Here is a 57,671-nt window from a genome sequence, read left to right as displayed (position 1 = left end):
CGCGTCGACTTCAGCGCCTCCTCGACCATGCCGCGATCGACGCGCACATTCATCGAGCCGTGGTCGACCTTGGCCCCGGCGCGCTCGAACAGCGACAGCGCGCGCGGGCTCATCACCTCGATGCCGAAGTTTTCCAGGATATGCATCGATGCCTGGTGGATGGCCTCGATCTGGTCGGCCGACAGCAGCRCCATCGGCGGGTAGGGATTCTCCACCCGCCGTCGTGGCAGTTGCGGGATGGCGGCTGGTCCCCGGTTGCTGGTGCGCTCGCCGCGCTTGCGTCTTGGTTCGCTCATGCGCGCATCAGAGCGCCGGCATCACATGCGAGCTGTCAGGAATTCGCCATTTGCCGGCGTGATTTTAGCCAAGGCGGCATTTCTCAAAATCGAAGAAAAGAATTACGACACAGGCGGTCGTAATACCGATATTCGATTTTTCATGCCGCCACGTCCGCGTTAAGGAAGCGAGCAAGACTCCTTTTATGATTTCGGCCTATTCGTCGTCCAATGCGTAGGTCGAGTTTTAGTAAAATTGTCGCTGTTTCCGTGCTGCTGGCGCTTTCGGCCTGCGCGACGGCGCCCAGCCACATCAACAATGTCTGCGCCGTCTTCGACCAGAATGACGGCTGGTTCGACAACTGGCAGTCCGCCGCCGAGCGGACCGAGCGGAAATACGGCATCCCCGTTCCCGTGCTGATGGCCACGGTGCGTAAGGAATCCGGCTTCAAGAGCAATGCCCGCCCGCCGCGCACCAAGCTGCTCGGCTTCATCCCGTGGACCCATGTCTCGAGTGCCACCGGCTATTCGCAGGCGCTCGACGGCACCTGGTCGCAATATCAAAGCGAGACCGGCAACTGGGCGGCGCGCCGGACACGCTTTGCCGACGCCATCGATTTCGTCGGCTGGTACCATTCCAAGACCGCCGACACGTTCGGTGTCGCCCGCAACGACACCTATAATCTCTATCTGGCGTACTATCTCGGCTGGACAGCCTATGGCCGCGGCAACCGCGGCGACGCCGGCGTGCAAAGCTACGCGCGCGCCACCGACCAGATGGCCCGCGACTACGCCGCGCAGCTACGGCAATGCGGCAGCTGACACCCTTCTGGGGTTAATGCCGCCTTGTCGTGTCCTTCGGCCTTGAGACACCGGTTTCCGAATCCTCGTCGCGCACTTCATGGCGACGGGCTTTAAGCACCGCGTCGTTCTCCTCGACGCCTTCTCCGGTCGCATCAGCTTCCGCACTGGCGTTTTTGCCGTCCGGGCGCTGCGGCGGCGTGCCGGCAAAGCCCGGCCCCTCGCCATGCGGCGCATCGTCCGGAACGCCCTCACGCGCGGCGTGCTCCTTGTCGAACTTGATGACCGGCTCCATCTTGGCCAGCACGTCGTCCGAAAGCCAGCACAGGCTCGTATGGCCGCCGCCGAGATTCTTCACCGGCGGCACCTTGGTCTCGCACAGATTGTCCGGCACCAGCTTCTTGTAGCCGCAACGCGTCTGGAACGGGCAGCCGGTCGGTGGGTTCATCGCCGACGGGATGTCGCCTTCGAGCACGATGTGCTTCTTGACCACGCTGGTGTCGGCGATCGGGATCGCGGACAGCAGCGCCTCAGTGTAGGGGTGGTAAGGCGGCGAGAAGATCTGGTCGGTCGTGCCCTGCTCGACGATATAGCCCAGATACATGACGACGACGCGATCGGCGATATAGCGCACCACCGACAGATCGTGGCTGATGAACAGCATCGTCGTCTTGTTCTTGCGCTGGATGTCCATCAAGAGTTCGGTCACCGCCGCCTGCACCGAGACGTCGAGCGCCGAGACCGGCTCGTCGGCCACCACCACCTTGGCGTCGCCGGCAAAGGCGCGCGCGACGCCGATGCGCTGCTTCTGGCCCCCCGAAAGCTGGCGCGGCTTGCGCGTCTCGAAGGCCCTGGGCAGCTTCACCAGATCGAGCAGCTCCAGCATGCGCTGGCGCCGCTCGGCGACATTCTTGCCGACATTGAACTTCTCCAGCGTGCGGATGATCTGCGAGCCGACGCTGTGGCTGGGATTCAGCGTGTCGAACGGATTCTGGAACACCATCTGGATCGACGAGACCGTGTCGACGCCGCGGTTCTCGATCCCCGTAGACTGGATTTCCTTGTTGGCCAAAGTCACCGTGCCGGAGCTGGCGGTCTCGAGGCCGAGCAGCACCTTGGCCAGCGTCGACTTCCCGCAGCCGGACTCGCCGACGATCGCCACCGTCTCGGATTCGCGCGCGGTGAACGAGATCGTCTCGTTGGCCTTGACGACGCGGCCTTCGCTGGAGCCGAACACCTCGCTGCCGCCGACCTTGTAGTATTTCTTGAGGTCCTGGATCTTCAGCACCGGCGCACCGGGCTCGACCTTTTCGTTGACCTTCTTGGCGCCGGGCGGCAGCGCCTCCCAGTCGATCTCGTTGAAGCGCACGCAGCGCGAGAAATGCCCCTCATGGCCCTCGACCGGGATCATCRGGATTTCCGCCGCGTTGCAGACGCCCTCGACGAAATGGTGGCAGCGCGGCCCGAAATTGCAGCCCTTCGGCCGCTCATGCGGCAGCGGCAACTRTCCGGGAATGGAGATCAGCGGCCGCGAATTCTTGTCGGCGCCGGGCAGCGGGATCGAGCGGAACAGCCCTTGCGTATAGGGGTGGCGCATCCGGTCGAACACGTCCTCGATCTTGCCGGTCTCGACCGCCTCGCCGGAATACATCACCGTGATCTTGTCGCAGGTTTCCAGGATGAGGCCGAGATTGTGCGAGACGAAGATCATCGAGGTGCCGAACTTCTCGCCGAGCCCCTTGACCAGCTCGACGATGCCGGCCTCGACGGTGACGTCGAGCGCGGTGGTCGGCTCGTCGAGCAGAAGCAGCGCCGGCTTCGACAACAGCGCCATGGCGATCACGATGCGCTGCTGCTGACCGCCGGACAACTGATGCGGATAGGAGCGCATCATGCGCTCGGGATCGGGCAATTTCACCGCACGCACCATCTCCAGCGCGCGATTATACGCCTCTTCCTTCGATACCTTGTCGTGGATCAGCGGCACTTCCATCAGTTGCTGGCCGATCTTCATCGCCGGATTGAGGCTTGCCATCGGCTCCTGGTAGATCATGGCGATCTTGTTGCCGCGGATGGCGCGCAGCTCTTCGTCCGACATCTCGCCCATGTCCCTGCCCTGGAACTTGATGCGCCCGCCGACGATCTTTCCGATGTTGGAGAGGTCGCGCATGATGCCGAGCGACACGGTCGACTTGCCGCAGCCGGATTCGCCGACGATGCCCATCGCCTCGCCGGGCATGACCGTGCAGGAAAAATCCATCACGGCCGGTATCTCGCCCTTGCGGGTGAAGAAGGAGATCGAGAGGTTCTCGATCTCGATGATGGGTTGAGCCGGATTTCGAACTGCCTCGTTCATGGGTCGCTCCAATCCTAAATTGTTCCAGCAGGTAGGGCCTGAACCGCCACCATCAATCCTTCATCGACTGTTCGCGCAGCGAGTCCGCCAAAAGGTTCAGCCCCAGCACGAATGACATCAGGGCGATCGTCGGCGGCAGCGCTGGGTGGATGAAGGAACGCAACAGCCGGCTGGCGTCCTTGATCGCGGTGCCCCAGTCGGGGCTTTCCGGCGCCAGGCCCAGGCCGAAATAGCCGAGCGTCCCGAGCAGGATCGTCGTGTAGCCGATGCGCAGGCACGCATCGACGATCAGCGGGCCCCGCGCATTGGGCAGGATCTCCCACAGCATGATGTACCAGGGCGATTCACCGCGCGTCTGCGCCGCCGCCACATAGTCGCGCGTCTTGATGTCCATGGTCAGGCCGCGCACGATGCGGAACACGCCGGGGCTGGAGGCGAACACCACCGCCACGAAGATGTTGAGCTGGTTGGGATCGATATGGACGATGTGCAGCGGATCCTTGTCGAAGACCAGGCCCGCATAGATCCAGCCGCCCAAGACCAGCGTGATGCCGAGCAGGATATAGAGCCGGTCCGGCCGGTTCTTGTATCGGGTCCAGAACAGGACGCAGAAGAAGATGATCGGGAACAGGAAGAACAATCCCGCCATCGCATAGGGGATCGGCGTGTCCATGATGCCCGGCGTCACCAGGAGGTAGAACAACAGGATCACCGGGAAGGCCAGCACCAGATTGGCGAGGAAGGACAAGAGCGTGTCGATCTTGCCGCCATAGTAACCGGCCGGCAGGCCAAGCGTGATGCCCACCATCAGCGCGAAGCCGGTGGCGGCCGGCGCGATGATCAGAACGATCTGGCTGCCATAGACCATGCGCGAGAACACGTCGCGGGCGAGCTTGTCGCCGCCGAAATAGTAGACGAGTTTCGACGCCGGTTCGATAGCGCCAGGCAGCGTATCCTTCATCACCGAGACCTGAGCCAGCGGGTCGAAGGGCGAGATGGTGGAGGCAAAGATCGCCGTGAACAGCCAGAACAGGCAGATGAAGACGCCGGCGATGCCGACGCCGCTGTCGAAGAGCTGGCCGTAGAGCCCGAGCTTCCGCCTGTAGGTGAAGCTCACGCCCATCACCAGGATGAGCGCCACCCAGACCGGCCAGAACCGCCAGAGCACGCCGAGAACGACATCGAAGGCGCTGATATATTCCGTTTGCATCGGCCCTGCCCCTACTGAACCCTGATACGCGGATTGAGAAACGCGTAGCCGACATCCGAGATGAGCTGGGTGATCAGTACGATGAACACCGAGACCAGCGAGCAGCCGAGCAGCAGATCGATGTCGTTGTTGCCGGCGGCTTCGACCAGCGTGTAGCCAAAGCCCTGGTAGCGGAACATCACCTCGACGATGACGACGCCGGTGAGCAGCCACGGGAACTGCAGCATGATGACGGTGAAGGGCGCGATCAGCGCGTTGCGCAGCGCGTGCTTGATCACCACGCTGCTGAAGGACAGGCCCTTCAGCCGGGCTGTGCGGATATATTGCTGCGTCATCACCTCGACCATCGAGGCGCGTGTCATGCGCGCGATATAGCCTATGCCGTAGATCGCCAGCGTGATCACCGGCAGCGTGAAATTGTAGAACGTGATGCCCTGGCTGGYGGACGCCGCCGAGCCGTTCAGCCAGCCGAGCCAGGATGCGAAGATGACGGTGAAGATGACGCCCGACACATATTCGGGCGTCGCTGTCGAGGCGATCGAGGCGACCGACAGCACGCGGTCGGTGCGCGAGCCTTCGCGCATGCCGGCCAGAATCCCGATCAGCAGCGAGATCGGCACCATCACCGCCAGCACCCAGAACATCAGCAAACCGGTGGCGCCGAGCGCCGGGAAGAGCTTCGCCGCGACCGTCGTCTTGAACTTGGTCGAGCAGCCGAAATCGCCCTGCAGCACGCCGGAGAATTGCGGCTCGGTCGGGTCGTTGCAGAAGGAGAAGCGCTGCGTGGTCTTGCCGGTCGCCGGATCGGTGATCGGATGCTTCGRCAGGACGCCCAGCCACTGGCCGTAACGCAGGAAGAAATTCTGCCGGTAGCCATGGTTGACCAGCCAGCTTTCAAGCTGGTCGGCGGGCGTGTGCATCTCGGTCTGGCTGATCGCCAGCTTCTTCAGATTGGGCTCGAGATTGACGAGGAAGAAGACGACCAGCGTCAGGCACAGCATCGTGAGTAGTATCGTGCCGATGCGTCTGGCGATGAATGAGAACATGTGTGCCCCCCTGCCGGCCGGGTTGGGGTCAGATACGTTCAACCCTGTTTCGTAATGCGGATGGCGCCCCGCCGCCGCTGCAGGTCATGCAACGACAACGAAGCTGCAAATACGAGGGGCGGCTGCCCCTCGTATTCATCGCGCCATGGATCACGCCTGGTCGAGCCAGACCTTGCCGAAGTCGTGCTCGTAGGTGGGGTGCATCGAGTGGTTCTTCACCTCGGGCTTGATGTTGATGTAGAGCTTGCGCCAGTAAGGCTGGATGATGATGCCGGAATCCTGCAGGATCTGCTCGATGTCCTTCATCACGACCTTGCGCTTCTCCGCATCGGCGATGCCGAGCGCCTCATTAACCTTCTTGTCGAAGTCCGGATTGGCGTAGGCCGTCTCGTTCCACGCTTCGCCGGTGCGGTAAGCGATGGCGATCACCTGGATGCCCAGCGGGCGCATGTTCCAGTTGGTCTCCGAGAAGGGATACTTCGTCCAGTCGTTCCAGAAGGTCGAACTCGGCAGCACGGTGCGCTTCACCTTGATGCCGGCTTCGCGCAGCTGCGCCGCGATCGCGTCCGTGGTGTTCTTGTGGTAGTCCTCGTCGTTGCTGATCAGCTCGTGCTCGAAATCGATCGCGCCGGCTTCCGTCAGCATCTGCTTGGCCTTGGCGATATCGCGCTTGACCTCGGGCAGCTTGACATATTCCGGATGGATCGGCGCGACATGGTGGTTTTCGGCCGGCGTGCCTGCATTGCCGTAGCCGAGCTGCAGCACGGTGGCGTTGTCGACGGCAAGCAGCATCGCCTGACGAACCTTCTGGTCGTCATAGGGCTTGTGGGTGACGTTGAAGCGCGACACCACGGTGGCCGCCGTCACGACTTCCGAGACCGGCGCGCCGACATCGGCGATGATCTTGATATAGTCGGCGGTCGTTTCGTGGTTGGTGTGGACTTCGCCCGATTCGAAAGCCGAGACGGTCGCGGCCGGATCGGTGCCATAGTCGATGAACTCGACCCCGTCGAGGAAGGCCTCGCCCTGCCACCACTTGCCGGTCGTGCGGCGCTTGTAGACCACCTTCTGGCCGACATCATAGGAAACCAGCTCGAACGGGCCGGTGCCGATCGGGCAATTCTTGAAGTTGGCGCCCTTCTCATCGAAGGTTTTGTGCACCACCAGCGCTGGATAGTCGCACAGGTTCGGGATGATGGCGATGTCGGGCTTCGACAGCTTGAGCTTGACCGTCATGTCGTCGACCTTGACGACGGAGCCTTCGCGCAGCTTCTTGGTCGTGTCGTCGACGAGGCTGCCAAGACGGCCAGGCATCGAGTTGCCTTCCGCGCCCTTGTCGGCCCAGCGGGTGAAATTATAGATCACGTCGTCGGCGGTGAACTTGTCGCCATTGTTCCATTCGACGCCCGGCCGCACATGCAGCGTATACTCGGTGGCGTCGTCATTGATGTCCCAGCTCGCCAGCAGGTAGGGCGCGAAGGTGTATTCCTTCGTGTACTTCACCAGCGGCTCGAGCGCCTGGCGCTCGGCATTGGAGATTTCCGACCAGTCCGCCGTGCGCGGATCCTTGGGATCCTTGATGGACATGGCGACCTTCAGGACGCCGCCCTTCTTGCCCTGCACGTCCTCGGCCCTGGCCGGCGTCGGATCGGCGAGGCCGAGCATGCCGTAGGCCATTGCCGTCGATGCGCCGAAAACGCTGGCCAAAGCCAGAAATTCGCGACGGTCCACATTACCTGACTTGGCGTCTTCGGCCATTTTCAGGATGTGATCCGGAACGCGATCACCATTGCTTTTATAGATTGCCATGACTTACTCCCATTGTTGGCTTTCCGCCTTGTAACATTCCGCATCCAGGCCGTGATGTCAAAACACGGTGTGGAGTAGGAACATGCCGGGAATGTGCATCTTTGGTTGCAACCCGGTTCGCGCGATAGCGACAGTCTTGACGCAAATTTGTTATCGCGACGCCGATTTCCCAAAAAATCGTCGCGAACGATTAAATCAGTACATTTTATGCGGATAAGGCTCCCGCGCCCGCGGCGGACAGCCCCCCGGGCGAGCGCAGAAACGCAGGCTGAGCCTCAATATTCGCGTTCGTAGAAGACGCCGCCCTTGGCTTCGCCTGCATCGTTGGCCTCGCCGCGCAGCTTCACGCCGCGACCGACATTGAGGTCGATCGTCGCCTTGCCGGAACCCGGCTTGTCGCCCTTCTGTATGGTCACATAAGTGCGGTCGTTGAGGTATTTGCCGGCCGAAACCGCGGTGCCGCCCTTCTCGTCCGTCGTCACGTCGAGATCGTCGACGCCGATGGCGCTTTGCAGGTTCTCGAGCAGCGAGGTCGAGCCGCCGACGCCCGCCAGTTGCGCGGCCGCGCTTGCAAGTTGCGCGATCTGCAGCGGTGACAGTTTGGACATGGATTGGCCGAAGATGAGCTGCGCCAGCACCTCGTCCTGGGGCAGCGCCGGCACGGAGGAGAAGGTGAACTTCGGATCGGTCGCCTCACCCGACACGACGATCGTGACCGTGGCGCTGCTCGTCGTCGTGGTCGCCGTCATGTTGAGATAGGGAACCAGCGAACCCTGGAACCCGATCGTGCCCTCGGTGAAGGTCAGCCGTTTGGAGAGAATGGTCAGCCGTCCGCGCTGCAGGGTGAAAGTGCCGACCGCCTGCGGCGACGAGGCAGGCCCCGTCAGCTTCAGCGACCCGCCGAGCTCGGCGTCGACACCCCTGCCCTGGATGAAGATCTGGTTCGGCGCGTTCACCGTCACGTCGAGCGTCAGGCCGCTGCCGCTCTTGCTGCTGCCGCTGGACGTTGCCGGGCRCAGCGCCTTGTCCTGCGCCCGCACGGACGCCGGCGCGTTCTTGTGTTTGACATCCAGCGCCGAAAGCGACCCCGGCAGCTTTTCCGGGACAGTGATGACCGTCCTCGCCAGGTTGATCGTGCCGGCGATCACCGGCGCCGAGACGAGCGGCCCCTTGATCGTCAGGTCGCCGCCGAGATTGGCGGTCACCACCCGGCCGTCGGTGTAGCGGCCATCGATGAGCTTGATCGACAGGTCGGCCGGGAAGCCTTGCGCCGGCACGATGCCCACCGTGCCGCTGGCCGAAAGATTGCCTTTCGTCGAAAGCGTGCCGGTGAGCCGGTTGATCCTGGCGACGCCGTTCCCGATCGAAACGTCCGCCGCGATGTCGTTCACCGCAAGGCCGGAGCGGGCATCGACCAGCCGGGCGCCGGAGGTGCTGACCGTTCCGCCGATCACCGGCGACGACGCCGGGCCGCGCACCTGCACATTGACGTTCGCGGTTCCGGTCAGCCCCAGCCCTTGCGCGGCGAGTTTCGCGGCCAGGAAGGAGAACGGCACCTTGCCGTTGAAGTCGAGCACCAGGGCCGGCGTGCCCGCCACCGTCACCGAGCCGCCGCCCTTGAGGCCGAGGCCGGCGCCATCGCTGATATTGGCGTCGAAGGCGAGCTTGTTGCCGGCGAAAGTACCGGACGACGACACGTTCATGCCGCCGAGACCGGCGCCGCGCGTCTGCGAGGTCTGCACACCTGAAGCATCGATGTTGAAGGCGACCGAGGGGCTCGCCGGCGCGCCGGTGACCTTAACCGTGCCCGAGATCGAACCGGCCGCGTCGAGACCGGGCGAGAAACTGTTGGCGAGCGAGATCGGCACCCTCGCCAGATTGGCGTTGATGTCGAGCGCCTGCGCGACCTTGCCCGTCACCGTCGCCGTACCGCCGCCGAGATTGAGAACCAGCCGGTCGAGCGTCGTCACGCCGTTGGCGATGTTGATCGTCGAGGCCTGCGCGATCGCCGCCTTGATGCCCTGCACGGTCGCCTGGCCGGACGCGAGCTCGACGGTCGTCGTGCCGTTGGCGACCTTCACGCGGCCGGCGGCCTTGGCCGGGATGTTCTTGACGGTGGCGCCGCCCGAGAAGCCGGTCCAGTCGCCGTCGCGCTTGAGATCGACATTGATGCCGGTGATGGCGGTGCCGCCAGACGTCACGCTCTCCGCGCGCACCGTGCCGGCGATGACGGGTGCTGCCATGTAGTTCGCGATCTGCGCGTCGATGGCCACATTCCTGGCCGAGAGATCGCCGCGCTTGACCTCCGAAGTGTTCGCCTTGATCGCGACATTCGGCCCGTTGGCCGCCTTGGTGAAGGCGATCGTGCCGCGCACATTGCCCTCTGCCTTTTCCAGCGCCAGCGCGGCGAGCGGCCCGATGTCCGGCAAATCGAGCGAAACGGTGCCGACCGGCACGAAGGCGTCGTCGAGGGCGAGATTGCCCGAAATCTTGTTGGGGCCGAGCGACAGCAAAAGCCCGTTGATCGCGCGGCTGCCATTGGTCGTGGCGAGCACCGCGCTGCCCTGCAGGTTCTGGCCGGCGACATTTCCGGTGAGCTGCACATTCGCCGCCGGATTGGCGGCATCGGCCTTGCCGCTGGCCGTAAGCTTCAGCCCGGTGATCTCGCGCGCCGCGACCGTAAGCCGGTCGCTCTCCACCGTCATCGACAGGTCGGGCGCGATGACCGGGCCTTGCGCATTCAGGGCAAAGCCAATGGCGCCCTTGGCGTCTTTCGAGAGTCCCGAGACATCGCTCAGCGCCCCCCTGATTCCGGCGGCGAGCTTGCCGTCGGCAAGACTCGCCTGGCCATCGGCGCTGAGCGCGCCAGAATTCAGCTTCAGCCCGTCGACATTGACATTGCCTTTGGCATCGCGCTTCAGCACGGCGCTCAACGCAGCCGTCTCGCCAAGCATGCCGCGCACCGCGGCCGGCAGGGCGGAAGAAGCGACATCGGCCTTCATGGTGAGGTCGACCGCGCCGTCGCCCAGCGATATCCGGCCGGCGACCTGGCTGTTGAGCGCATCGCTGGTGAGCGAGCCGCTGTTGACGGCGACGGCATCGCTTGTCAGGCGGCCATTGACCTTGGCCGTGACCTTGCCGGCGATCAGCGGCGCGATCATGGGATTATCGAGGCCGATCCTGTCCACCGACACCGTGCCGGAAACCTGACCAGCCCGCCCCTTGAGGTCGAAGGCATCCGAATGCAGCGTGAGCGTCAGACCGTCCACCTTGGCCTGGCTGGCGGCAATGGACGGCAGGATTGCGGACACATCGAGCCGCGCTTGCGTGCTCTCGCCCGCCATTTTTGCCGACAAGGACTGGACCGCGATCTTGACCGGGCTTTCGGCGCTGCCGATCGTCAACGGCAGGCTGGCCCCGGATGATGTGAGGTCGAGGGAGAAGTCGCTGGCGCCATTGGGATTGAGGGTGCCGGCGGCCTTGCCGGAAATCCCTTCGCCCGACAGCGTGGCGTGGTCCAGGGCGACGCCGCCCGCCAGCGTGTAGCTGCCGGCAGCGTCCAGATCCAGCGGCCCCAGCCCCGCCTGCCGGGTCTGGCTGGTCTGGGCGCCCGCCACCTTGGCGTTGAACTGCACGTCGGGGTTGGACGACGGACCCGTGACATGCGCCGTGCCTTCCACCGTCCCAGCCCCATCGAGGCCGGACACGAAATCATTGGCGAGCGCCACCGGGAGGTTGGCGAGGTTGGCCGTCAGGCCGAGCGTCTGGCCAGCGCTGCCGGAAACGGTTGCCGAGCCGCCGCCGAGATTGAGCGCGAGCTTCTCGATTGTCGTCACGCCATTGGCGATGGAAAGGCTGGATGGCTCGGCGATGGCCGCCTTGATGCCGCGCACCGTCGCCTCGCCGGACGTGATCTCCACGCTTGTCGTGCCATTGGCGATCTTCACACGGCCGGTGGCGGTGGCCGGAATGCCGGACGCCGTGGCGCCGCCGGTAAAGTTCGTCCACTCGCCGTCGCGCTTCAAATCGATGCCGATGCCGCTGACGACCGTGCTGCCGGAGGTCACGTTATCGGCCTTGATCGTGCCCGAGATCGCCGGCCCTTTCAGGTAGTTGGCGATCAGCGCGTTGACGGTGATGGCTTTCGCCGCCAGATCGCCGCGCGCGATCGACGTGCTGGCCGCGTTGATGGTGACGGTCGGCGCCTCGCCCTCCTTGGCGAAGGCGATCGTGCCGTTGATATCGCCGGTGGCGGTCTGGTTGCCGAGCGCCGCAAGCGGTCCGATGTCGGGCACGGCAAGCGTCAACGTGCCGAGCGGCAGGAACTTGTCGTCGAGCACGAGATCGCCCGACACCTTGTTGTCGCCGAGCGCCAGGCTGAGACCCTTGATCGAGCGCTTGCCGTCGGCGGTCACCAGCGAAGCTTCGATGTCGAGCGCCTGTCCCTCGGCATTGCCGGTCAGCGAGAGGTCGGCGGTCGGATTGGCGATATCGGCCTTGCCCTTGGCCGAGAGCTTGATCTCCTTCACGGTACGGCCAGCCGCCGTCAGGCTGGCGCTGTCGGCTGACACCGTGAAATCCGGCGCAAGGCGCGGACCGCTTGCGCTCAGCGCGAAATTGACCCCGCCCGCAAGCGGCGTGCCGGCGAGCGACGACAGCGGCGAGACGTCGCCCAGCGTGCCCTTGACGTTGGCCTGAAGGTCCGTTCCCTGCATGCTGCCGGTGCCGCTGGCGCTGAGCGAGCCGGAGCTGATCTCCAGCGAGTTGGCGGCGAACGCGCCTTGCGGATCGCGCGTGGCGGTGGCCGAGAACTTCACCCGCTCGCCAAGCAGCGAGCTGATCTGCGGCGGCAACGCCTTCGAGATGGCGTCGGCGTTCATCTTCAGCGTCATCGACAGGTCGGCCAGCGCCACATTTGCCGTCAGCCCGGCATTGAGCGCGTCGCTGCGCAAGGTGCCTTTGTCGATGGTCACGGTCTCGCGGCTGATCGTGCCGGAAAGATCGGCGGCGAGCTTGCCGGTCACCAGCGGCGCCAGCGTCGCCACATCGGTCTTCAGGCCGGCGGCCGCGAGCCTGATGGCGACGGGGCCGCTGAGGGTCTCCACATCGAAGCCGTCGGAATGGATCTCGCCCGTAATGTTGTTGAGCTGGGTGCCGCCGACGGCGATCGACGTAAGCGACGTGCCGATATCGACCATCGGCGCTTTGCCATCGCCGAAGGCGCGCACCGTCGCCTTTTCGACCGAGACCAGGATCGGAACCGCGCTGTTGCCGACATCGACGGTTACCGGCTTGTCCTTGGCGGAGAGCTCCACCGCCAGGTCGCTGGCGCCCTTCGGATCGACATTGCCGGTCGCGGCACCGTGCACGGAGTCGCTCTCTATGGTGGCCTGCTCGATATCGAGCCCGCCTGATGCGGTCGCGGTTCCGGCGAGGTCGAAGCGCGTCTTGCCGGCAAACAGCGCCTTTATCTTCTCCGGCAGGAACCCTTCGAACTCGCCGTCGCCATTGGCCTCGATGCGGTGGCCCTTGTCGGTCAGCTGGTGCCGGCCGGTCAGCTGGCTGACGATCCGGCCGTCGACCATGAAGGTGCCGACGCCGCTCCAGTTGGCCAACGGCCCGCTGCCGGAAACGACGATGTTGACCGGCGGCGCATCCGGCAGCTTGAGCAGATTGGCGATGATGCCGCCCGCCGGCTCCGACGCCTTGAGATCGAGGTCGAGCTTGTTGTCGGCCGGCGCGAAGTGGATCTTGGCGTCGACATTGCCTTGCTTGCCATCATGGCGGGAAACGTTCAGCACGCTTTGGATCGCCAGCGGCGACGGATCGGCCTTGAGCGAGCCCTTGGCGGCCAGCTCGGCGATGCCGGAGCCAGCCAGTTCCTGTCCCAGGGCGATCTCCGGCAGGTCGATCTGCTTCACATCGATCGACACCGGCAGGCTCGTCGAGCCGCCCTGCGACGGCTGCTGGCTCGGCTGCGGCAGCCGCGCCAGCTCGATGCGCTCGGCGGCGAAGCGGTCGGCATTGAAATTTCGGGACAGCAGCGCCGTCGGCGACCAGTCGAGCGCCACTTTGCGCGCCACCATCCAAGGGCCGGCGCGGTCTTCCAGCACGACGTGGTCCACCCTGAGCGCGCCCGACCAGATGCCTTCGATGCCGGCGACCGTGACCTTGCGGTCCTCGTTCGAAGCCATCTTCGAAATCAGGCTGGCGAGGTTCTGGCGACCGCCTTCAGTGCCGGTCAAAACGACCAGCGCGCCGATCGCCACCACCAGCAGCAGAAGCAGCGTGTAAATTAAGATGCGAAGGACGCGCCAGAAAATCTTCATTGTCAGAACGCCTGGCCGATGCCGGCATAGATGCCGAAATGCGGATCGCCGGGATCGCGGTTGAGCGGCACGGCGGCGTCGATGCGCAGCGGCCCGAAGGGCGTAATATAGCGCAGGCCGACGCCGGCGCCGACCTTCACATCCGCGAAATCGGGGAAGGATTTGGTCGAAACCGTGCCGGCATCGACGAAGGGCACGATGCCGATCGTGTCAGTGACGCCGATGCGCATCTCGACGGAGGTTTCGAAGAAGGAGAGACCGCCGATCGGCTGTCCGTCGATGTCCTTCGGGCCGATGCCCTGGTAGGAATAGCCGCGCACCGAACCGCCGCCGCCCGAATAGAACCGCCGATCCGCGGGCACGTTCTGCAGGCCGGTGCCGACGATCGAGCCGAGCGTTGCGCGTTCGGCGAGCACGAACCGGCTCGCCGTGTCGAGCGACTGGTAGGTGTAGCCCTCGCCCTTCAGCTTCAGGAAGGTCGCGCCGTTCAATATGTCATAGCTGGGCTCGGCATAGGCGAGAAAGCGGAACCCCCTGGTCGGGTTCAGCTTGTCGTCGCGGTTGTCATAGACATATTGCAGCGGCACGCTGGCGATCAGATAGGTATGCTTGCCGAAAGCGTCCGTGATCCGCGAATAATCGAGGTCGAATTCGGCCGAGACCCGCTGCTGCTTGTCGAGGTCGTAGGAAACGCCGACGTCGCCTTTGACCGAGAAATGGTCATACGCATCGGGGTGTTCGAACACCGTCTTTATGCCGGTGAAGAATTTTGAGGTCGGTCCGAGCACGCCCGGCTTCTCGAACATGACGCCGGCATTGTAGTTGAGCGCCGAAAGGCTGTTGCTGCCGATGCCGCTGATGGAGCCGTCGATGCGCAGCTTCTCGGCCTGGCCGAACAGGTTGCGGTGGCCCCAATAGCCTTCGAGCCCCAGGCCTTCCGTGTTCGAGAAGGTGCCGCCGACGCCGAAGAAGCGCGGCTTGCGCTCGCTGACCTGGACGCCGATCGGGATGTTGCCGCTGGCGTCGAGGCTGTCGCCTTCCTTGATGGTCACGCTGTTGAAGACCTCGAGCCCGAGCAGCCGGTCGCGGGCATCGTCGATCTCCTGAGGCGAATATTGCTGGCCTCGCTTCAGCCCGGTCATGTATTCGGTGAAGTCGCGATCGACCTTTTCCGTGCCCTCGACCGTCGTGTCGCCATAGCCGGCGACCGGGCCGGCGGCCACCGTCAGCGTCACGTCCAGCGTCGAGTTGGCATGCTCGGCGACGATCTCGCGGTCGGTTACCTTGGCAAGCGGCCTGCCCTCTTCCTTCAGCGCCCGCACGATCAGCGCTTCTGCCTTGAGCACCGCGCCGGAGCCGGCATCGCCGCCGGCGATCAGGCCGAAGTCGGCTGCCGCCAATCCCGCTGCATCGCCCTTCAGCCGGATGTTGCCAAGCGTGAATTTCGCTCCGGGAGCAACCGTGACGACCACCGGAACGGGCTGCGGCCCCTTGAACTCGGCATCCGGCGGCAAGTCATCGATCGACTTGCCATCGATCGTGATGGTGACCACGCCCTCGTAGCGGGCATCGGCGTAGAGGGCGGCRACCAATTGTTCGCGGTCCGCGCGCGCCTTGGCCATCAGGCCGAGCGATCCGGACACCGGATGGTCCTCGTCATTTTTCAGCGCCGAGGCATTTTCAAGCGTCTTGACCAGATCCTTGTCGGCGTCAGGCGCATTGATCGTCACCGAATAGCGCAGCGGATCGACAATGTCGGCATCCTCGTCCTTTGACGAGCCCCAGAGCTTGATGCCGAAAATCTCGAAAGCCGCCGCCTGCCGTATTTCGCCGGCCAGCACGGTCGAGCAGACGAGCGCGAAAAGCAGGGCGCGCGGAAGCCCGCGCCCTGGCGCGAGCCCTCCTGACATCTGCGTTTCATGCGCCGGCATTAAGACAACCTAGTCGACAAAACTAAAATTGGAATGAAGTTCCGCAACGTTCGTAAAGGGGCCACAATCCAATTGTCTGAAATAGACCGGGCTTGGAATTCACACCTTTTGCGATTCCGCAAGAAAGTGTGATCCGTCTCACAGAGGTTCTGTCGAAATACCGGCCTTTGGCCGGCATGGAAACCGTTCGCGGGTGATTAACCTGCGGCGCTCCGGCGTTGACAAGCCTGCACGAAGCTTGATCATGCCCGGACGCTGGCGATGTCTGGAGGGTGGTATGGCAATGCGCGCGGCTCGTGGTCTCTCTTTCCTTCTTCTCATCTTTTTCGCCCTGGGCGGGGCGGCTCTTGCGGCCGAAGCCCGGCGAATCGTGACGACCGACAATTCCGACTATTTCGGTTTCGACCTCAGGTCGGAGCAGAATGTCAGCCTCGACCAATGCAAGACAAGCTGTCTCGGCGATTCTGCCTGCCGCGCCTTCACCTACAACACCAAGGCCAAATGGTGTTTTCTCAAATCCGACTATAACCAGTTGAAATCCTTCACTGGCGCCGTCGCCGGCAAGGTCGCGAATGTCGACGGTGATCCCGATATCGGCGCCCCGCCGGCGCTGGCCTTCTTCCCCAACTGGATGGCCGACCAGGCTCAGCAGTTCCGCAACAAGCTGACCGATCCGGCCTATGACAAGCCGACCGAGGGCCTTGCTGCCCTGCAGGCCGCCGCCGAGCAGGCCTCGCTTACCGGCGATCACCGGCTTGCCATGCAGAAATACGAGGCCGCGATCTCCGTTCTGCCGGACGATGGCGCGCTCTGGCTGGCGCTGGCGCGCGAGATACTCGCCGTGGAGCCGGCGTCGAACACCACCGAACCCGCGACGTTCCCGATGAACGCCACCTCGGCGGCCTTCAACGCCTACAAGCTGGTGCGCACGGCAAAGACCCGCGCCGAGGCGCTGGCGCTGCTTGCCGCCGGTCTCGACAAGCGCGATCTCTATCGGCCCTCGCTGCAGGCCTATGAGGCAAGCCTTGCGCTGGTGAGCTCGCCGGCCGTCCAGGCCGATTACGCCGACCTCAAGGCGCGCAAGGGTTTCCGCGTCGTCGAGCACACCGTCGATGCCGATTCCTCCTCGCCGCGCATCTGCGCCCAGTTTTCCGAGGAACTGGTCAAGACCGGTGTCGATTATTCGCAGTTCGTGACCGTCGACAACGCCGCGCCCAAGGCCGTCGAGGCCAAGGACAAGCAGATCTGCGTCGAGGGCCTGGAGCACGGCCAGCATTATGACGTGACCTTCCGCGTCGGCCTGCCGGCGGCGATCGGCGAAACGATCGCCGCGCCCGTCGTGCTGTCGATCTACGTCCAGGACCGCGCTCCGTCCGCCCGCTTCACCGGCGACAGCTTCGTGCTGCCGGCCGGCGCCCGCCGCGGCATTCCGGTCGTCACCGTCAACATGAACGCCGCCAAGATGACGCTTTACCGCATCGGCGACCGTTCGCTGGCGCAGCTTCTGTCCGGCTATCAGTTCCTGCATCAGCTCGATGGCTATGACATCTCCACCATTTCGGACCAGATGGGCGCCCCCGTCTGGTCCGGCACGCTCGACATCGCCAATGATCTCAATAAGGAGGTTACCACTTCGTTCCCGGTGGATGAGGCGATCCCGCAGCGCAAGCCAGGCGTCTATGTGCTGACCGCGCAGCCGGTCGACGACAAGAGCGACGACTATGGTTCGCGCGCCACGCAGTGGTTCGTGGTCTCCGATATCGGCCTTTCCACCTATACCGGCCAGGACGGCCTCAACGTCTTTGCCCGTTCGCTGGGCTCGGCCAAGCCGATTTCCGGCGCCGAACTGACGCTGCTTGCCAAGAACAACGAGATTCTCGGCACCGCGACCACTGATGCCGAGGGCCGCGCCGTCTTCAATCCGGGCCTCACCCGCGGCGAAAACGGCATGGTGCCGGCCGTGCTGATGGCCAAGCAGGGCGATAACGACTTCGTCTTCCTCGACATGGGCAAGGCCGGCTTCGACCTGTCGGATCGTGGCGTCGAGGGCCGAGCCTCGCCGGGCGCGCTCGACGTCTATGCCTGGACGGAGCGCGGCATCTACCGCGCCGGCGAGGACGTTCACGTCGCGGCCCTTGCCCGCGACGGCGCCGCCAAGGCGGTCGAGAACCTGCCGCTGACCTTCATCTTCACCCGCCCCGACGGCGTCGAGAGCCGCCGCATCGTCAGCAATGGCGAGTCCGCCGGCGGCCACGCCGTCGACCTGCCGCTCGAGGCCAACGCCATGCGCGGCACCTGGACGGTGTCGATCTATACCGATCCCAAGCAGGCGGCCGTTGCCAGCCAGATGTTCCTGGTCGAGGATTTCGTGCCGGATCGCATTGAATTCGACCTGACCGCCGACAAGAAGGAGATCGCCCAGGGCGAAACCGCTAACGCCACAGTCGACGGCCGCTTCCTCTACGGCGCGCCGGCCGCGGGCCTTGCGCTCGAAGGCGAGATGACGCTGTCGACCACCAGTACCTGGGACAGCTTCAAGGATTTCACCTTCGGCCTGGCCGACGAGCAGTCGAGCGAGCCGACCGTGACGCCTCTCGCCAATCTTCCCGTCGTCGGCGACGACGGCAAGGCGACCTTCCCGATCACGATCGACCAATTGCCGTCGACCACCAAGCTGGTCAACGCCAAGGTCACCGTGCGCATGCGCGAGGCCGGCGGCCGCGCCGTCGAGCGGTCGCTCGACATCGGCGTTCGCCCGCAGCGCGACGTCATCGGCATTCGGCCGGATTTCGAGGGCGATGAGGTGCCGCAAGGCGGAACCGCCAAGTTCAGCATCATCGCCGTCGACCCGAACGGCAAGCGCGAGGACCTGAAAGGCGCCCAATGGTCGCTGGTCAAGGTCGAGCGCAACTATCAATGGTACCGTTCCAACAATTCCTGGAACTACGAGGCGGTGAACCTCACCAAGGCCGTCGCCAATGGCGCGGTCGACCTGAAGGCCGATGGCGAGGCGACCGTATCGCTGCCCGTCGACTGGGGCCGTTACCGGCTTGAGGTCGAGACCGCCGATCCGGATGGTCCCGCCACCAGCTATGAGTTCGATGCCGGCTGGTATGTCGCCTCGACCACCACCGAGACGCCCGACGGCCTTGAGATCGCGCTCGACAAGGACAGCTACGCCGCCGGCGAAGTCGCCAAGCTGAAGGTCTCGCCGCATTTTGCCGGCGAACTTCTGGTCACCATCGGCGCCGAGAAGCTCTTGAAGACCGTTACCGCCTCGGTGCCGGCCGGCGGCAGCACCGTCGACATCCCCGTCGGCGACGACTGGGGCGCCGGCGCTTATGTCACGGCGACCTTGTTCCGGCCCGGCGACGCGCAGGAATCGCGCATGCCGGCCCGCGCCATCGGCATCCAATGGTTGTCGGTCGATCCGGGCTCGAAGAAGCTGACGGTTTCCCTGACACCGCCCGAAAAGACGATGCCGCGCCAGCAGCTGTCGATCCCCGTTGCGGTCAACGGCGCGCAGGCCGGCAGCAACGCCTATGTGATGGTGGCTGCCGTCGATGTCGGCATCCTCAACCTCACCAACTACAAGGCGCCCGATCCGGAGGACTGGTTCTTCGGCCAGCGCATGCTTGGGCTGGAGATCCGCGACCTCTACGGCCGCCTGATCGACGGCTCGCTCGGCACCATGGGCAAGATACGCACCGGCGGCGACGGGGCGAACATGCAGGCGCAAGGCAGCCCGCCGACCGAAAAGCTGGTCGCCTTCTTCTCCGGCCCGGTCGAGCTCGATGCCAACGGCAAGGCGCGCGTCGATTTCGACATCCCGCAGTTCAACGGCACCGTTCGCGTCATGGCGGTCGCCTGGACCAAGGATGCGGTCGGCCATGCCCAGACCGACGTCATCGTGCGCGATCCGGTGGTGATCACCGCCGGCCTGCCGCGCTTCCTGGCGCCGGGCGATGCGGCGACCATGCGCCTCGACATCGCCGACACCGATGGCCCGGCCGGCGACTATGCGCTCTCGGTCACCACGACCGGAGATCTTACGACCGGCGACAAGCCCCTGCCCGAGAAGCTGACGCTCGCCCAGGGCAAGCGCCAGTCGCTCAGCTTCCCGCTGGTCGCCAAGACCGCGGGCGACGCCTCGGTCACGGTCAAGCTCGCGCACGCCGACGGCACGCAAGTCGAGCAGACGCTCTATCTGCCGGTGCGCCCGGCGCAGCTTCCGGTCACCAACCGCATGGTGGTCGACCTGAAGCCGCATGGCGGCTCGTTGCGCGTCGACAAGGAGCTGCTGGCGTCAAGCGTGCTCGACGGCGCTTCGGTCAGCGTCGGCGTCTCGCAGTCGTCCGCGCTCGACGTGCCGTCGCTGCTGATGTCGCTCGACCGCTACCCCTATGGCTGCGCCGAGCAGACCACCAGCCGCGCCATGCCGCTGCTCTATGTCAACGACATGGCCAAGAGCATCGGCATGGAGAGCGACCCGGACCTGCATCAACGCATCCAGGACGCCATCTACAAGGTGCTCTCCTACCAGTCGTCGAGCGGCAGCTTCGGCCTCTGGGGACCTGGCTCCGGCGATCTGTGGCTCGACGCTTATGTCAGCGAATTCCTGACCCGGGCGCGCGAGCAGAAGTATGATGTTCCCGCGCTTGCCATGAACCAGGCGCTGAACAACCTGCAGAACTCGCTTGGCTACGACCAGGACGTCCAGGACAAGGGCAGCGAGATCGCCTATGCGCTCTATGTGCTCGCCCGCAACAAGAAGGCCTCGATCGGCGATCTGCGTTATTACGCCGATACCCAGCTCGAAGCCTTCTCCAGCCCGATGGCCGTCGCCCAGTTGGCGGCGAGCCTGGCGCTCTACGGCGACACGCAGCGTTCGGAAGCAACCTTCCAGACGGCGCTCAGGCTGGCACAGTCGGAGACCGACTATGACTGGTACCGCTCGGACTACGGCTCGCGGCTGCGTGACGGCGCGGCGTTGCTGGCGTTGGCGGCGGAATCGAAGCCGGTGCCCAGCATCATGCCGCAACTGATCAAGCTGGTGGGCGTGGCGCGAGCGGACGCCCGCTGGACGAGCACGCAGGACGAATCCTGGATGCTGCTTGCCGCGCGGGCGCTGAAGGAAGGCAATGATTCCATCACGCTTTCCGTCAACGGCGCGCCGCATTCGGGCGGCTACTCCGACCAGGTCGCCGGCAGCGATCTCGTCGACAGTCCGCTCACCATCGCCAACACCGGCGCGACGCCGCTGCAGGCGGTGGTGACCGCGGTCGCCGCCCCGGTCGATCCGCTGCCGGCCGGCGGCGACGGCTTCACCATCGATCGCACCTACTACAAGCTCGACGGCACCGCGGCCAATGTCATCGAGGCCAAGCAGAACGAGCGCTACGTGGTCGTGCTCAAGGTCTACGAGCAGAACAAATGGCCGTCGCGCCTGCTGATCACCGATCTGTTGCCGGCCGGCTTTGAGATCGACAATCCGAGCCTGGTTTCCAGCGCGCAATTGTCGAACTTCTCCTGGCTGGCGCAGACCGACGCCGCGCATCTGGAGTTCCGCGACGACCGCTTCGTCGCCGCCTTCAATCCGAACGAAGGCGACGGCGACCGCAACATCACGCTGGCCTATGTCGTGCGCGCCGTGACACCGGGCACCTACGCCCATCCGGCGGCAACGGTGGAAGACATGTACCGGCCGCAATACTCGGCCCGTACCGCCACCGGCGTGATGGAGGTCAAGGCGGAATAGCAAGGTCGCCGGTTTAGCTTCTCCCCGTCCCTATACGGGGAGAAGGCGCCGGCAGGCGGATGAGGGGCAGCACCATGCTCTCCAGAAAATTCCTCAAGCGAACCGCAATCGCAGGCGCCTGCCTCGCCGGCTTCGCGGCCGCGTCGATCGCCGCGCTCCGGGAACTCGACCGCGCCTTCCCGCCGCCGCTGCCGGTAAGGCTGACGGTCTCGACGGAGGTCCAGGACCGCGATGGCCAGCTGCTGCGCGCCTTCGCCACGCCGGACGGCTACTGGCGGCTCGAAACCCGCCTCGACCAGGTCGACAAGCAATTCGTCGACATGCTGGTGGCCTATGAAGACAAGCGCTTCTGGGATCATCGCGGCGTCGACATCCTGGCGTTGTGCCGCGCCGCCGGCCAGCTCGTCACCAGCGGTCATATCGTGTCCGGTGGCTCGACCTTGTCGATGCAGCTCGCCCGGCTCATCGAGCCGCGCGACAGCCGCAGTATCGGCTCCAAGCTCAAGCAGATGCTGCGCGCCATCCAGATCGAGCGGCGTCTGTCCAAGCAGGAAATCCTTGAGCGCTACCTGACGCTGGCGCCCTATGGCGGCAATCTCGAAGGCGTGCGCGCCGCCTCGCTCGCCTATTTCGGCAAGGAGCCGAAGCGGCTGACTGTCTCGGAGGCAGCCCTTCTGGTCGCGCTGCCGCAATTGCCGGAAAGGCGCCGGCCCGACCGCAATCTCGGCATCGCGCACGCCGCGCGCGACCGCGTGCTGACCCGCATGGTCTCGGCCGGCCTGCTCGGCGAACGCGAAGCTGCCCGCGCCGCGCTGGACGATGTTTCCGGCCTGCGCAGGAAACTGCCGGCGCTGGCCGCGCATGCTTCTTATGCCATGCTGCCCAAGGCCGTGCCCGGCAAGCCGCTGCAGCTCACCATCCGCAAAAGCGTGCAGCAGGGGCTGGAGCAGGTGGCAAGGGATGCCGCCAGGAAGCTCGGTCCGAAACTTTCCGTCGCCATGGTGATGGCCGATGCGCGCACCGGCGACATCCTCGGCGAGGTCGGCTCGGCCGATTTCTTCGACGCCAGCCGCTCTGGCTGGATCGACATGACCAAGGTGGTGCGCTCGCCCGGCTCGACGCTGAAACCTTTCATCTACGGACTTGCTTTCGAGCAGGGGCTGGTGGCGCAGGAGATGATCATCGAGGACAGTCCGGCCGACTTCGGTGGCTACCGTCCGAAGAATTTCGACATGGGCTACCAGGGCGATGTCTCGATCCGCCAGGCCCTGCAATTGTCGCTCAACGTGCCGGCGATCCGCGTGCTCGACGCCGTCGGTCCGGCGCGGCTGACGGCGCGCTTCCGCCAGGCCGGCGTCAACCCGATCCTGCCGGTCAACGAGGCGCCGGGCTTGGCGATCGGGCTTGGCGGCGTCGGCGTGACCTTGCGCGACCTGGTGCAGCTTTATACCGGGCTCGCCAATGGCGGCAAAATGCACACGCTGCATGACGGCACCGAGCCGGCCGATGCCGAGCGCACCACCGCCACCATCCTCGACGACCAGGCGGCCTGGCAGATCAACGACATCCTGTCCGGCGTGAAGCCGCCGGAAGGCGCCATGCAGCGCGGGATCGCCTACAAGACCGGCACCTCCTACGGCTATCGCGATGCCTGGTCCGTCGGCTTCGACGGCCGTTACGTGCTGGGTGTGTGGGTCGGCCGCGCCGATGCCAGCCCCGTCCCCGGCCTGTCGGGCTATGTCTCGGCGGCACCCATCCTGTTCGAAGGCTTCGTCCGTTCCGGCCTTGCCAGCGTGCCGCTGTCCGGCCGGCCGCCTGGCGTCTTCAACCCCCGGCGCGAGGAACTGCCGGTGACGCTCGCCCGCTTCGGCGCCGGATCGGACGGTCTGGTGCAGGCCACCGCCACCGAGCCCGCTCCGACCATCGTCTTCCCGCCCAACGGCGCCCGCGTCGATCTCGGCACCAACTCCGCCGACGCCACGCCGCTGGTTCTGAAGCTCCAGGGCGGCCGCGCGCCGTTCCGCTGGCTCGCCAACGGCAAGCCACTCGCCGGCATCGACCGCCGCCGCACCGCGACCTGGCAACCCGACGGCACCGGCTATTCGACGCTGACCGTGATCGACGCGGCAGGACGGGCGGCGAGCGTGAAGGTTTTCGTTGAGTAGAATACGGCAAGCGATTCAGAAGATTGCGCTTCTTAAGACCTTGGCGCGGGGAGTTTCTCCCCTGATGTATGGCGCGAGGCCCCCCTCTCTGGCCTGCCGGCCATCTCCCCCTCAAGGGGGGAGATCAGCAGCTTCGCTGCCTTCGCCAATTTTCAACGTTGGTAAGATAGAGCCGGCGCCGAAGCCGCCAATCTCCCCCCTTGAGGGGGAGATGCCCGGCAGGGCAGAGAGGGGGGCCTCGCGCCATACCTTTCTATTTGGAGTTGCACTAGCCGCTACGCTGGCTCTTCTATCCGCGACCACCTCCCCCGCCCGCGCCAACCCCCTCCCCGCGGGCTTCGTCAGGCTCGCCGATATCGACCCGACCATCCGCCAGGATATTCGCTACGCCGACCGCGAAAACTTTCTGCATCGCAAGGTCTACGGTTATGACGCGCCGGTCTGCATCCTGACCGCGACGGCGGCGAAGGCACTGTCCGGCGTCCAGAAAGCAATGGTCGCCAAGGGCCTGACGCTGGTCGTCTTCGACTGCTACCGCCCGGCGCGCGCCGTCGCCGACATGGGTAGATGGACCAGGGAGGACGGCCCGCCGGATCCGCAATGGTATCCGACCGTCGAGCGCGGCGATCTGATCGCCAAGGGCTATGTCGGTGAGTTGTCCAGCCATTCGCGCGGCTCGACGGTCGACCTCGCCATCGCCGAGACCGGCAAGAAAAGCTCCATACACCCGGCCTGCGGCGCGCCGGATGGCGGCACGCTCGACTTCGGCACAGGTTTCGACTGCTTCGATCCGATGAGCGAGACGGCGCACCGCCCTCTTCCCGCCGAAGCGGCAACGAACCGCAGGATGCTGCTTGCCGCCATGCGTGCCGCCGGCTTCCGCAACTATGCGCGCGAATGGTGGCACTTCACCCTGGCCAAAGAACCTTTTCCAAAACAGCGCTTCGATTTTCCGGTCACCGCCAACTAAGGCGTACCCGAGGCTTGCCCCGCCCCCGAACGTTTCTAATTAGCTCGGCTGATAAGGAGCCGTGCGGCCAGCGCAGAGGAAATCATTTCCTCAACCGGCCCAATCACGGCGAAAAATTGCTTCGAGGAGGCGAAAAAGGCAACATTCAATGCATCTAAATTCTATAAACTCGGTAGAGTTCGCAGCAGTTCAACGGAGGCGGGAATGACCAAACCTCATTTCAGGAAACTGCTCGGCGCGCTGGTCGCCACATCTGTCCAGTTCGGCACGCTCGGTTTCGCGTTTGCCGACACGACCATTCTGAATGTGTCCTACGACCCGACACGTGAACTCTATAAAGCCTATGACGAGGCGTTTGCCGCACACTGGAAGGCGGAGACCGGCGAAACCGTAACCATCCAGCAGTCGCATGGCGGATCCGGCGCGCAGGCCCGGGCGGTGATCGACGGCCTCGACGCCGACGTCGTGACGCTGGCCCTCGAAGGCGACATCAACGCCATCGTCTCGAAGACAAAGAAGATCAACCCGGACTGGCGCACGAAGTTCGAGAACAACTCGGCGCCTTACACCTCGACCATCATCTTCCTGGTGCGCAAGGGCAATCCCAAGGGCATCCACGACTGGAGCGATCTGGTGAAGGACGGCGTCCAGGTGATCACCCCGAACCCGAAGACGTCCGGAGGCGCGCGCTGGAACTACCTTGCCGCCTGGGCCTATGCGAACGCCAATGACGGCAACGACGAAGCCAAGACCAAGGCGTTCGTCGGCAAGCTTTATGCGAACGTCCCCGTCCTCGATACCGGCGCGCGCGGTTCGACGGTGACCTTCGCGCAGAAGGGCCTGGGCGATGTGCTGATCGCCTGGGAGAATGAAGCCTATCTCGCGCTCGACGAATTCGGCGCCGACAATTTCGACATCGTCTACCCGCCGACCTCGATCCTGGCCGAGCCGCCGGTCGCCGTCGTCGACGCCAATGTCGATGCCAAGGGCACGCGCAAGGTCGCGGAGGCCTATCTGAGCTGGCTCTATTCCAAGGAAGGCCAGACCATCATCGCCAAGAACCACTATCGCCCGGCCAAGCCCGACCTGGTGCCGGCCGAGGACCTTGCCAAGCTCCCGGCAATCAAGCTGGTCACCATCGACGACCCGCAATTCGGCGGCTGGAAGAAAGCGCAGCCTTACCATTTCGGCGATGGTGGTATATTCGACCAGATCTACAAGCCGGCGCAGTGAAGCCGGACGGCCGGTGAGCCTCGGGCATGCCGGCCGAATGCGACTGCGCAAAGCCATTCTGGTTTGAATAGAAGGGACGATCCAGAACAGCATGACCACAGCACCCGCCAAAGCGGGGTGGCGATTCAGGCAGCCGAGTGTCATTCCGGGCTTCGGATTGACGCTCGGCTTCTCGCTTGCCTACCTCACGCTCATCATCCTCATCCCGCTTTCGGGGCTGGTCTGGCGTTCGGCCGCGCTCGGCTGGGCCGATTTCTGGGCGATCGTTGTCGACCGGCGCACCCTCAACGCGCTGAAGATAAGCTTCGGCACGGCCTTCCTGGCGGCTGTGGTCAATGTCGTGTTCGGCACCGTCGTTGCGTGGGTGCTGGTCCGTTACCGTTTCCCCGGGCGCCGCATCGCCGACGCGATGGTCGACTTGCCCTTTGCCCTGCCCACGGCCGTCGCCGGCATCGCGCTCACCACGCTCTATGCGCCGAATGGCTGGATCGGCCACCTCCTGATGCCGCTCGGCATCAAGGTCGCCTACACGCCGCTCGGCATCGTCATCGCGCTGGTGTTCATCGGCCTGCCCTTCGTCGTGCGCACCGTCCAGCCGATCATGGAAGAGCTCGACAAGGAGGTCGAGGAGGCGGCCGCCACATTGGGCGCCAACCGCTTCCAGATCATCACCCGCGTGCTTTTCCCCGGCCTGGCGCCGGCGATCATCACCGGCTTCTCGCTCGCCTTCGCACGCGGCGTCGGCGAATACGGCTCGGTCATCTTCATCGCCGGCAACCTGCCCTTCAAGTCCGAGATCGCGCCGCTTCTGATCGTCATCCGGCTCGAGGAATACAATTACGAGGCGGCGACCGCGATCGCCGCGATCATGCTGGCGCTGTCCTTCGTGATGCTTCTGGTCGTCAATCTCGTCCAGACATGGAGCCGCAAGCGCTATGGCTGATCCCGAGATCAAATCCTACGAGCCGCATCACGAGAGCCAGTCGGCCGCGGTGACCGAAAGCCGGCCCGTCAAGGCCGTGCTGATGGCAATCGCCTTGGCCTTCCTCGCCGTCTTCCTGCTTTTGCCGCTGATCGTCGTCTTCCACGAGGCGCTTGCCAAAGGCATCGGCGCCTACACGGAAGCCCTTTCCGGCCCCGACACGCGCTCCGCCATCCGCCTGACCTTGCTGGTGGCGGCGATCTCGGTGCCGCTGAACGTCATCTTCGGCATCTCGGCCGCTTGGGCGATCGCCAAGTTCGAGTTCAAGGGCAAGGCGTTTCTGACAACGCTCATCGACTTGCCCTTCTCGGTCTCGCCTGTCATTTCCGGCCTGGTCTATGTGCTCCTCTTCGGCGCGCAGGGACTGCTCGGTGCCTGGCTGAAGGCGCATGGCATCGTCATCCTTTTCGCCGTGCCCGGCATCGTGCTGGCTACCATTTTCGTCACTTTCCCCTTCGTCGCGCGCGAGCTGATCCCGCTGATGCAGGAACAGGGCAATGGCGACGAAGAGGCGGCGCTTTCGCTAGGTGCCAGTGGCTGGCAGGCCTTCTGGTATGTGACGCTGCCTAACGTCAAATGGGGACTGCTCTACGGCGTGCTTCTGTGCAATGCGCGCGCCATGGGTGAGTTCGGCGCGGTCTCGGTGGTGTCGGGCCATATACGCGGCCTCACCAACACCATGCCGCTGCATGTCGAGATCCTCTACAACGAATACAACGCCGTCGGCGCCTTTGCCGTCGCTTCGCTGCTCGCCGGCCTGGCGCTGGTGACGCTGGCCTTGAAAACGCTTCTCGAGATGCGCTACGGCGCCGAGATCGCCGCGACACGCGGACACTAGATGCATGTCACCCAAAAGTGCGTAGCGGTTTTGGGATAACGATATGCATCAACGAAACTGAGGGATTTGCATGGAAGTTCGTGTCGTCAACGTGCGCAAGGAGTTCGAGCGGTTTCCGGCGCTCCACGACGTGTCGCTCGACATCAGGTCCGGCGAGCTCATCGCGCTGCTCGGGCCGTCCGGCTCCGGTAAGACGACCCTGCTCAGGCTGATCGCCGGCCTGGAGCGCCCGACCAAGGGCGCCATCTTCTTCGGCGACGAGGACGCCTCGCAGAAGTCGATCCAGGAGCGCAATGTCGGCTTCGTCTTCCAGCATTACGCGCTGTTCCGCCACATGACGGTTGCCGACAATATCGGCTTCGGCCTGAAGGTCCGGCACGGCGCCGCGAGGCCGTCGGGGCAGGAAATCCGCCGCCGGGCGCTCGAACTGCTCGACCTCGTCCAGCTGTCGGGCCTGGAAAAGCGTTATCCGGCGCAGCTTTCCGGCGGCCAGCGCCAACGCGTTGCTTTGGCGCGCGCCATGGCGATCGAGCCCAAGGTGCTTCTGCTCGACGAACCCTTCGGCGCGCTCGACGCGCAGGTTCGCCGCGAGTTGCGCCGCTGGCTGCGCGAGATCCATGACCGCACCGGCCATACGACCGTCTTTGTCACGCATGACCAGGAAGAAGCGCTGGAGCTCGCCGACCGTGTCGTCGTCATGAGCCAGGGCCGCATCGAGCAGGTCGGCACCGCCGACGATATCTACGACACGCCGAACTCGCCTTTCGTCTATTCCTTCATCGGCGAGTCGAGCTCGCTGCCGGTCAAGGTCGAGAACGGCGAGGTCTGGATCGCCGACCGGCCGATCGGACTGCAGGCGCCGCATGCGCCGTCCGGCGAGGCTGTTCTCTACTTCCGCCCGCACGATGTCGACCTGCTCGACGGCTGCAGCGGCTGCATCGCCGGCACGGTTGCCGCCAGCCGCCGCGTCGCCGGCACCAGGCGCGTCGAGCTCGAGGTCGGCGGCGAGCGCCAGCGCGTCGAGATCGAGCTGCCGGTCGACCATCCTGCCGCGCAGAAGAGCCGCGTGGCCTTCAGGCCGCGGCGCTGGAAGCTTTTTCCCACTTCCTGAGCTGTCTTTCACTCCGACCCTGCTCCGGCGCCCGGCTTGGCGTCATCCATGAATCTGCTTGGAAGAAAATCCTAGCAAAGAGCTGTTTCGGCGAGATATTTTCCAAACCTTCGCTCGCCGCTCCGAGCGCGTGCCTCGTCGGGCCCGGCTTTCCTCACTATGGTCGCCATAGAGTAATTCCAGGAAAAGCGTGAGCTGTTTTCCGTCCGGAATTGCGTCGAAACAAAGAGATAAGGCGTTCCGCCGTTTTCCGTGAAACGGTGGAACGCGTTAGCTTCGATCCATTTTCCAAGGAGCCTGTTTTCATGAAGCGTCTATTGCTCGGCATCGCGGCTGTTGCCGGTCTCGTCCTCGCGTCCTCTCAAGCCTGGTCGGCCGACAAGCTTTTGAATGCATCCTATGACGTCGGCCGCGAGCTGTTCGTCGATATCAACAAAGCCTTCATCGCCAAGCATCCCGGCGTCACGGTCGATCAGTCGCATGCCGGCACCTCGGCGCAGGCGCGCGCCATCGCCGAAGGTCTTGGCGCCGATGTCGTCACCTTCAACCAGGTCACCGACGTCGACTTCCTGGTCAAGAAGGGACTTGTCTCGGCCGATTGGCAGAAGGATTTCCCGGACAACGCCTCGCCCTTCTATTCGCTACCTTCGTTCCTTGTCCGCGCGGGCAATYCCAAGCATATCAAGGACTGGAACGATCTGGTGCGCGACGACGTGCAGGTGATCTTCCCGAACCCGAAGACGTCCGGCAATGCGCGCTACACCTATCTTGCCGCAACGGCCTACGCCAAGGAAGCCTTCAAGGGCGATGACGCCAAGGTGAAGGAGTTCATCACAAAGCTCTTCAACAACGTGCCGATCTTCGACACCGGCGGGCGAGCCGCCACCACGACTTTCGTCCAGCGCGAAATCGGCGACGTGCTGATCACCTTCGAGTCGGAAACGCGCGGCATCCGCAAGGAGTATGGCGACGACAAATTCGAGCAGGTCACGCCTTCGGTCAGTCTGCTCGCCGAGTTCCCGGTGGCAATCGTCGATAAGGTCGCCGACGAGCATGGCAGCCGCGATCTCGCCAAAACCTACCTCGACTTCCTCTACACGCCGGACGGCCAGGAGATCGCCGCCGGGAACGGCTTGCGGGTTCGCGACGCGACAGTGGCCGCCAAGCACAAGGCCGACTTCCCGGACGTCCGGCTGCTGACCGTCGAGAACGTCTTCGGCGGCTGGGATAGGGTACAGAAGGAGCATTTCGCTGCAGGCGGACTGCTCGACCAGGCCTACGGCAGCCGCTGAGCCGCCGCACAATCAGGAAGCGCAAGGAAGCCGGCGTTAGCCGGCTTTCTCGTTTGAGCTGGCCGGCATTTCGCAGGGGAAATCCGGCGGCCAACGTGAAAAACGTTACGAAGAATCAACGCGTTTGTGCCTAAGCTGCCGGGCAAATCATTGGGCCAGGCGGTCAACTGTCATGATTTGCACACAAACAACCGCCAGATGCAGGGCCATTGGGGTTTGATGAACTGAATCGGGCATGCTGACCAAAAAAGGCAAATACGGCCTCAAGGCCCTCGTGCATCTTTCCGGCCTGCCGGCTGGCCAGCTTGCATTCGTCAACGACATCGCCGTCGCCAACAACATCCCGAAGAAATTCCTGGATGCGATCCTGGGCGAGTTGCGCAATGCCGGTTTCGTCCAGAGCCGCAAGGGCAAGGAAGGCGGCTACCGCCTCGCCCGGCCCGCTTCCGAGATCAAGATCGGCCATGTCGTGCGCGTGCTCGACGGGCCGCTGGCGCCGATCCCCTGCGCCAGCCGCACGCAATACCAGCGCTGCGAGGATTGCGATGAGGCCACCTGCCAGGTCCGCCACATGATGCTGGAAGTGCGCCAGGCGATCGCCGAGGTGCTCGACAACCGCAGCCTCGCGGCCATGYGCGACGCCGATAACGACGATTTCCCCGCAGAGCTCACCTCGCAGATCTGAAGCGGCCCGCCCTCGGCAGCGGCTCCCTTGGTTGCTTGTCAGCTTTCGACGCAGTAAAGCGGCTGAGCATGATCCCGAACCGAAGGTCAGCGAACGCAAAAAGTGGGGACCGGTTTTCGGACAAGATCATGCTCTATCCAGAGGACGAAACGAGGCTCTGACGCATGAGGCTGCTTTGGCTTGGCAAATCCCGCAGGGCCAGCCGGCAGCCAACGTCGAACGAGATCTATCATACCGAGATCACCGCCGACGTGCCGGTGCCGGAGCGCAACGAGTCCGTTCGCTTCTTCAGTCGCAAGGTCATCCGCCCCGGAAAACTGCGCCGCTTCACCAACCGGGACCTGCGGGAGAGCCTGCTGTCCTGTTTCTATCTCGGCGTTGCGGCGATGCTGCCGGTCTCCTGGTGGGAACCCATCTGCGGTTGGGTGTCCAGGCTCCGGCGCAAGCGCCACCTTCGCAAGGAGTTCGCCCGCTATGACGTGGCGGTGAGGGCCGTGCTCGGCAATGCCGTCGACACGCGAGCGATGTTCGACGCGCAACTCGCCGCCATTCACCGCCGGCGGCTGACGCTTGCGGCGCATCTCGTCGCCGGCTGGCGCTGGTCGCCGGCGATCCGGCTGGAAGGCCTCGAGGCTCTGCAACAAGCCCTGCGCAACGGGCGCGGCGTGATCGTATGGTGCGACCAGTTCACGGCGCAGACGATCATGGGCAAGCGCGCCCTGCATGAGGCAGGCGTCGATACCCATCAGGTGAGCGCGCGGTATCACGGCTTCACCCCGAGCCAATTCGGCTTCCGCGTGATCAATCCGCCATTGGTCAAGGTCGAGAACCGCTTCTTGAAAAGCCGGATCGTCTTTGAGCGCACCGACGCCTATCAGGTCACCACGCGCGTCCAGAAGGCGCTGAAGGCAAACGGCGTCGTGCTGATGACCAACACCATCTATGCCGGCTCCGCCTTCGCCGAGGCTGCCATGGGCGAGCGCGGCTGGACCCACCTCGCCTCGGCGCCGGCAAACTTCGCCGCGCGCGCGGGTGCGGCGCTGTTTCATATGGCGACGATCGAGACGGTCCCCTTTCGCCAATATCGGGCGATCGTCGGCGAGCTGAGCGCGCGTCCAGAGGCACCTGCCAAGGACACGGCAGGGAAGAACCTCGTCGTTCAGGCGGGATTTATCCTGTCGAAGCGCGACCATATGCTGGAAACGCTCAAACTCTGTCCGGAGCAGATGATGGCCTGGTCGAGCGCCGTGCGGCTGACCGAGCGGCCGACCGAAGCCGCGATCGGCAACGAGGGGGCATGAAGCTCCGGCAATTGATGCTAGCCGACGATCTCTTTTAGAATCCCGGCAACGCTTCGGGTTCCGTCGACCGTCACCGCCCGCTCGTCCGCGGCGGGCTCTTCCAGCGTGGCGAACTGGCTGTCGACGAGGCTAGCGGGCATGAAATGGCCTTTGCGGTTGGCGACCCGCCGCCAGGCGGTCTCGCGATCGATCTTCAGATAGAGGAAGATGATCTCCGGACAAAAGCGGCTCAGCCGCTCGCGATAGGCCCGCTTCAGCGCCGAGCAGGCCGCCACCGCTTTGCGTTTGCCCGCAACTGAGGCCGTGATGTGCTCGCCTATGGCGTCGAGCCAGCCCTCGCGCAGCGCGTCCGTCAGCGGCTCGCCGCGTGCCATGCGCGCCACGTTCTCCGGCGGATGCAGCCGGTCTCCTTCGATGAAGTCGGCGCCAAGCGCCCCGGCGAGCGCCTCGCCGACGGCCGTCTTGCCGCAACCGGCAACACCCATCACGACGACGGCCGGCGCGGTCCGAAGATCGTTCATGCGAAGCTCCGGGATCTGCGGTCCTGCGCTTGCCTCATCCACGGTCAGCGGCTTGCCGGCGCGCGCCCGTAGAGCAGAAGCATGGCGACGATAACGACGCCATAGATGATCTGCCGTCCGGCCTCGGGCATCTGCATGACCGAGAGAATCGACTGCAACAGCGTGATCAGGATCACGCCGGCCACCGTCCCGAGATAGGAGCCGCGCCCGCCGAGGATCGACGTGCCGCCCAGCACGACGGCGGCGATCGACGGCAGCAGATAGGCGTCACCCATCGACTGCGCCGCTTTCGACGCATAGCCCGCCAGAAGCACACCGCCGAAAGCCGATAGGCCGCCGGAAACGGCGAAGGCGATCATCACGATGCGGCGCGTGTCGATGCCCGAGAGATAGGCGGCGCGCTCGCGGTTGCCGATGCCGTAGACGGCCCGGCCGAAGCTGGTGCGGGTCAAAACGAAGACCATCGCGGCGCCGATCAGCGCCCAGATGATGACGGCATTGGGAACGCCTGGAATGGTGAAGCCCGTCGCCAGATAGCGCATCGCCGCAGTCGCGGAATCCTGTGGCGAGAAACCGCCGGTATAGACCACCATCAGGCCTTGCGCGACGGCGTTGGTGGCCAAGGTGATGATCATCGAGGGAATGCGCAGATAGGCGACACCGATGCCGTTGACGATGCCGATCGCCACACCGCACAGCACGCCGAAGGGAATGGCCAAAGCGATGCCGACCGGCCCGTAGGCGGCCGCAGCGCAAGCCATCATGGCGCCTGCGGCGACGGACCATGGCACGGAGAGATCGATCTGGCCGAGCAGGATGACCAGCATCATGCCGGTGGCGATGACGCCGAGGAAGGACGCGACCTTCAACTGCTGCAGCAGATATTCCGGCGACAGGAAGCTGCGCGAATAGAGGCTGCCGAGCAAAAGCAGGATGACGATGCAGGCGAAGGCCGTGAGCACCGCCGGGTCGGCGCGGCGGATGAATTTCGGCATGCGGCCAGCGATGCCGCCAAGCGTTGTTTCGCTCACAGGAACCACTCCAACCGGTTGCGTACCCGAAACAGCGCGAAGGCGCCGAGGCTGACCGCGATCAGCAGGATAACGCCCTGGAACAGCGGCTGCCAGAGCGGATCGAAGTCGAAGACGAACAACAGGTCGCCGATGGTGCGGAAGGCGAGCGCGCCGAAGATCGCGCCGATGGCGCTGCCCTTGCCGCCGAAAAGCGAGACGCCGCCGAGCACGACCGCCGCGATCGAGAACAGCGTGTAGGAATTGCCGCTCGCATAGGCCGCCTCGCCCGTATAGGTGAAGAAGGTGAGGAACAGGCCGCCGACCGAGGCCAGCACGCCGGCCAGCGCATAGGCGATGAACTTGCCGCGCCGGATCGGCACGCCCGACATATAGGCAGCCGTTTCGGACGAGCCCGCGGCGTAAGCCGCGCGGCCGAATTCCGAACGGCTGAACGGCACCCAGACGACCAGCACGACGACGAGCAGCGCGACCAGCGAGGTCGGGATCACGTCGAAAAGCTTTCCCGTCAGCGCGTCGGCCAGGTCCTCATTGACCGATCCGCCCGGAAACGGCCGCAACAGGAGCCCGATGCCGTAATAGACAGCGCCGGTGGCGATCGTGGCGACGATCGGCTGCAGGCGCCCGTAGATGACGATGGCGCCGTTGATCGCCCCGCAGACCAGTCCCGCAGCGAGGACCGCGATCACGCCGAGCGTCGTCTCCAGCGGCGTGCCGACCACCAGCCAGGACGCCAGGCAATTGGTGAGAAGCAGGATCATGCCGACCGACAGGTCGATGCCGGCGGTGATCACCACCAGCGTCTGCGCCATGGCGACGAAGGCCAGAAGCACGCCCTTGTTGGCGGCCGTCTGCACGACATTGGCGGTGAACCCCGCGGGATGGTTCGTCGTGTAGATGATGAACATGACGATGAAGATGCCGAGCGCCAGCAGCGTTCCGCGCTGCTCGGCCAGTAAGTAGCGCCAGTCCTTCACGCGCCCGCTCCCTGCTTCATGTCGGCGCCTTCGCCATGGATATTGAGCGCGCTGGCGATCAGCGCGTGCTCGGTGATGTCGGCGCCGACAAGCTCGCGCTTGACGCTGCCGTCATAGAGCACGAGCACGCGGTCGCAGCAGCCGATCAGTTCGTCATAGTCGGTCGAATAGAACAGGATCGCGGCGCCTTGATCCGCCAGCTTGCGCATCAATTGGTAGATTTCCTGCTTGGTGCCGACATCGATGCCGCGCGTCGGGTCGTTGAGCAGGATGATGCGCGGTTGCCGCATCAGCCATTTGGCGATGACCACCTTCTGCTGGTTGCCGCCCGAGAGCGCGCCGACGGGAATGTCGAGCCCCGCCGTCTTGATCGCCAGCAGCCCGACCATGTCGTCGATCAGGCGCTGTTCGGCGGCGCGATCGATGATGCCGCCCTTGGCCAGCCGGTCGAGCGCCGCGAAGGAGAGGTTTTCGCGCACCGTCATCGGCAGCATCAGCCCCTCGGTCTTGCGATCCTCGGGGATCAGCGCCATGCCGATGCCGTCGTCGCTGGCTGCCTTCGGGCTGGAGATGGAAGCCTGCTTGCCGTCGATCAGCACCTCGCCGCGCAGGCCGCGCAGCACGCCGAAAAAGGCAAGCAGCAATTCGCGCTGGCCCTGCCCGTCGAGGCCACCAAGGCCGACGACTTCGCCGGCCCTGACGCTCAGCGAAATATTGTCGAGCCGGTCGGCCCAGGAGAGATTGCGCGCTTCGAGCACCGGCGTGGCAGCCGGTGCGGCAGCGGGTTTCGGCGGGAAGATGTGGCTGTATTCGCGGCCGATCATGAGCTCGACCACCTCATTGTAGCTTTTGGTTCCGGCCTTGTAGCTCGCGACATTGCGGCCGTTGCGGAAGACAGTGCAGTGATCGGCCAATTCGGCGATCTCGTTCATGCGGTGCGAGATGTAGAGCAGCGCCAGTCCTTCCGAGCGCAGCCGCTTCAGCACCTCGAAGACCTTGGCGACATCCGCTGCCGTCAGCGCAGAGGTCGCTTCGTCGAGGATCAGGATGCGCGGCTTGCGGGCCAGCGCCTTGGCGATCTCCACCATCTGCCGGCGCGACAGCGGCAGGTCCTTGACCAGGGCGCGGGGATGGATGTCGGAGGCGCCGGCGCGCGCCAGCGCTTCTTGCGCGATCTGCCGCTGCGCCTTGCGGTCGATCATGCCGAAGCGCTTCGGTGGATCGGAAATGACGATGTTGTCGGCGACGCTCAATTCCGGGATGAGCGACAGTTCCTGGAAGATGCAGACGATGCCGGCCTGGTTGGCGGCGGCCGGCGAGGCAAAACTCACCTCGCGCCCGTCCAGCGTCATGCGGCCTTCGTCGGGCGCCACGACGCCCGCCATGGTCTTGATCAGCGTAGACTTGCCGGCGCCGTTCTCACCGAGAATGGCGTGGATGCTGCCGGCGGTGACTTCAAGATCGGCCTTTTCCAAGGCTCTGACGCCGCCATAGCGCTTGGATATGCCTTCCATGCGGAAGAGCGGAACCGCACCGTCCATTGAGCCTCCAGGTAATATCTGCACGAAGCGGCGCCGCGGCTGATCCGCGGCGCCAAGCCATCGATTTGGAAGCTTACTGGTCCGCCTTGGTCTGGCCCATGATTTCCTGCGCGCTGAAATTGATGCCGCAGGTCGGGAAGGAATTGCCGACGAAGAAGTTGTCGGATTCCTTCGGGAAGTAGTCGGTCCCTTCCTTCATGTCCGGATCCGAGGCGATCGCCAGCGGCAGTTTCACTTCCTGCGGCACCACCTCGCCTTCCAGCGCCGCGATCGCGGTCTTGATGGCCACCGCGACCTGCGCCGGGCCGGAGCCGGCCGAAGTGCATTTCAGCCCATCGGCCGAATGCTGGGCGCAGAATTTGCGGAAGCCGTTCTCGGTCTCGCCGCCGAACGGCACGAAAGGATGCTTGGCGTCGATCATCGCCTGCACGATGCCGGTATCGCCGCCCTGGCCGGTGATGCCGTCGAACGGGCCGTTGGTCGCAATGGCGTCGGCGGTCACTTTCTGCGCCACGCCGTCATCCCATTTGCCGGCCACTTCGGTGACGTCCCACTTCTTGCCGGAAGCATCCAGCACCTCATGGATGCCGTTGTGGCGGTCGGTGTCGACCGAGGTGCCGGCGACGCCGCGCACTTCGAGGATCTTGCCGCCGTTCGGCACCTTCTCGACCAGCCACTTGGCCCACAACTCGCCGAGACCCTTCTGGTCGACATTGACGTTGATGGCATCCTTGGTGTCGAGGATGTTGTCGAAGGCGACCAGCACGATGCCGGCTTCCTTGGCGCGCTTGATGACCGGGCCGAAGGCGGTCGGGTTCTGCGCGTCGGTGACGATCGCGTCATAGCCGGAATCGATGAAGTTGTTGATCGCCGAGATCTGCGCCGGCACGTCCTCGCCGGTCGAGACCACCTTGAATTCCTTGATCTTGGCCTTCACGTCCGGCTGCGCCGCATAGGCCTTTGCCGTCTGCACCATCTGGATGCGCCAGGTGTTGGCGATATAGCCGTTCGAGAAGGCGATGCGGAACGGACCTTCCTTCTTGGGATATTTGAAGAATTTGGTGTCCGCCGACCACGGCGCGAAGCAATCCGGCTGCGCGGCGGGACCGGAGACGACTTCCGGTCCGGCGGCCATTGCGGCCGAATGGAGCATGACGAATGCAGTGGCGGCAACGACGCCGCCAACGAGTGACTTGATCATCGGTATTCCTCCCAAATGGTGATCAGCTGAACTGTGAAGTCCTGATGCTGTCGGCGGCACCCTCCTGCCCAACCGAAGCACTTGCCGGGCGACGTGAGTCGCTCTGCTTTCTCCTCTCCCCTCTTCCTCCGGGGCATTCAGAAAACTATCATATTATACATAATAAACAAGCATGAGCTGTTGCTTATGTATAATAAACAGACCTGACCTTTGCCGGATGTTGATTTTACAGACAAATGGTAGCGCTACCATCCAAGGCTGTAAAGCGCCGCCTTCGTCATTTTTCCGTGTTCTTCAGAGCGCTTCAAGGAACCCTGCGCAGCGGTTGGCCCGGCCTCCGCCGCAGCCCTGAAGCGCGTCGCGATCTTTCAGATTCGCTCCATGCGCTTTAGGTTTTGATCTTTACGCATGTCTTTGTCCCGAAACCGGTTTCCACTTTCGGGAGACATGCTTTAACGCGCGGTGCTCTCGCGCCGAATGAGCTCGAAACCGAGGTCGACGATCCGCTGGTCCGGCCGGTTCCCGGCGATCGCCGCCAGCGCCATGGCGACGGCGCGCGTGCCGATTTCATAGCGATGCGTACGCACGCTGGTGATCGAAGGAAACGACACCTGCATCATGTCGAGATCATTGAAGCCGACAATGCCGATCTGCTTCGGCACGTCGAGCGATGCCCGATGGCATTCGAACAGGACGCCGAGCGCGATATCGTCGTTGTTGCAGAACACGCCGTCGAGCGTCGGCATCTTGGCCAGCGCGTCGCGGAACAGCTCGCGTCCGAGGCTCACGCTTGACGGCACCGGCGTCGTGGTGATCAGGCGCGGATCGAATAAGCCCGCGGCTTCCATGGCAGCGCGATAGCCGGCAAGGCGCCGCTGCGAGCGCGGATCCATCCTGGCGCCGATGAAGCCGATCTTGCGGTATCCGGCTTCAAGGAGGTGCTCGGCGGCCGTCCTGCCGCCATCGAGATGCGAGAAGCCGACCATCATGTCGACCGGGTCCGGCCCGGTCTCCATCACCTGCACCACCGGACAGCCGGCGTTCTCCAGCAGTCGCCGTGCGCTGGGCGTCTGGTCGATGCCGGCCACGATCAGCGCCGCCGGGCGTTGCGATCCGAAGACCTGCAACAGCCGCTCTTCCTCGAGGCCCGAATAATGGGTGTTGCCGATCTGGATGCGGAACGGACTGTCGGAAAGACTGTCATAGATGCCGCGCACCACCTCGGCGAAGACGTTGTTGGTGAGCGAGGGCACCAGCACGCCGAACACCTCGGCGCGCGCCGAGGCAAGCGCGCGGGCGTTCGGGTCGGGCACGTAGCCAAGCTCGTCCACCGCGGCCTGTATCTGCCGTCGAAGATCCTCCGACACCCGCCCGGGCTCGCGCAGCGCGCGCGACACGGTGATGGCGCCGACACCGGCCTTGCGCGCCACATCGGCGATCGTTGGACGGCCGCCGCCGCGACGGGAGCGCGGCTTGCTCAAGGGCGAGCCTCGCGCGGCAAACCCCGCCCGCTGCGCGCCTGCAATGCCATTGACCCTGGTGTCGCCATCCCGCAGGCCTGTACCGCGTTCATCAAAGCATGTCTCCCGAACCGGTTTCGGGACAAAGACATGCGCAGAATCAAGAGCCTAAAGCGCAGAGAGCGAATCTGAAAGATCGCGACGCGCTTTAGCCTTGGCGTCGCGCAGCCGCGATTTGTTGTCAAGCCGAAGCGTCTTCCTGGAAAAGCGCCGGCGCGAGCTCGTCAGGCCATGGCGACGCCGCCGCGCCTTGCTTTCCAGAACACCAGAACCATCACCAGGATGTTGAGCAGGTTCCAGGCAATCCCGTTCAGGAAGGCGGCCGAATAGGAACCAGTGAGGTCGTATATCCAACCCGACATCCAGCCACCGATAGCCATGCCGAAAATGGTCGCCATGATGACGATGCCCACGCGTTGGCCGGCCTCTTTGGCGGGCATGTATTCCCGCACGATGATCGCATAGCAAGGCACGATGCCGCCTTGCGAAAGGCCAAACACCAGCGAGACGGCGTAGAGCGAGGCGAGCCCGTCGAAGGGAATGTAAAAGAACAGCGACAGGCATTGCAGCACCGAACCGATCAGCAAGGTCTTCACCCCGCCGATCCGATCGGCGACGAAGCCGGAAGCGAGGCGGCTGACGACGCCGGCGGCCATCATGATCGAAAGCATGTCGGCGCCATGCGCGACGCCGTAGCCGAGGTCCATGCAATAGGCGACGATATGCACCTGCGGCATCGACATCGCTACGCAGCAGCCCAGGCCGGCTATCACCAGCAGCATCTGAAGTGCCGCCGGCGACAATGCAATCGGCTGGACCGGGCGCGTGCCTGGCGAGCCTGCCACAACCACTGGAGCACGACGGCGCAGCATCAGGACCAGCGGCACCATCGTCACCAGGCACGCGATGCCGATCGCCAGATAGCTGAAGCGCCAGCCCTCCGCCCTCATCAGCGGCGGTATGATCGCCGGCCAGACCGTTCCGGCGAGATAGCTGCCGGACGCAGCCGCAGCCACCGCAACGCCGCGCCGACGATTGAACCAGTGCGAGATGTCGGCGATCAGCGGTCCGAAAATCGCCGATGTCCCCAACCCGATCAGCAAGCCTTGAGCGAGCGTGAATTGCAGGATCGAACCGGAGAGCGACGCCAGCAGGAAGCCGGCAGCCAGCGCCGTCGAGGAAACAAGCGCCGGGATCCAGTAGCCGACACGATCGATGGCGCGCCCGACCAGCACATTGCCGGCCGCGAAGCCGACCATGGTCGCGGTGTAAGGCATCGAGGCCGCGGCGCGATCGATGCCGAACTCGGCCTGGACCGCCGGCAGGACGACGACCACCGCCCACATGCCGACGCCCCCTATGGTCGCCAACAATACGGAAATGGCCAACCTCGTCCAGGCATAGCTACTGTCTATGCCTGGGAGCGCTGCATTGCTGGAGATCGTCGTCAAGGCGTTCCTGTCCGCTGTTCTCGAAGTCGGCGGTTCGGCCTCCACTATCGGCGCATTTGCCGAGCCGAGCAGCGCCAGGACGCACAATTCGGTGACTCCAGAGCCTGGAACCCGTCTCTCCTCCTGGAGTTTTGCCTTGAGGAAGGAGTTTTGCCATGACCGCCAAAAAGAAATGGTCGGCCGACGTGACCGAGCACAGCGATGCGCTGGATCTCGAGGAGCACGTCTTCGAATCCGACGACGCCAAGAAGATCGCCGCCTCGCTCAAGCGCTCGGCCGAGCACAGCGACCGCCGCAAGGCCGAGCCGTTCCAATCCGCTATGTCGATGTTGAATTTCTACATCAACCGCGCCGGCAGGAACCTGCCCGAAGAGCGCAGAAAAGTGCTGGAGAAGGCGAAGGACGAGCTGCGCGTCGCCTTCGGCCGCGAGAAGCAGGATTGAGGGTTGCTGAAACCGGCTGGCACCAGTTCCTCAACACAGGGATCTGGAAAGATCGCAGGCTTGTCGGGTAAGGCTATCAACGTCCGTTTGGGGTAGTCAGCGCAAACGCTGGCGATGACGTGAAGGCTCCTGAACCTCGTCATTCCAGGGCGATAGGCGTCTTAGCCAATCGCCAAGGCATGGGGTCTGCCAACGCACGCATGGGCGGCGGCAAAGTTTCTGTGCTGGACAACTGGCCCGGTAGAAGGCCTTAACGCGACTGGATCACGTCGTCCGTATTGGCGAGCAGCTTGCGGACAGCGCTGCGCGCAGCRTCCGGCCTTTGCAGGCGGATATTCCTCTCGATCGCCTCATGCAGCTTCTGGGCATGCTGCAGATTGTCGAGCTCGCGGGTCGTGTAGGTGAAGAGATGGTCGAAGGCGGATTCGATCAGCACGCCGAGCGGCACCAGCAAGTCGTTGCCCGAGGCCCTGAGGATGGCGAGATGGAAGCGCGTGTCGGCGCGGGTGCGCTCCTGCAGGTTGGTCGCTTCCCCCATCTCGCGGCAGGCCTGGCTGATTTCGGCCATCTGCTCGTCGGTGCGCCGCATCGCCGCGAAGGCTGTCGCCTCCGGCTCGATGATGTGGCGGAACTCCTGCACAGTCCTGAGGAAAACCTCGCGGTCCGGCGACGTCGCGTACCAGGACAGCACGTCGCGGTCGAGCAGGTTCCAGCGTTCCTTCGGTTCGACCCAACTGCCGATCTTCGGCCGCGACGCCAGCAGGCTCTTGGCCATCAGCATCTTGATCGCCTCGCGCACCGCGGAGCGGCTGACGTCGAAGGTCTCCGACCATTTCGCTTCATTGGGCAGAATGGTGCCCGGCGGATAGTCGCCGCGCACGATGCGAAGCCCGATTTCGCTGGCCAGAGACGTGTGCACGCTGGCGCCCGGGATGCGTGGCGCGTCGGCCCGGCGGAAGCCGGCTGGACGCTCCGCAGCCGTCGTCTTCGTCGGCTTTTTTTCGTTGTTCGGCTTCGCGTCCCGCATAGGTCCAGAAAATCCGGTTTTCAGAGCCTGTCAAGCACGGCAGGCCCGCTTTGCCGCAACCTGCGCAGATGTGCACAGCTCAACCGGCATTTGGGCGTCGCCTCAGGCCGATTTGACGTATTTGCGCCAGCTATGCTCAGGTCGGAAGCCGAGCATGTCGCGCGCCTTGCGGTTCGACAGCAGCGTCTCATATTCGCCAAGCTCGGCCTTGACCGGCACGCCCGGATAAAAGCGCTTCAACAGTTCCGCCGTCGGCAGGTCGGACGAGGTATCGTCATTGGCCGCGTTGAACACCTGATAGCCCAGGCCATCCTTCTCGATGGCCCGCAGGGTGATCTGGCCGAGATCGCGCGCGTCGACGTAGCTCCACGCGATTCGCTTGCGGAAGCCGGGATCGGCGAACCATTTCGGGAACAGCGAATATTCGTGCGGCTCGATGACGTTGCCGATGCGCAGCGCGTAGATGTCGGCGCCGCTGCGCAGCGCGAAGGCCCGGGCCGTCTTCTCGTTGACGATCTTCGACAGCGCGTAGGAGTCCATCGGGTCGACATCATAGTCCTCGTCGAGCGGAAAATGCGTCGGATTACGCGGCTCGTTGGCGAAGACAAGGCCGTAGGTGGTCTCGCTGGAAGCGATGATCACCTTGCGTATGCCGAGCTTCACCGCCGCCTCGACGACGTTGTAGGTGCCCATCGCGTTGATGCGGAACACCTCGTTGTCCGGCGTGATCATGATGCGCGGGATCGCCGCGAAATGCACCACGGCGTCGACCGGCTGCGCCCGCAGCGACGGGTCGAACTCGTGCAGGCCCATATAGCTCGACAGCGCATTGAACACCTGCCCGCTGTCGGTGATGTCGGTGATCAGAGTGCGCACCTTCGGATTGTCGAGCGGCTTGGTGTCGATGTTGAGCACCTGACAGCCATGTTCGACCAGATACTGAACGACATGCCGGCCGGCCTTGCCGCTGCCGCCGGTGAACATGATCCGCTTCGTCATTTTACTCTCCACAAGGCTCGGGAATTATGTGTATTGTCAGACAATATGGCATTCCGCAATCGCCCGCCACCCGCGATCCGCGGAAACCTTCTCGACAATCGCCCGCCGCGCGGGCGCGCCCATCACCATGAAAGACAGGGAAGAGACGACATGAGCACCACCGCTGCCCGCGAAAAAATCGGTTTCATCGGCCTGGGCCTGATGGGGCACGGCATCGCCAAGAACATCGTTGACAAGGGCTATCCGCTCACCTTCCTCGGCCGCAAGAACCGCAAGCCCGCGGAAGACCTTCTGGGCCGCGGCGCCAGGGAAGCGGCCACGTCCAGGGATGTGGCGGCGGCATCCGACATCGTCTTCATCTGTGTCACCGGCTCGCGAGAGGTGGAGGCGATCATCCGCGGCTCCGGCGGGCTGAAGGAGGGCCTGAAGCAAGGTTCGGTCGTCGTCGATTGCTCGACCTCCGATCCGGTCTCGACCGTGGCGCTGGCCGCCGAGCTCAAGACGCTCGGCGTCGACTATGTCGATGCCCCGCTCAGCCGCACGCCCAAGGAGGCCTGGGAAGGCACGCTCGACGCCATGGTCGGCGCGCCGGACGCGGTGTTCGCCAGGCTGAAGCCGGTGATCGAGACATGGGCCGGCCGCATCGTCCATATCGGCGACACCGGCGACGGCCATCGCATGAAGCTGCTCAACAACTTCGTCTCGCTGGGCTATGCGGCGATCTATTCGGAGGCCCTGGCGCTGGCGCAGAAGGTCGGCATCTCGCCGCAGCGCTTCGACAGCGTCATCCGCAACGGCCGCATGGATTGCGGCTTCTACCAGACCTTCATGCGCTGGACGCTGGAGGGCGACCGCGACGCGCACAAGTTCACCATCGCCAATGCCTTCAAGGACCTTACCTATCTGGAATCGATGGCAGGCGCCGCCGGCATCGCCAACCCGCTCGGCAACGCCACCAAGAATTCGTTCGCGACGGCGCATGCCACAGGCCCTGCCGAGCAATATGTGCCGATGCTCGCCACCCATATCGGCAAGCTCAACGGCGTTGACCTGATGCCCTCGAAGGACGGCGTGAAGCAGAAGATCTGACAGCAATTCCATGAAAAGTGCAGGGGGCGCCTTGTGGGCGCCCCCTGCTTTTCGATGGCCCGGATGCAGCCTCCGCCTACTTCTGGATGCAGGTGTCGGCCGTTTCCTTGGTGCATTCGTCGAGGCCGGTGAAGACTGGATCGTCGACCTTCTTGTTGCCGATGAGGTCGAGCATCACCGACGGCGCCTTGTAGCCCATTTCGAACGGCCGCTGGCCGACCAGCGCGGTCACCAGGCCTTCCTTGGCGATCGCCACCTCGTCGCCGATCGTGTCGGCGGCGCCGATGACGAACTCGTTCTTGGCGATCTTGTCGGCCATCGGCTTGAACAGGTCGCGATAGGGTTGCGGGGCGCCGAACAGCGGCCAGCCGCCCATGATGCCGAAGGCGTCGAGCTTCGGATTGGCGGCGAGGATGTCGGTCATCGCCTGCACGCCCTTGGCGCCGTCGTCATTGGTGAACACCGGGCATCCAGGGGCTTCGGTCCAGCCGCCCTCGCCTGCCAGCGCCGCGAGGCCTTCCTTGCCCGACAGCGCATCGCGCATGCCTTGCGCGCGGCGCAGGATGTTGTCGGCCGCCGGATTGCCTTCGATGGTGCAGATCGTGCCGCCATTCGGCTTGGCCTTCTTGATGTATTCGCCGATCTTCTTGCCCATCAGGTAGTTGTCGGTGCCGAGATAGGTCTTGCGAAGGGCGGCATCTTCCTTGGCAAGGTCGGCGTCGACCGTCATGATCGGGATCGACGGATTGGCGCTCTTGATCGTCTGCGCGATCAGCGGCGCGTTCGACGGCGAGATCGCCATCGCCGCCGTATCGGGCTTGCTCAGCATGTCCTGCACGATCTGCGCTTCGCCGRCTTCGTCCGAGGTCGATGCCGGACCAGTGTAGAAGCATTCATATTCCGAGCTGGCGTTCTCCTTGTTCCACTTCTCGCAGCCCTGGTGGATGGCTTCGAAGAATGGATTGTCGAGACCTTTCACGACGATGACGAGCTGTTTCTTGGCCAAAGCCGGCCCGGCGCCCAACGCCATGGCGGCGACGGCGGCAAGCAAAAGTGTTTTCCTCATATCAGTCCTCCCTTGAAACAGACGGACACCGCGTGCCCGCCACACCGATCAGACCGGATGCGCAAGACCCATGACGAGCACTCGTGATGTTCGCGTCCTGCGCCGGGCTGATAAGCATTTGCCGATCCGTTTGCCCCAATACTGGCGCAGCCGGATCCTTGACCTTCAAACCATTTGCCCGCCTCCGCCTGATAGACGGACGATGGGCAAAGTCTTCCTCCGAGACTTAGCTAATATCGGCTTTTCGCCAGCGTCAATTCCTATTTGTCCTACAAAACCGATTTTTCGTCGAGTCTCGAAATTAATCGTCCGACAATTGATTGACGCCCCTGTCCGCTTTTGCCTAAATGCGTCAACGCGCCGTTCAGGAGGAGATGGACGGAGCAAAGACGCAAGAGGCGCCGGCCAGGCTGGCGACAAATGCGCAACAAATGGGGAGGCTTAAGGCTGGTGCCGGTTCTCGAACTCGCCAACATCTCGAAGCATTTCGGCGCCATCCAGGCGGTCAACGACGTCTCGTTCTCGCTGGAGGCCGGCGAGGTCGTCGGCCTGATGGGCGACAACGGCGCCGGCAAATCGACGCTGGTCAAGATGATCGCCGGCAATTTCCGCCCGAGCCACGGCACCATTCATCTGGACGGCAAGGAGCTTGTCATGCACAAGCCGGCCGATGCGCGCCAGCACGGCATCGAAATCGTCCATCAGGACCTCGCGCTCTGCAACAACCTGACGGCTGCGGCCAACGTCTATCTCGGCCGTGAGCTGCGCAAGGGCGTAGGACCATTCCGCATCCTCGACTATGGCGCCATGTATAAGCGCGCCGGGCAGCTCTTCGCCGAGCTGAAGTCCGAGACGCGGCCGCGCGACCTCGTCAAGCAGATGTCGGGCGGCCAGCGCCAGGCGGTGGCGATTGCTCGCACCATGCTGTCGCAGGCCAAGATCGTGCTGATGGATGAGCCGACAGCGGCGATCTCGGTCAGGCAGGTGGCCGAGGTGCTCAATCTCATCCGCCATCTGCGCGATCAGGGCATCGCCGTGGTGCTGATCAGCCACCGCATGCCCGACGTRTTCGACGTCGCCGACCGCGTCATCGTCATGCGGCGCGGCCGCAAAGTGGCCGACAAGAAGATCGCCTCGAGTTCGCCCGAGGAAGTCACCGGGCTGATCACCGGCGCCATCGAACAGGTTGCGTAGTCGTGTGGACCGAACCGTCCAGCGCCTTAGGAAAGGTCGATAATGGCAGTCACCCTTGACCAGACGATCGCGCAGAAGCAGCACACCTTCCTGTCGCGGCTCTTCGCCAACCAGACCTTCTGGGTGGTGATCGCGGTCATCCTCGCCTGCCTCTTCCTGTCCGTCGCCACCGATTCCTTCGCCACGTCGAAGAACCTCTTCAACATCACCCGCAACGTCACCTTCACCGCTATCGTGGCGCTCGGCATGACCTTCGTCATCATCACCGGTGGCATCGATCTGTCGGTCGRCTCGGTGCTCTGCCTTTCCTCGATGGTGCTGGCCGTCACCATGCATGCCGGCTATTCGATCGAAGTGGGCATCCTGGCCTCGATCGCCACCGCGCTGGTCGTCGGTGCCTTCAACGGCGTGCTCATCGCCTATCTCGGTTTTCCGCCTTTCGTGGTCACGCTCGGCATGCTGTCGGTGGCCCGTAGCCTGGCCATGGTCGCGTCGAACAACACAGTGGTATTCCAGTTCGGACCGGACCATCAGAAGCTTCTGGCGCTCGGCGGCGGCGCCTGGGTGTTCGGCATCGCCAATCCGGTGCTCTATATGATCATCCTGGCGCTGATCACCGGCTTCATCCTGCGCTGGACCAAGTTCGGCCGGCACATCTTCGCCATCGGCGGCAATGAGCACGCGGCAACGCTGACCGGCGTTCCGGTCAAGCAGATCAAGGTCGCGGTCTATATGATCTCGGCGCTGTCGGCCGGGCTCGCCGGTATCATCCAGACCGGCTGGCTGGGTGCGGTCACCACCAATCTCGGCAACGGCATGGAGCTGCAGGTCATCGCCGCCACCGTCATCGGCGGCGCCAATCTCGCCGGCGGCGTCGGCACCGCGCTCGGCGCCATCGTCGGCGCCGCCCTCATCGAGGTGATCCGCAACAGCCTCGGCCTGCTTGGCATCAACGCCTTCTGGCAGGGCACCTTCATCGGCGGCGCGATCATCCTGGCGGTACTGTTCGACCGCATCCGCAATTTCCGCAGGAGTGACTAGAGCCTCTTTCTTCCTTCTCCCCTGTGGGAGAAGGGGTCGCCGCCCCTATCGCTCAGTCTGAAAATCCGTCCCGCTGGCCGCTCCCCAAACGTCCCTCATCATTGCTCGCCTTGACGCCACCGCAAAGTCAGCCGCACTATTCCCCGGCAGGCGAAGGGAGGCCAGTCGCCTGCGGGAGGAACGATACCCATGACGGACGCGATCAGGCTCTACTGGGGCCGGTTCGGACATGTTTCCGTGCTGAATGTCGCCAACGACTTCGTCACCCATGCCCATGGCGAGGCGCATCTCATCATCTGGCTGGAAGGTACGGCTGGCGAAATGACGATCGGCCGCGAGACGGTGCGGCTCGGGCCTGGCACCGCGGCCGGCATCAATTCGTTCCAGCCGCACAGCCACGCCCTTTCCCGCGACGGCAAGCCCGGCCTGTTCCTGGCTTTCTACATCGATCCGGACTGGGCGCGCCGGCGCCGCGACCTGCCTTCCTCGGCGCCGCTCTTCACGCAAGCCGCGATCACACTGGAGCCCTGGCTGCATCAGGCGGCGGCGAACCTGCTCGACCATCTCACCGACAATGAGAGCATCGACGACGTCGCCAATTACGAGATCGAGCGCTTCATCGACAGCGTGCTCGATGCCGCGGACGCCTCGGCGCCGCAGGCGGCGCGAGCGCGCATCAACACGATGCTCGACTTCCGCGTCCGCAAGGCGATCCAACTGATGAAGGCCAATGTCTGCGAACGCATCTCCTTCGATGACGTCGCCCGTGCGGTCGGGCTCTCCCGACCGCATTTCTTCGCGCTGTTCAAGGAACAGACCAACCTGACGCCGAACGTCTACTGGAACACGCTGCGCATGGAGGAAGCCGTGCGGCAACTACAGTGGTCGCAGGAACCGCTGATTTCGGTCGCCTGCAATCTCGGCTTCACCACCCAGGGCAATTTCTCGCGCTTCTTCCGCGACCATGTCGGCGTGCCGCCGACGCTCTACCGCGAAGCCGCGCGGGCTACAGCCTGAGGCGCCTGTTTTTCCGACTGGTTGATACGCGCTCAAGACGCATTGATAAGCGCAAGCTGACCGACCGCCCTAACCTGCTCCCGATCTTTGCAAGGGAACCAGTCTATGGCGAAAGTCACCATTTCCAGCGTCATCGACGCGCCGGTCGAGCAGGTCTGGGCGCGCATCCGCGACTTCAACGGCCTGCCGGGCTGGCACCCGCGCATGGTGGAAAGCCATATCGAGGCCGGCAAGGACGCCACCACGATCGGCTGCGTGCGCAATTTCAAACTGGTCAGCGGCGCGACACTGCGTGAAAAACTGCTCGACTTCTCCGACGAGAATTTCCTGGTCAGCTATTCGATCCTCGAGACGCCGCAGCCGCTCACCAATCACAAGGCGACGCTGCAGTTGCGCCGCGTCACCGACGGCAACCGCACCTATGCCGAATGGACGGCGAGCYTCGACGCAGCACCGGAGGACGCCGACAAGCTGGCCGAGGGCATGGGTGCCAATGTCTTCCAGGGCGGCTTCAACGCCCTGAAGGCCCATTTCGCCGGCAACAATTGAACCGGGGAGCGCGCCATGTCGCTTGCGCTGCAGACTTTTTCGAGCGTGAAAGACGCCAACACTGCGTTGCGGGCCCCTGGCACGCGCTATCTCGGCGGCGGCACGCTTGTCGTCCGCGCGGCCAATGAAGGCGACGTCTCCGTCTCCAGCCTCGTGCGTGTCACCGATCCCGCCCTGTCGCAGTTCGCGGTTTCGGGCGGCAAGGTCCGGCTCGGCGCTTCGGTCACCATGGCGGCGATTGCCCGCCACCCCGAGCTAACCGTGCTCACACCGGCGGCGCGCGCTGTCGGCGGGCCGGCGATCCGCAACATGGCGACTGTCGGCGGCAATCTGTTCGCCCCTTCCCCTTACGGCGATTTCGCGGTGGCGCTGCTGGCGCTGGACGCGACCATCGTCACCGAAGAGGGCGAACTGCCGATCGAGACTTTCCTGGCCGGTCGCGACACCAGCCGCGCCATAGTGACGGCGGTAAATATTGCGCTGCCCAAAGCCGAGAGCTTCCGCTTCCTGAAAGTGTCGCGCGTCAAGCCGAAGGGCGTGTCGGTGCTGAGCATCGCCGCACTCCTGCGACGCACGGAGGACGGCACAGTGACGGCAGCGCGGATCGCGCTCGGCTGCATGGCCGATCGGCCGATCCGCGCTTTAGCTGCCGAGAAAGCGCTGCTCGGCTGCAAGCTGACGCCGCAGGAGGTCGCGCCGGCACTGGTGGCCGCGAGCGAGGGCATTGCGCCGATCACCGACCCGATCGCCAGCGCCTGGTATCGCGCCGAGGTCCTGCCGGTCCATCTCGGCCGGCTGTTGTCGAATTGATCCATGGGGGACGCGCGTCTGTCCGACCGATCCGGGCAGGCGCGCAGGGAGGAAAGATGGCGAAGGTACCTGTTCAATTCACACTCAACGGCTCGGAGAAAGCCGAGTTCGTCGAAAGCGGCACGACGCTGCTCAACGCGCTGCGCGACAAGATTGGCGACACCTCGCCCAAGGGCGGCTGCCATCAGGGCACCTGCGGCGCCTGCTCGGTCATCGTCGACGGCGAATTGCGGCTCTCCTGCCTGACACTGGCCGAGACCTGCGGCGGCGCCGACATCAAGACGACCGCCGGCCTCGCCGAGGGCGGCGTGCTGCATCCGCTGCAGCGCGCTTTCCTCGATGCCTTCGCCACGCAATGCGGCTTCTGCACGCCGGGCATGATCATGGCAGCAAAAGTGCTGCTCGACCGCACGCCGAACCCCAGCCGCGAGGACGTGGTCGAGGCGCTGTCCGGCAACATCTGCCGCTGCACCGGCTACGAGCCGATCATCCAGGCGGTGCTGACGGCCGCGCGCGCCAACTCGCAGAACGCCGCCTGAGGAACCGAGCCATGGAACTGCGCAAGGATTATTTCGCCGATGTCCGCAAGGACGGCCTGCACGAGATTGGCCATCCGCGCCCACGGCTCGATTCGCCGGGACACGTCACCGGCAAGACCGCCTATTTCGCCGACCGGAATTTTCCGGGCATGCTGCATCTGAAGATGGTGCGCAGCCCGCACCACCATGCCCGCATCCGCTCGATCGATACGTCGGAAGCGGAGAAGCACCCCGGCGTCGTGCGCGTGCTGACCGCCAAGGACGTGCCGCACAATGTCTACACCATCCTGATCCTTATCCAGATCGGGCCGGAGGACGAAACCGTGCTCGCCGACGGCAAGGTGCGCTGGAAGGGCGAGGCCGTGGTGGCGGTGCTGGCCGAGACCGAGCGCGCCGCGCAGGAGGCCGCCGCCAAGGTCAAGGTCGACTACGAGGTGCTCCCCGCGGTCTTCGACATGGAGGAGGCGCTGAAGCCCGGCGCGCCTTTGGTCAACGAATATCACGGCCAGAACTACTATCTCTATGACAGCGGCGAATGCCGAAAGGTGCGCTTCGGCGACGTCGAGGCCGGTTTTGCCCAGGCCGACCACATTCTCGAACAGTCCTATCAGTCCTCGCCGATCGAGCATGCGCCGACCGAGACCACCGGCTGCGTGGTGGCGCCCGAGGGCAATGACCGCTTCACCTGCTACACCAATACGCAAGCGATGTTCTTCACCCTCGACAACACATCGATCATCCTGCAGATGCCGGGCTCGAAGCTGCATTTCGTCGGCGGTACGGTCGGCGGCGGCTTCGGCGGCAAGGTCGACGTCATCGTCGAGCCGATCGCCATCCTCGGCGCCAAGCTAACCGGACGCCCGGTCTGTTTTATCTACAGCCGCGAGGAGGAGATGCAAATCTCCTCGCCGCGCGCGGCCGAGAAGGTGGTGATCAAGGACGGCCTCATGAAGGACGGCCGTATCGTCGCCCGCAAGGTGACCGGCTACACCGATGCCGGCGCCTATTCCCGCCACTCGCCCTATGGCGCGCAGAAAGGCGCCGCGCATTATCCCGGGCCCTACACGATCCCGAATGTCTGGATCGACACCTATTGCGTCTACACCAACCGCACCCCTTCGTCGGCCATGCGCGGCTTCGGCGTCACCATCGGCGACTTCGCGCTGGAGGTGCAGATGGACAAGCTGGCGCGGCTAATCGGCATGGACCCGCTCGAATTCCGCTTCATCAACGCCTATCGCGACGGCGACATGAAGGCGCATCGCCAGCCGACCGAGGGGGCGGCGCTCATCGAATGCATGCAGGAGGCCTCGCGCGCTGCCAATTGGCCGGTGGCCGAAAAATACATGGCGATGTCCTCCTACAGGAAGGGAGCCTGAGATGGCGATCCGGCGTGGACGCGGCGTTGCCGCGATCAACTATCCGACCGGCATGAACCTCGGCGGCGACCCGACCCAGGCGCTGGTGCATTCGACGCCGACCGGCAATTTCATGGTCACGCTTTCCAGCGTCGATCTCGGCCAGGGCATGAAGCAGATCATGGCGCAGATCTGCGCCGAGACGATCGGCGTGYCGACGGACCGGGTCATCATCGACACCGCCGACACCGACACCGGCCCGCACTGCATGGGCACCTTCGCCTCGCGCGGCACGCACCGCGCCGGCAACGCGGTCATCCAGGCGGCCAAGGAAGCGCGCCAGGTGATGCTGGAAGTGGCGGCCGAAGAGCTGGAGGTGAACGCCTCCGACCTCGAGACCGACGGCCAGGGCAACATCCAGGTGAAGGGCGCGCCGCAGAAATCGATCTCCATCTTCGATGTCGCGCTGTCGGCGCATTTCAAGCGCGGCCGCTCGATCTCGGGCCGCGGCATGTTCCTGATCCCGCGCTCCTACCCGGAGAAGGAAACCGGCGCGATGAAGCCCTCCACCTGCTACGCCCACGCCTGCACGGTGGCCGAAGTCGAGGTCGACGACGAGACCGGCGAAGTGACGGTGCTCACCGTCAAGAACGTTTTCGAGATCGGCCGCGCGCTCAACCCGAAGATGGTCGAGCAGCAGCTGGTCGGCGGCTCCTGGATGGGCATCAGCCACGCGCTCTACGAAACGACCGAGCCTTATTATCCAAACCGCGATCACGGCGGCACCGATTTCAACCAGTATCTGATGCCGGGCCCCGGCGATCTGGCCGAGACCGAGATCATCGTGCTGGAGCGTCCTTCCGCTGACGGTCCGTTCGGCGCCAAGGGGCCGGGCGAGATGTGCGCCAACCCGCAGATACCGGCCGTCGCCAATGCCGTCTTCGACGCCGTCGGCGTGCGTATCGACACGCTGCCGATCACGCCGGAGCGCATCCTGCGCGCGCTGAAGGYGCAGGCCGCGGGCTGAGCGGGAAGATGGCAAACACCGACGCCGTGGAGGTCGCCGCTTCGCCTGGGGCGATAGCCGAGCGCCTTGCCGCTTCGCGCTATCTGGCCGACGACAGCCTGGCCACCGCGATCTTCCTCGCGATCCGCCTGGGCAAGCCGCTGTTGCTCGAAGGCGCGCCGGGAGTCGGCAAGACCGAGGCCGCGAAGGCGGTCGCCGAACTGCTTGGACGCGAGTTGGTGCGCCTGCAATGCTACGAAGGCATCGACGCCGGACATGCGCTCTACGAATGGAACTACCAGCGCCAGCTGCTTGCCATCCGCCACGCCGGCGAGCACGAGATCGACATCTATGACGACCGTTTCCTGATCGCCCGGCCGCTGCTGCAGGTGCTGCGGGCGCCGGAGCACCGCGTGCTTCTGGTCGACGAGATCGACCGCTCGGACCACGAGTTCGAAGCGCTGCTGCTCGAATTCCTCTCCGACTTCCAGATCAGCATCCCGGAACGCGGCACGATCCGCGCGGCAAAGCAGCCCATCGTCATCCTGACCTCGAACCGCACCCGCGAGCTTGCCGAGGCGCTGCGCCGACGCTGCGTCTACCACTGGATCGGCTACCCCGACGCCCAGCGCGAGGCCGAGATCATCATGATGCGCTCGGGTGACGTCGCCGAAGCGACGGCGCGCGCGGTGGCGAATGCCGTGCAGGAGATCCGCGCCCGCCCGCTGGCCAAGCCGCCGGGCATCGCCGAAGCGGTCGAATGGGCGAATGCCGCCACCATCCTCGAAAARGGCGGCAGCCCTTGGCCGGAAGCCTTCCGCCGCGCCATCGGCGTGCTGATCAAGGACGAGGAGGATCTGTCGGCGATCGCGCCGGAGCTGGGGAGGATTGTCGAGGAGGCGCTGGGGTGATGAGCAATCGCAACACGCTGGCGCGATACCCCAAGGCTAATGCGCGACGCTGGCGGGACAGCACCCCCCTCTGTCCTGCCGGACATCTCCCCCGCAAGGGGGGAGATCAGCTGTCGCATCGGCTTTCGCCAATCGCCGACGCCGCTGGATTGAGCGGTGCGCCCAAGCTACCAATCTCCCCCCTGGTGGGGGAGATGTCCGGCAGGACAGAGGGGGGCGCGAAGGAATGAGGCGTCCGCAAAACCTGCGCCCTGCCGCCGCCGCTTTCCTCGGCTTCGCCCGTTTGCTCCGTGATCACGCTTTCGCCATCGCTCCAGAACAAATCGCCAGCTTCATGCAAGCGGTCACCCTGCTTGGTCCGCGCTCGATGACCGACATCCGCGAGGCGGCGCTCGCAACGCTCGCGCCCTCGCCCGATCGCCGCGGCGAATTCGAGGCGCATTTCCGCAGCTATTTCTACGGCGACGCCAAGCCCCCGATCGAAGGCGAAGAGGACGAAACCCGCGTCAAGGACGATCGCGGCACGCGCGAGGAAGAAAACCAGGTCGCTCGCCAGGAAAAAGGCGGCGAGCTCTCCTCGGCGCTTGAACAACTGAGCAGGCGCGATTTCCAGCGCGATGCCGACGGTCTCGGCCAGTTCCGCCGCAAGCTCGCGTCCGCCCTGCCCGCGCGCCGTTCCTTCCGCACTGCGCGCACCCGCTCGCGCGGCACGCTCGACCTCAGGCGCTCGCTGAGCGAAATCGTCAGCGCCGACGGCGACATCCCCTCGCCGCTGCTGCGCCGCCGGCAGGCCGTGCCGCGAAAGCTGCTCCTGCTTATCGACGTTTCCGGCTCGATGAAGCTGCACACTTCCGATTACCTCAAGCTGGCTCACGCGGCCGTGCAAGGCGCGGACCGTGCCGAAGTCTTCACCTTCGGCACACGCCTGACCCGCGTCACGTCCGCGCTGCGAATCCGCGACCGTGAGCAGGCACTTGCGCGCGCCGCAACGCTTGTCGACGATTGGGACGGCGGCACCCGCATGGGTCCGACCTTGCTCGCCTTCCTTGCGGTGCCACGCTTTTCCGCATTTGCGCGCGGCGCCTGCGTCGTCATCCTGTCCGACGGCCTGGAACGCGGCAGCCATACCGAACTGGAGATCGCGATGCGCCGCTTCAGCGCCCGCGCCTTCCGGCTGTCGCTGGCAACGCCCCTCGCCGGCGATCCGCGCTTTCGCCCAGCGACAGCCGCACTTCGCGCCGTCCTGCCGGTGCTCGACGACCTGGTCGATGGCTCATCGGTGGGGAGCCTGACCGATTTCATCCTGTCGCTCGCCCGCCCCGCTCCGGCGGCCGCTTCCATCTGGAAAAGGGTATCGTGATGCAGAAAGCCATCGACGCGCATTTCCACATCTGGCGCCAGAAGGACCAGCCCTGGCTGGTCGGGCCGATGGTGCCGCGCATCTTCGGCCCCTACGAGCCGATCCGCCGCGACTATCCGATCACGGAGTTCCTCGAGGACCAGAAGGGCTCGGGCGTCGAGAAGGCCGTCTACGTGCAGACCAACTGGGCCAAGGAGGATTTCGAAAAAGAGGTCGCCTTCCTGCAGAAGACCGCCGATGAGACCGGCTGGCCGCACGCCATTGTCGGCTATGCCGACATGACGGTCGACGACGTCCGACTGCAGATCGACCGGCTGATGAAATATCCCTTACTGCGCGGCGTGCGCATGCAACTGCACTGGCACCAGACGCCCGCTTTCCGCTTCGCCGCCTCGGCCGACCAGGTGATCGATCCGAAGGTTCGCGCCAATGTGGCGCGGCTGAAGGACTACAGCCTCTCCTTCGACCTGCAGCTCTTTCCCGCGCAGATGAAGGATGGACTGACGCTGGTCGGCGAAAACCCTCAGACGAATTTCATCCTCACCCACGCCGGCATGCTGACCGGCATGGAGCCGGAAACCACCGAAACGTGGAAGGCGGGTCTCCGCACGCTTTCGGCGGCACCCAATTTCTACGCTAAGCTCTCGGGACTCGGCACCTTCGTTCACCGCAACGACCCGGATCTCATCGCCTATATCGTCGACAACGCGATAGAAATCCTCGGCAGCGACCGGCTGATGTTCGGCTCGAACTTCCCGATCGAAAAGCTGTGGACCAGCCACGCCAAGCTGATCAAGGCGCACCGCGCGGCAATCGCCAGGTACGGCGCCAAAGCAGAGGCAAACATCTTCTGGAACACGGCGGAGAAAGTGTATCGGCCGGCGTAGCGCGGATTCCCCTTCTCCCCTTGTGGAGGAAAAGCCGGCGCCTCACTTCACCTCGAACTGCGGATCGAGCGGGATCTGCATGGCGGTGACGAGATGATTGGTCTGGCCGGCCAGCCCAATGATCGACACAAGCTCGCCATGCTGCGCGTCTGTCATGCCCTTGGCCCGCGCGGCGGCCGTATGCGAATGGACGCAGTAGGAACAGCTGTTGGCGGTCGAGACAGCGATATAGATCATTTCCTTGGTCAGCGGGTCGATGGCGCTGTCGGCGACCATCACCGCCTTGAGCTGCTCCCACACCCGCTTCAGCGACGCCGGATCGTTGGCCAGCCCGCGCCAGAAATTGTTGACGAAGTCGGATTTCCGCGTAGCCCGGATATCGTCGAACACGGCCTTCACCGCCGGGATCTTTTCGACCTCGGCATCGCTGAGCAGTTTTGTGGTGGCCATGGTTTGGTCCTTTCGTTTGAATCGTTGAGGGAATTCGTTGAATCAAGCGTTGCGCATAGACGGCTAACCCGTTTGTCCGATTCAGTTTTTAGCTCAAGACAACACGCGGCCGCGAGGTTAGCCAAAGCGCCTCAGCATCGTCATTCTAGGGCGGAGCAAGGAGCGAAGCGACGCGCGCAGACCCTAGAATCCATTCCGTGACCTCGCGCGAAGGGCGCAGCCGAGCAGAATTCTGGGCCGTTGCGGCGCCTAAAAGTAACGGCATGGATCCTCGGGTCTGCGCGCGTCGCTTCGCTCCTTGCTCCGCCCGTAGATGACGAAATGACAGACGCCCCGGCTAATCTCCATGTATTCGATCCAACCGCGCGATCATCCGCCGTCGCCACACCCTAGTGCACCGCCGCATACATGATCTTCTCCTCTGTCGCCTCCGCCGGCGAAAACTCCTCGACGATGCGGCCCTGGCGGCAGACGAGAATCCGATCCGACAGGTTCATGATCTCCGGCAGGTAGGACGAGATGACGACGACGGCGAGGCCCTCGTCGGCCAGCCGGTTGATGATCTGGTGGATCTCGGCGATGGCGCCGACGTCGACGCCGCGCGTCGGCTCGTCGAAGATGACGATGCGCGGCTGCTGCACCAGGCCCTTGCCGATCACCACCTTCTGCTGGTTGCCGCCGGAAAGCTCGACCACGCGGGCATTGTCGTTGATCGCCTTGATGTTGAGTGTCTTCGTCCATTCGGCGGAAAGCTGCCGCATCTCCTGCTGGTTGATCACCCAAGCCTTTTCCCGGCCGGCGGCCAACAACCCGCCGAACAGGTTCTCGGCGATACCCATCGTCTCGAAGATGCCTTCGCTCTTGCGGTCCTCGGTGACATAGACGATGCCGTCGGCCACCGCTTCGCTTGGCACCAGGTAGCGCACCGGCTTGTCGTCCAATTCAATCGCGCCGCCGCGAAGGAAGTCGCGCTTGTAGATGCCCGAGACGATCTTGAAGGTCTCGGTGCGGCCCGACCCGATCAGGCCGAACACGCCGGTGATCTGGCCCTCGAAGATCGAGAACGAATTGTTGCGCACGATGTTGCTCATCGAGATGTCCTGCACCGAGAGCACCTTCTTGCCGGCCTTGCGCAATTTCGTCTCGTCGCGCTGGCGGTAGATCTGCCCCGTCAGCGAGCGGCCGACCATGGCGGCGACGATCCTGTCGCGATCAAAGGCCGATGTCTCGTCGGTGATCACCAGTTCGCCGTCGCGCAGGATGGTGATGCGGTCGGCGATCATCAGCGCCTCTTCCAGCGCATGGCTGATGAAGACGATCGACACGCCGCGCGCCTTAAGCCTCCGGATCAGCGCGAAGAAATGGCGCTTCTCCTCCGGCGTCAGCGTCGCCGTCGGTTCGTCGAAGATGATGATCTCGGCATTGTGGTGGACGGCGCGCGCGATCTCGACCATCTGCCGCTTGGCGGCGCCAAGCGTGGCCACCATCGCGTTCGGGTCGACCGGGAAGTTCAGCGACTGCAGGAATTGCTGCGCCGAGATGTAGGTGCCGCGCAGCCGGTTGAGGAATTTCTCCGTGCCGAGATAGAGGT

At 64.3% G+C, this 57,671-nt stretch carries 43 protein-coding genes (2 of these 43 running past the window's edge); 24 read left to right on the top strand and 19 right to left on the bottom strand.

The features are described 5' to 3' along the window. Positions 1 to 296, bottom strand: partial view of a trimethylamine methyltransferase family protein gene (locus LCM4577_RS17375; protein WP_071072452.1) — the 5' end (the start) only. It extends 1,240 nt beyond the left edge of the window; 296 of the gene's 1,536 nt are visible here — the first part of the coding sequence; the start codon lies at positions 294 to 296; its stop codon lies off the left edge, out of view. 210 nt (positions 297 to 506) lie between these two features. Here LCM4577_RS17375 and LCM4577_RS17370 point away from each other — a divergent pair, with 210 nt between their 5' ends. Then, positions 507 to 1,097 (top strand): membrane protein, encoded by a 591-nt coding sequence (locus LCM4577_RS17370; RefSeq protein WP_040984164.1) that lies wholly within the window; start codon positions 507 to 509, stop codon positions 1,095 to 1,097. Between the two features lie 13 nt (positions 1,098 to 1,110). Here the strand turns inward: LCM4577_RS17370 and LCM4577_RS17365 are convergent, their stop codons facing one another. The 6 genes from LCM4577_RS17365 to LCM4577_RS17340 all read right to left on the bottom strand — a co-directional run bounded on the left by LCM4577_RS17365 (position 1,111) and on the right by LCM4577_RS17340 (position 15,757). Beyond that, entirely contained in the window at positions 1,111 to 3,432 is a 2,322-nt protein-coding gene (locus LCM4577_RS17365) for an ABC transporter ATP-binding protein (RefSeq protein WP_071072450.1), read from the bottom strand. A 52-nt stretch (positions 3,433 to 3,484) separates the two neighbouring features. Beyond that, complete coding sequence (locus LCM4577_RS17360; RefSeq protein ID WP_071072448.1) at positions 3,485 to 4,642, bottom strand: ABC transporter permease; 1,158 nt, start codon at positions 4,640 to 4,642, stop codon at positions 3,485 to 3,487. Positions 4,643 to 4,653: 11 nt separating this feature from the next. After that, positions 4,654 to 5,688 carry an ABC transporter permease gene (locus tag LCM4577_RS17355; protein ID WP_071072446.1) on the bottom strand — a complete coding sequence of 345 codons (1,035 nt, stop codon included), beginning with the start codon at positions 5,686 to 5,688 and terminating at the stop codon, positions 4,654 to 4,656. Positions 5,689 to 5,838: 150 nt separating this feature from the next. Next, positions 5,839 to 7,497, bottom strand: coding sequence for an ABC transporter substrate-binding protein (locus LCM4577_RS17350; protein ID WP_071072444.1), 1,659 nt, complete (start codon positions 7,495 to 7,497; stop codon positions 5,839 to 5,841). Between the two features lie 275 nt (positions 7,498 to 7,772). Beyond that, a complete protein-coding gene (locus LCM4577_RS17345; RefSeq protein WP_071072442.1) occupies positions 7,773 to 13,826 on the bottom strand; it encodes a translocation/assembly module TamB domain-containing protein in 6,054 nt (2,017 codons plus the stop codon). 2 nt (positions 13,827 to 13,828) lie between these two features. Beyond that, positions 13,829 to 15,757 carry an autotransporter assembly complex family protein gene (locus tag LCM4577_RS17340; protein ID WP_071072440.1) on the bottom strand — a complete coding sequence of 643 codons (1,929 nt, stop codon included), beginning with the start codon at positions 15,755 to 15,757 and terminating at the stop codon, positions 13,829 to 13,831. Positions 15,758 to 16,034: 277 nt separating this feature from the next. Between LCM4577_RS17340 and LCM4577_RS17335 the strand changes: the two genes are divergently transcribed. The 10 genes from LCM4577_RS17335 (at position 16,035) to LCM4577_RS17290 (ending at position 32,092) form a co-directional block, all read left to right on the top strand. Continuing rightward, entirely contained in the window at positions 16,035 to 21,515 is a 5,481-nt protein-coding gene (locus LCM4577_RS17335; RefSeq protein ID WP_071072438.1) for an alpha-2-macroglobulin family protein, read from the top strand. A 74-nt stretch (positions 21,516 to 21,589) separates the two neighbouring features. After that, positions 21,590 to 23,680 carry a penicillin-binding protein 1C gene (gene pbpC, locus LCM4577_RS17330; protein WP_244508347.1) on the top strand — a complete coding sequence of 697 codons (2,091 nt, stop codon included), beginning with the start codon at positions 21,590 to 21,592 and terminating at the stop codon, positions 23,678 to 23,680. Between the two features lie 211 nt (positions 23,681 to 23,891). Next, positions 23,892 to 24,650 (top strand): M15 family metallopeptidase, encoded by a 759-nt coding sequence (locus LCM4577_RS17325; RefSeq protein WP_244508346.1) that lies wholly within the window; start codon positions 23,892 to 23,894, stop codon positions 24,648 to 24,650. Between the two features lie 204 nt (positions 24,651 to 24,854). Next, a complete protein-coding gene (locus LCM4577_RS17320; protein WP_071072434.1) occupies positions 24,855 to 25,883 on the top strand; it encodes a sulfate ABC transporter substrate-binding protein in 1,029 nt (342 codons plus the stop codon). 91 nt (positions 25,884 to 25,974) lie between these two features. After that, a complete protein-coding gene (gene cysT / locus LCM4577_RS17315) occupies positions 25,975 to 26,826 on the top strand; it encodes a sulfate ABC transporter permease subunit CysT (RefSeq protein ID WP_040984144.1) in 852 nt (283 codons plus the stop codon). Further along, on the top strand, positions 26,819 to 27,703 hold the full coding sequence (gene cysW, locus LCM4577_RS17310; RefSeq protein WP_071072432.1) for a sulfate ABC transporter permease subunit CysW: 885 nt from the start codon (positions 26,819 to 26,821) through the stop codon (positions 27,701 to 27,703). The genes cysT and cysW overlap by 8 nt, the downstream gene beginning before the upstream one ends. 70 nt (positions 27,704 to 27,773) lie before the next feature. Beyond that, positions 27,774 to 28,814: a sulfate/molybdate ABC transporter ATP-binding protein gene (locus tag LCM4577_RS17305; RefSeq protein ID WP_071072431.1), complete on the top strand. Its 1,041-nt coding sequence runs from the start codon at positions 27,774 to 27,776 to the stop codon at positions 28,812 to 28,814. 305 nt (positions 28,815 to 29,119) lie between these two features. Next, on the top strand, positions 29,120 to 30,106 hold the full coding sequence (locus LCM4577_RS17300; protein WP_071072429.1) for a sulfate ABC transporter substrate-binding protein: 987 nt from the start codon (positions 29,120 to 29,122) through the stop codon (positions 30,104 to 30,106). Positions 30,107 to 30,341: 235 nt separating this feature from the next. Next, a complete protein-coding gene (locus LCM4577_RS17295; RefSeq protein WP_071072427.1) occupies positions 30,342 to 30,791 on the top strand; it encodes an Rrf2 family transcriptional regulator in 450 nt (149 codons plus the stop codon). Positions 30,792 to 30,955: 164 nt separating this feature from the next. Beyond that, positions 30,956 to 32,092, top strand: coding sequence for a hypothetical protein (locus LCM4577_RS17290; protein ID WP_071072425.1), 1,137 nt, complete (start codon positions 30,956 to 30,958; stop codon positions 32,090 to 32,092). Between the two features lie 17 nt (positions 32,093 to 32,109). Here the strand turns inward: LCM4577_RS17290 and LCM4577_RS17285 are convergent, their stop codons facing one another. The 7 genes from LCM4577_RS17285 to LCM4577_RS17255 form a co-directional block, all read right to left on the bottom strand. Next, entirely contained in the window at positions 32,110 to 32,613 is a 504-nt protein-coding gene (locus tag LCM4577_RS17285; protein ID WP_071072549.1) for a gluconokinase, read from the bottom strand. Between the two features lie 44 nt (positions 32,614 to 32,657). Continuing rightward, positions 32,658 to 33,644, bottom strand: coding sequence for an ABC transporter permease (locus LCM4577_RS17280; protein WP_040984131.1), 987 nt, complete (start codon positions 33,642 to 33,644; stop codon positions 32,658 to 32,660). Then, positions 33,641 to 34,621 carry an ABC transporter permease gene (locus LCM4577_RS17275; RefSeq protein WP_040984129.1) on the bottom strand — a complete coding sequence of 327 codons (981 nt, stop codon included), beginning with the start codon at positions 34,619 to 34,621 and terminating at the stop codon, positions 33,641 to 33,643. Before LCM4577_RS17275 ends, LCM4577_RS17280 begins: the two co-directional genes overlap by 4 nt. After that, the gene (locus LCM4577_RS17270) at positions 34,618 to 36,162 is read right to left on the bottom strand and encodes a sugar ABC transporter ATP-binding protein (protein WP_071072423.1); all 1,545 of its coding nucleotides are present in this window, start codon (positions 36,160 to 36,162) and stop codon (positions 34,618 to 34,620) included. The genes LCM4577_RS17275 and LCM4577_RS17270 overlap by 4 nt, the downstream gene beginning before the upstream one ends. A 73-nt stretch (positions 36,163 to 36,235) precedes the next feature. Next, complete coding sequence (locus tag LCM4577_RS17265) at positions 36,236 to 37,363, bottom strand: sugar ABC transporter substrate-binding protein (protein WP_040984125.1); 1,128 nt, start codon at positions 37,361 to 37,363, stop codon at positions 36,236 to 36,238. A gap of 452 nt (positions 37,364 to 37,815) precedes the next feature. Continuing rightward, positions 37,816 to 38,844, bottom strand: a complete 1,029-nt coding sequence (locus tag LCM4577_RS17260; protein ID WP_071072420.1) for a LacI family DNA-binding transcriptional regulator — start codon at positions 38,842 to 38,844, stop codon at positions 37,816 to 37,818. A gap of 263 nt (positions 38,845 to 39,107) precedes the next feature. Next, positions 39,108 to 40,334 (bottom strand): MFS transporter, encoded by a 1,227-nt coding sequence (locus tag LCM4577_RS17255; RefSeq protein ID WP_071072547.1) that lies wholly within the window; start codon positions 40,332 to 40,334, stop codon positions 39,108 to 39,110. 155 nt (positions 40,335 to 40,489) lie between these two features. Here LCM4577_RS17255 and LCM4577_RS17250 point away from each other — a divergent pair, with 155 nt between their 5' ends. Further along, positions 40,490 to 40,777, top strand: coding sequence for a DUF3175 domain-containing protein (locus LCM4577_RS17250; RefSeq protein WP_041007941.1), 288 nt, complete (start codon positions 40,490 to 40,492; stop codon positions 40,775 to 40,777). A gap of 250 nt (positions 40,778 to 41,027) precedes the next feature. On the opposite strand, the gene LCM4577_RS17245 is transcribed toward LCM4577_RS17250, so the two are convergent. Both LCM4577_RS17245 and LCM4577_RS17240 read right to left on the bottom strand, forming a co-directional pair. Beyond that, positions 41,028 to 41,804, bottom strand: a complete 777-nt coding sequence (locus LCM4577_RS17245) for a FadR/GntR family transcriptional regulator (protein WP_071032146.1) — start codon at positions 41,802 to 41,804, stop codon at positions 41,028 to 41,030. 102 nt (positions 41,805 to 41,906) lie between these two features. Continuing rightward, a complete protein-coding gene (locus tag LCM4577_RS17240; RefSeq protein ID WP_071032147.1) occupies positions 41,907 to 42,803 on the bottom strand; it encodes an NAD(P)-dependent oxidoreductase in 897 nt (298 codons plus the stop codon). Between the two features lie 150 nt (positions 42,804 to 42,953). On the opposite strand from LCM4577_RS17240, the gene LCM4577_RS17235 reads away from it, so the two are divergent. Then, positions 42,954 to 43,892: an NAD(P)-dependent oxidoreductase gene (locus tag LCM4577_RS17235; protein WP_071072418.1), complete on the top strand. Its 939-nt coding sequence runs from the start codon at positions 42,954 to 42,956 to the stop codon at positions 43,890 to 43,892. A 76-nt stretch (positions 43,893 to 43,968) separates the two neighbouring features. Here the strand turns inward: LCM4577_RS17235 and LCM4577_RS17230 are convergent, their stop codons facing one another. Continuing rightward, positions 43,969 to 44,958, bottom strand: coding sequence for a sugar-binding protein (locus tag LCM4577_RS17230; protein WP_071072416.1), 990 nt, complete (start codon positions 44,956 to 44,958; stop codon positions 43,969 to 43,971). A 450-nt stretch (positions 44,959 to 45,408) separates the two neighbouring features. Between LCM4577_RS17230 and LCM4577_RS17225 the strand changes: the two genes are divergently transcribed. The 11 genes from LCM4577_RS17225 (at position 45,409) to LCM4577_RS17175 (ending at position 55,630) form a co-directional block, all read left to right on the top strand. Further along, complete coding sequence (locus LCM4577_RS17225; RefSeq protein ID WP_040984113.1) at positions 45,409 to 46,152, top strand: ATP-binding cassette domain-containing protein; 744 nt, start codon at positions 45,409 to 45,411, stop codon at positions 46,150 to 46,152. Between the two features lie 42 nt (positions 46,153 to 46,194). After that, positions 46,195 to 47,193, top strand: a complete 999-nt coding sequence (locus LCM4577_RS17220; RefSeq protein WP_071072414.1) for an ABC transporter permease — start codon at positions 46,195 to 46,197, stop codon at positions 47,191 to 47,193. Positions 47,194 to 47,382: 189 nt separating this feature from the next. Next, positions 47,383 to 48,210 (top strand): AraC family transcriptional regulator, encoded by an 828-nt coding sequence (locus LCM4577_RS17215; RefSeq protein WP_071032152.1) that lies wholly within the window; start codon positions 47,383 to 47,385, stop codon positions 48,208 to 48,210. Positions 48,211 to 48,315: 105 nt separating this feature from the next. Next, positions 48,316 to 48,759: an SRPBCC family protein gene (locus LCM4577_RS17210; RefSeq protein WP_071072412.1), complete on the top strand. Its 444-nt coding sequence runs from the start codon at positions 48,316 to 48,318 to the stop codon at positions 48,757 to 48,759. 15 nt (positions 48,760 to 48,774) lie between these two features. Then, positions 48,775 to 49,569, top strand: coding sequence for a xanthine dehydrogenase family protein subunit M (locus tag LCM4577_RS17205; RefSeq protein ID WP_071032154.1), 795 nt, complete (start codon positions 48,775 to 48,777; stop codon positions 49,567 to 49,569). A 56-nt stretch (positions 49,570 to 49,625) separates the two neighbouring features. Continuing rightward, entirely contained in the window at positions 49,626 to 50,108 is a 483-nt protein-coding gene (locus LCM4577_RS17200) for a (2Fe-2S)-binding protein (protein WP_041012187.1), read from the top strand. 11 nt (positions 50,109 to 50,119) lie between these two features. Further along, positions 50,120 to 51,487 (top strand): xanthine dehydrogenase family protein molybdopterin-binding subunit, encoded by a 1,368-nt coding sequence (locus LCM4577_RS17195; protein ID WP_071072410.1) that lies wholly within the window; start codon positions 50,120 to 50,122, stop codon positions 51,485 to 51,487. Between the two features lies 1 nt (position 51,488). Next, positions 51,489 to 52,493, top strand: a complete 1,005-nt coding sequence (locus LCM4577_RS17190; RefSeq protein ID WP_071072408.1) for a xanthine dehydrogenase family protein molybdopterin-binding subunit — start codon at positions 51,489 to 51,491, stop codon at positions 52,491 to 52,493. An 8-nt stretch (positions 52,494 to 52,501) separates the two neighbouring features. Next, positions 52,502 to 53,383, top strand: a complete 882-nt coding sequence (locus LCM4577_RS17185) for a MoxR family ATPase (protein ID WP_071032157.1) — start codon at positions 52,502 to 52,504, stop codon at positions 53,381 to 53,383. 226 nt (positions 53,384 to 53,609) lie between these two features. Continuing rightward, positions 53,610 to 54,743, top strand: coding sequence for a VWA domain-containing protein (locus LCM4577_RS17180; protein WP_071032158.1), 1,134 nt, complete (start codon positions 53,610 to 53,612; stop codon positions 54,741 to 54,743). Beyond that, positions 54,743 to 55,630, top strand: coding sequence for an amidohydrolase (locus LCM4577_RS17175; RefSeq protein ID WP_071072406.1), 888 nt, complete (start codon positions 54,743 to 54,745; stop codon positions 55,628 to 55,630). The genes LCM4577_RS17180 and LCM4577_RS17175 overlap by 1 nt, the downstream gene beginning before the upstream one ends. Positions 55,631 to 55,672: 42 nt before the next feature. Here LCM4577_RS17175 and LCM4577_RS17170 read toward each other — a convergent pair whose 3' ends face one another. Together LCM4577_RS17170 and LCM4577_RS17165 are read right to left on the bottom strand one after the other, a co-directional pair. Beyond that, positions 55,673 to 56,080, bottom strand: a complete 408-nt coding sequence (locus LCM4577_RS17170; RefSeq protein WP_071032160.1) for a carboxymuconolactone decarboxylase family protein — start codon at positions 56,078 to 56,080, stop codon at positions 55,673 to 55,675. Positions 56,081 to 56,469: 389 nt separating this feature from the next. Then, on the bottom strand, positions 56,470 to 57,671 hold the 3' portion of the coding sequence (locus LCM4577_RS17165) for a sugar ABC transporter ATP-binding protein (RefSeq protein ID WP_040984087.1). 295 nt of this gene lie beyond the right edge of the window; 1,202 of the gene's 1,497 nt are visible here — the last part of the coding sequence; its start codon lies off the right edge, out of view — the gene reads right to left on this strand; the stop codon is at positions 56,470 to 56,472.

The organism is Mesorhizobium sp. LCM 4577 (genome assembly GCF_001854795.2).
Classification (GTDB): domain Bacteria; phylum Pseudomonadota; class Alphaproteobacteria; order Rhizobiales; family Rhizobiaceae; genus Mesorhizobium; species Mesorhizobium plurifarium.
The sequence above is the reverse complement of the archived record's forward strand: the minus strand, read 5'-3'. Positions and strand labels throughout refer to the sequence as shown.

Bases quoted from the DNA above. Each gene is read 5' to 3' on its own strand.
- cysW (WP_071072432.1), top strand. From the start codon at position 26,819: ATGGCTGATCCCGAGATCAAATCCTACGAGCCGCATCACGAGAGCCAG.
- LCM4577_RS17205 (WP_071032154.1), top strand. From the start codon at position 48,775: ATGTCGCTTGCGCTGCAGACTTTTTCGAGCGTGAAAGACGCCAACACT.
- LCM4577_RS17195 (WP_071072410.1), top strand. From the start codon at position 50,120: ATGGAACTGCGCAAGGATTATTTCGCCGATGTCCGCAAGGACGGCCTG.
- LCM4577_RS17370 (WP_040984164.1), top strand. From the start codon at position 507: ATGCGTAGGTCGAGTTTTAGTAAAATTGTCGCTGTTTCCGTGCTGCTG.
- pbpC (WP_244508347.1), top strand. From the start codon at position 21,590: ATGCTCTCCAGAAAATTCCTCAAGCGAACCGCAATCGCAGGCGCCTGC.
- LCM4577_RS17325 (WP_244508346.1), top strand. From the start codon at position 23,892: ATGCCCGGCAGGGCAGAGAGGGGGGCCTCGCGCCATACCTTTCTATTT.
- cysT (WP_040984144.1), top strand. From the start codon at position 25,975: ATGACCACAGCACCCGCCAAAGCGGGGTGGCGATTCAGGCAGCCGAGT.
- LCM4577_RS17235 (WP_071072418.1), top strand. From the start codon at position 42,954: ATGAGCACCACCGCTGCCCGCGAAAAAATCGGTTTCATCGGCCTGGGC.
- LCM4577_RS17360 (WP_071072448.1), bottom strand. From the start codon at position 4,642: ATGCAAACGGAATATATCAGCGCCTTCGATGTCGTTCTCGGCGTGCTC.
- LCM4577_RS17175 (WP_071072406.1), top strand. From the start codon at position 54,743: ATGCAGAAAGCCATCGACGCGCATTTCCACATCTGGCGCCAGAAGGAC.
- LCM4577_RS17335 (WP_071072438.1), top strand. From the start codon at position 16,035: ATGGCAATGCGCGCGGCTCGTGGTCTCTCTTTCCTTCTTCTCATCTTT.
- LCM4577_RS17180 (WP_071032158.1), top strand. From the start codon at position 53,610: ATGAGGCGTCCGCAAAACCTGCGCCCTGCCGCCGCCGCTTTCCTCGGC.
- LCM4577_RS17200 (WP_041012187.1), top strand. From the start codon at position 49,626: ATGGCGAAGGTACCTGTTCAATTCACACTCAACGGCTCGGAGAAAGCC.
- LCM4577_RS17215 (WP_071032152.1), top strand. From the start codon at position 47,383: ATGACGGACGCGATCAGGCTCTACTGGGGCCGGTTCGGACATGTTTCC.
- LCM4577_RS17290 (WP_071072425.1), top strand. From the start codon at position 30,956: ATGAGGCTGCTTTGGCTTGGCAAATCCCGCAGGGCCAGCCGGCAGCCA.
- LCM4577_RS17320 (WP_071072434.1), top strand. From the start codon at position 24,855: ATGACCAAACCTCATTTCAGGAAACTGCTCGGCGCGCTGGTCGCCACA.
- LCM4577_RS17250 (WP_041007941.1), top strand. From the start codon at position 40,490: ATGACCGCCAAAAAGAAATGGTCGGCCGACGTGACCGAGCACAGCGAT.
- LCM4577_RS17265 (WP_040984125.1), bottom strand. From the start codon at position 37,363: ATGATCAAGTCACTCGTTGGCGGCGTCGTTGCCGCCACTGCATTCGTC.
- LCM4577_RS17285 (WP_071072549.1), bottom strand. From the start codon at position 32,613: ATGAACGATCTTCGGACCGCGCCGGCCGTCGTCGTGATGGGTGTTGCC.
- LCM4577_RS17240 (WP_071032147.1), bottom strand. From the start codon at position 42,803: ATGACGAAGCGGATCATGTTCACCGGCGGCAGCGGCAAGGCCGGCCGG.
- LCM4577_RS17350 (WP_071072444.1), bottom strand. From the start codon at position 7,497: ATGGCAATCTATAAAAGCAATGGTGATCGCGTTCCGGATCACATCCTG.
- LCM4577_RS17270 (WP_071072423.1), bottom strand. From the start codon at position 36,162: ATGGACGGTGCGGTTCCGCTCTTCCGCATGGAAGGCATATCCAAGCGC.
- LCM4577_RS17170 (WP_071032160.1), bottom strand. From the start codon at position 56,080: ATGGCCACCACAAAACTGCTCAGCGATGCCGAGGTCGAAAAGATCCCG.
- LCM4577_RS17305 (WP_071072431.1), top strand. From the start codon at position 27,774: ATGGAAGTTCGTGTCGTCAACGTGCGCAAGGAGTTCGAGCGGTTTCCG.